Source organism: Amycolatopsis sp. WQ 127309, from assembly GCF_023023025.1.
Lineage (GTDB): Bacteria > Actinomycetota > Actinomycetes > Mycobacteriales > Pseudonocardiaceae > Amycolatopsis.
In genome coordinates this window covers 6,060,471-6,118,141 of the sequence record NZ_CP095481.1, presented here as the reverse complement: position 1 = coordinate 6,118,141, position 57,671 = coordinate 6,060,471, and the positions used below count along the sequence as shown (strand labels likewise).

Genomic DNA, 57,671 nt, shown 5'->3' with positions numbered 1-57,671 from the left:
CTGGCGGAACCGGTAGGCCTTGAACCGCGCCGGGGCCGGCCGGACGCGCGAGCTGGTCAAGGCCGGGTCCGGGAGAACTGCCGCGCGAGGGTGATCAGCGGCGGGAGCCCGGCGAGGATCCGCTCCGCGCTCAGGCCGAAGTCGACCAGGCACGCGATTTCGTCCACCCCCGCCGCCGCGAAGCGTTCGACCACGGTCCGGCAGCTCTCCGGCGAGCCGATCAGCGATCCGTCCCGCAAGTAGCGGTCGCAGGTCAGGTCGAGCAGGTCTTCGACGACGTCGTCCGGCAGGTCCTCGGCCGGCATCCGGTGGCCGCCGCTGATGGTCCCGCCGCCCTTCGCCGCCTTGGTCTCCAGGGAAACCGCCGAGCGGAGGTACTCGCGGAACGGCGTTCTCGTCGTCGCTTTCGCTTCGGCTTCGTCGTCGGCCAGGTGGGTGTGCAGCATCAGCGAGACGACGCCGGTGGCGGGATCGAGCCCGGTCCCGGCCCGGGCCTCGCGGTACAGCTTGATCTTCGCCGTGAGCTGGTCGACGTCCTGCCCGATCAGGTGCGTCAGCACGTTCGTGCCGCGGGCGCCGGCGTCCACGAACGTCTGCGGGTTGCCCGACGACGTCAGCCAGATCGGCAGCTCCCTCTGGACCGGCCGCGGGAACAGGCGCACCGGCACCGGGTGGCCCAGCCCGTTGGGCAGCTCGATCGCCTCGCCGCGCCACAGCCGCCGCAGGTCGTCGAGCTGCGCCAGCATGACGTCCCGCCGATCGGCGTAGGTCTGCGGGCTCAGCACGAAGTCGTTGACGTTCCAGCCCGCGCCGAAGGACACCGCGGCCCGGCCGCGGGAGAGGTTGTCCACCACGGACCACTCTTCGGCCATCCGGACCGTGTTGTGCAGCGGCGAGATCAGGCTGCCGGCGCGCAGCTGCAGCGAGTCCGTCGTCATGGCGAGCGCCGCGCTCGTCAGCGCGGGGTTCGGGAAGACGCCGCCGAACCGGTCGAAGTGCCGTTCCGGCGTCCAGACGGCGCTCAGCCCGCCCCGGTCGGCCAGTTTCGCGGCGGCGAACATGGTGTCGAAGGTTTCGGAGGCGGCCGCACCGTCGGGAGCGGCGAAGAACATGATGCCGAAGCGCATCGGGTTTCCCTTCGTGGTGGGCGGTCAGGCGACGACCGGATCGGACGGCTGCTTCTCGTCACCGGGCAGCACCGGCGGGTGGCGCAGCGCGGGCACGACGGTGCCCACCAGCGCGACCAGCACCAGCCAGCCCAGCATCACCAGCACGGTCGTCGTGCTGCCGTAGAACTGCAGGAGCACCCCGGCCAGCAGCGGGCTGAGCGGGGTGGCCGACTGGCTGATGAACCGGCAGGCGCTGTCGACCCGGCCCAGCAGCTCGTCGGGGACGAGCACGATGCGGTAGGTGGAGAGCACCGAGTTCCACAGGGGCGCGGCCGCGAGCATCAGCCCGAACACGACACCCATCACGACGATGTTGCCCGCCACCAGCAGGATCGGCAGCAGCGCGGCCCACACCCACGGGAACCCGATGACGATCCAGGACGCGGGGATCCGCTCGGCCGCCCACGTCGCGGCGAACGACCCGAGCAGCCCGCCCACCGCGGCCACGGTCAGCACGGTGCCGACCACCGCGGCCGGCGTGCCGGACTCGTGGCCGATGACGACGAGCAGCGTGGGCATCCCGTTCCCGACGAGGTTCGTGGCCGCGACCATGAGGGCGCTGCCACGCAGGAAGGGCTGGCGGAACAGCCAGCGAAGCCCGTCACGCACCCCCGAAACCAGCGACAGCGCCTTCGTGTCCGGCACCGGCGCCGACCGGAACCGGGTCTTGATCATCGACACCGTGACGTAGGAGACGAGGTAGGACAGCGCGTCGCCGAGGAACGGCAGCAGGGCGGCGATCGAGAAGAGCGTCCCGCCGATCGGCGGGCCGGCCAGCATCGCGCCGTATTCCCGGCTTTCGTTGCGCGCAGTCGCGGAACGCAGCTGGGACGCGGGCACGACGTGGCGCAACGCCCCCACCTCCGCCGGCGAGAACAGCACGGTGGCCGAGCCTTCGACGAGCGCCACGACGATGATGTGCGGGTACGTCAGCCAGCCCGTCGCGAGCCCGCCGACGATGCTGGCGAGCGCGACGAACCGGACGAGGTCGCACGTCAGCATGAGCCGGCGGCGGTCCCACCGGTCGGCGAAGAACCCGGCGGGCAGACCCAGCAGCCACTGCGGCGCCCCCCGGGCCGTCGCGACCAGCCCGGCGAGCACGGGCGACCCGGTCAGCGACAGCACCAGCAGCGGGTAGCCGACGTAGGACATCCGGCTGCCCAGCACGGACGCCAGCTGGCTCACCCAGAGCAGCCTGAAGTCGCGGTTGCGGCTCAGCAGCACCGGAATCTCGGCCGGACCGGCCGCCTCGGGCGCGGGCGCCGTGGGTTCTTCGCGGGCGGTCATCCGGCCGCCTCCAGCCCGGCCCGGAACACCGAAACGACCTGGGCGAGCTGGGGTTCTTCGAGCACCGACAGGTGCGTGCCCGGCACCTCCAGCAGCGCGGTGCGCGGCGCGTGCTCGCGCCACGCCTCGAACCAGGGCCACGACCAGTTGCCGTCGGTCGCCTTGAGCACGGTGAGCGGGACGTCGGCGTCCCGCGGCCGGTAGTTCCGCTTGGCCATCCGGAAGAACCGGTTGCGGCGCAGCACGCTCTCCAGCGCGCCCTTCCCGAGCCCGATCTGCTCCTCGCGGAAACCGGCCTGCCGCACCAGGTCCGTCAGCCGGTCCGGGGCCAGGCCGGTCCAGTCGGCGTCGGAGATGCCTTCGGCGACGGCGATCATCTCGTCGAGGAGCCCGTCGAGGTGCTGCCGTTGGCGCGTTTCCGGTGCCTGGACGACGGAGTCGACCAGGCCGACCCAGCTCACCTCGGCGCCCGCGCGCAGCAGCTGGGCCGCGGCCTCGTAGGCGACGATCCCGCCGAACGACCAGCCGCACAGCCGGTACGGGCCCGCGGGTTGCCACTGCCGGATCCGCTCGACGTAGACCTCGGCCATCGCCACCACCTGGTCGGGCGCGGCGGCCGTCACGAGGGACTCGTCGAAGTCGAGCCCGACGAGCGCGAAGTCCGGCTCCAGCGCCCGCGCCAGCGCGTAGTACCCGGTGACGCTGCCGGTCCCCTCGTGCACGCAGAACAGGGTGCGGTCCCGGGGACCGGTGTTCAGCGGCACCAGGCCCGGCGCGGGCGTCGGCTTCCCCGCCCCGGCCAGCTCGGCCAGCCCGGCGACGGTCCGCGCCTCGAAGACCGCCCGCAGCGGCACCTTCACGTCGTGCCGGGCGCGCAGGCGGGCGACGACGTGCGCGGCGAGCAGCGAATGCCCGCCGAGGTCGAAGAAGTCGTCGAACACCCCGACCCGGTCGAGGCCGAGCACCTCGTGCCAGATGGCGGCGATGGCCGTTTCCAGCTCGGTGCGCGGGGCCGCGAAGCCCGCCCCGAGCTCCGGACGCGCCGAGTCGGGATCCGGCAGCGCCAGCCGGTCGATCTTCCCGTTCGCCGTCTTCGGCAACGCGGGCAGAAGCACGAACCGGGCCGGGATCTGGTACTCCGGCAGGGATTCTTCGAGCGACGCGCGCAGCTGCGGGACCGTGGTGGCGGTGCCGGCGGGCACGACGTAGGCGACCAGCCGCTGGTCGCCCGGCTCGTCCTCCCGCGCCACGACGACGGCTTCGGCCACGGCTTCCAGCGCCCGCAGGTGCGTCCCGATCTCGTCGAGCTCGACCCGGAACCCGCGGATCTTGACCTGGTGGTCCGTGCGGCCGAGGTGTTCGAGCACCTGGTCCGGTCCCCAGCGGCAGAGGTCCCCGGTGCGGTAGAGCCGGCCGTCGCCGAAGGGGCTGGGCAGGAAGCGCTCGGCCGTCAGCCCGGGCCGGTCCCAGTAACCGCGGCTGACGCCGGCGCCGCCGATGTACAGCTCGCCGGGGACACCCGCCGGGCACGGCGCCATCGCCGCGTCCAGGACGTAGACCTCGGTGCCGGCCATGGGCTCGCCGACGGGGTAGGTCCACGCCGGCCCGGCGCCGGCCGGGACCCGGATCCGCGTCGCGGTCATCGTGGTTTCGGTCGGGCCGAACTGGTTGACCACCTTGCCCGCGAGCCAGGCGCAGCCCGCCAGCCGCTCGGCGTACAGGTGCTCACCGCTGCACAGGACGAGGCGGACCGCGGCCAGGCCGGCGTCGGGCACCGGCTGCGCGGCCAGCTCGTAGAGCAGGGTGGGCACGACGCTGAGGATCGTGCTCACGCGGTGCCCGGCGAGCAGGGCCACGACCGAGGCCGGGTCCTTGGCGGCGTCCGGGTCGGTCACCACGAGCTTCGCCCCCGCCGACAGGGCGACGAAGATCTCGCGCACGGAGGCGTCGAAACCCCAGCCGGACAACGTGATCCCGGTGTCGGCCGGGCTGATGCCGTATTCGTCCCGCAGGTAGCCGATCCGGGCCAGCGCGTTGCCGTGGGTGGCGACGACGCCCTTGGGGCGCCCGGTCGAGCCGGACGTGTAGACGACGTACGCGGCGTTGCCGGGGTGGATCGCGGCGGGCGGGACCGGCCGTGGCGACGCCGCGGCGTCGTCCCCGTCGATCAGGAGCACCTCGCCCCGGAACCCGGTGAGCGCCCCCGCCGCGGTGGCGGCGTCGGTGAGGACCAGCCCGGTGCCGGTGTCGTCGAGGATGAACGCCACCCGGTCCCGCGGCTGGCGCGCGTCGATCGGGACGAACGCCGCCCCGGTCTTCGCCACGGCGAGTGCGCAGATCACCGCTTCCGCGCTGCGCGGCAGGCAGATCCCGACGAAGACCTCGGGGCCGGCACCGCGCTCGCGCAGCCGCGCGGCCAGCGCGGCCGCCCGCCGGTCGACCTCCGCGTACGTCAGCTCCGCCGGACCCGCCAGCGCGACGGCGTCCGGGCGGGCGGCCGCCTGCTGTTCGAAGAGCCGGTGCAGCCCGGTCACCCCGGCGGGCACGTGGCTGGTGCGATCGGCGTTGCGGCCGTGCACCAGGCTTTCGTGTTCCGCCTCGGACAACAGGGACAGGTCCGAGAGCCGGGCCTTCGGATCGGCGACGACGGCCGAGAAGATCCGCTGCACGTGCTCGCTCAGCCGGCGCACGCGCTCGGCGTCGAACAGGGCCGTGCTGTACCGGATGCCGGCGAGCAGGCCGCCGGGGGTGTCGGCGAAGGCCAGCGTGAGGTCGAACTTCGCCTGGCCGGTCGTGAAACCGTGCTCTTCGGTGTGCACGCCCGGCAGCTCCCACTCGCCGGCGGGCACGGTGTTGACCGACAGCATCACCTGGAACAGCGGTGTCCTGGCGAAGTCCCGCTCGGGCTGGAGCTCTTCGACGAGCCGTTCGAAGGGCAGGTCCTGGTGCTCGTAGGCGCCCATCGTCACTTCGCGCACCCGGTCGAGCAGCTCGGCGAACCGCGGGTCACCGCCGAGGTCGGTGCGCAGCACCAGGGTGTTGACGAAGAAGCCGATCAGGCCCTCGACCTCACGCCGGTTGCGCCCGGCGATCGGGGTGCCGACGGCGACGTCGGTCTGGCCGGCGTAGCGGCCGAGGACCAGCTGGACGCCGGCGAGGATGACCATGAACAGGGTCGTGCGGTGGTCCCGGGCGAGTCCGCGCAGGCCCGCGGCGAGCTCGGCGGGCATGCTGAACTCCAGCGACGCGCCTTCGGTCGAGCGGACCGCGGCGCGGGGCCGGTCCGTCGGCAGCTGCAGCGGCGGGACGCCGGTGAGCTGGTCGCGCCAGTAGCCGAGCTGCTCGTCCAGCACGTCACCGCGCAGCCAGTTCCGTTGCCAGACGGCGAAGTCCGCGTACCGGACCGCGGGTGCGGGCGTCTCGGGTTCGACGCCGCGCAGCGCGGCCCGGTACCCCTCCCCCAGCTCGCGGACGAGGTTGCGCGCGGACCAGGCGTCCATCGCGATGTGGTGGGTGGCGAACAACAGGACGTGGTCGTCGGCCGCGACCCGGAACAAAGCAGTGCGCCACACTGGGCCCGCCACCAGGTCGAACGGCTTCGTGGCCGGCCCGCGGATGGCGTCGTCGAGTGCCTCGACGTCGACGTCGAAAACCGGGATCCCGACCGGGCGGGCGGGGTGGATCCGTTGCCCCGCTTCAGTTTCCCCGGCGGCGAACGTGGTCCGCAGCACCTCGTGCCGGGCGATCACCCCGCCGAGCGCGGTTTCCAGGGCCGCGACGTCGAGGGCGCCGGTGAGCCGCCAGGCCAGCGGGACGACGTACTCGGTGCTGCCCGGTTCGAGCTGGTCGAGCAGCCACAGCCGTTGCTGCGCAAAAGACAGCGGGAAGAGGTCGCCGTCGCCGGCCACCCGCTCGACGGGCGGGATCCGCCGCCCGGTCCGCCGTTCGTCGAGCAGCCGGGCCAGGTCCGCGACCGTCGGTTCGGCGAACAACGCCCGCAGCGGCACCTCGGCGCCGCCGAGCCGGCTCAGCCGGGACACGACCTGGGTCGCCAGCAGGGAATGCCCGCCCAGCGCGAAGAAGTCGTCGAAGACGCCGATCTCGTCGATCCCGAGCACGTCGGACCAGACGCCGGCGACGAGCTCCTCGGACGGCGTCCGGGGCCGGACCGGACCGGCCGCCAGCTCGGGCCGGGCCCCGCCGGGCGCGGGCAGGCCGCGCCGGTCGACCTTCCCGTTGCCGGACAACGGCAACGCCGGCAGGAACACGAACGCGGCGGGCAGCATGTAGCCGGGCAGCACCGCCGCGACCCACTCGCGGACAGCGGGCTCGGTGAGGTCGCCGTCCGCGACGAGGTAGGCGACCAGCCGGCGGTCACCCGGGGTGTCCTCCCGCGCGACGACCACCGCTTCGGACACCGCGTCGAGCAGCAGCAGGCGCGCCTCGATCTCGCCCAGCTCGACGCGGTACCCGCGGATCTTCACCTGGTGGTCGGTGCGGCCGAGGAACTCCAGGTCGCCGTCGGGCCGGAAGCGGGCCAGGTCGCCGGTGCGGTAGAGCCGCCCGGGCCCGAAGGGGTCGGGCACGAACCGCTCGGCCGTGATGTCCGGGCGCCCCAGGTAACCGCGGGCGACGCCGTCGCCGCCGATGCAGAGCTCCCCCACGACACCCACCGGCACCGGGTTGAGCGCCTCGTCGAGCACGTACATCCGGGTGTTCGCGATCGGACGCCCGATGGGCACGGGCACCGACGGGTCGAACCGTTCGTCCGCGACGTAGATCGAGCAACCGACGACGGTCTCGGTCGGGCCGTACTCGTTGATCACCCGGGACTTCGGGGCGATCCGCTGCCAGGCCGCGAGGGTCTCCGGCTTGACCTCGTCGGCGCCGACCACGTAGGTCCGGACGGAGCCGAGCTGCTCGTCCTCGCCGATCATGCCGCGCAGCAGGTCGAGGTGCCCGGGGGTGATCTTGAGCAGGCTGAAGTCACCGGGCGCGGCCAGCAGCTCCCGCAGGGAGTCGTGCCCGCGATCGGCCGCGAGCAGGGTGACGTCCTTGCCGCCGATGAGCGGCAGGAAGAAGTTCGGCATCGAGAGGTCGAAGGCGATCGAGCCGAGCATGGGGGCACCGGACGCACCGCCCAGCCCGTAGCCGTCGATGGCCCACCACAGGTAGTTGACCAGGCCCCGGTGCGCCACGAGGACGCCCTTGGGCCGGCCGGTGGAGCCGGAGGTGTACATCACGTAGGCGAGGTTGTCCGCGCGGACGGGCGCGCCGGGGTCGGTCTCCGGCAGCCCGGCCGCCACGGAGACGTCCGCGTCGAGCACGATGGCCCGGTCCGCGTACTCCGCCGGCAGGCCCGGGTGCGTCCGCGGTTCCACCAGGACCCACTCCGCGCCGGTGTCGTCCAGCATGAAGCGCATCCGTTCGGCCGGGTGCCCCGGGTCCAGCGGCACGTAGGCGGCGCCGGACTTGAGGATGCCGAAGATCCCGACGAGCGCGTTCACCGACGGGCTCACGCAGATCCCGATCCGCTGCTCCGGCCCCGCCCCGAGCCCGCGCAGGTGGTGGGCCAGCCGGTTGGCCCGGGCGTCCAGCTCGCCGTAGGTCAGCCGCGTGCCGTCGGTGTCCACCACCGCGACCGCGCCGGGCTCGCGGGCCGCGCACGCCGCGAACAGCTCGTGCACGCAGCGGTCGGCGGGGTAGGCGGCGTCGGTGGCGTTCCACTCGGTGACGATCAGCTGCCGCTCCGCCGCCGTGAGGATGCCGAGGTCGCCGACCGCGGCGGCGGGATCCGCGGCCAGCCCGAGCAGCAGGGTGCGCAGGTGCCCGGCGAGCAGGCCGGCCCGGTGGCGGTCGAACCGCGCCCGGTCGTAGGTGATCTCCACGCGCAGCAGGTCGCGCACCGCCGCGACGACGCTGAGCGGGTAGCCGTTGCGTTCGCGCGCACCGACCGGCACGAGTTCCACGCCGCCCGCCGACTGGTCCGCCGCGGTCGCGGCGGGGTAGTTCTCGAACACGAGCAGGCTTTCGAACAGCGGTGTCCCCTGCGGTACCCCGCTGCTGCTCTGCGCGAGCACGAGCGGCGTGTAGTCGTACTGGCGCAGGCGGAGCTGGGCGTCCTGGACCGACCGCAGCCACTCGCCGACCGGTTTCGCCGGCTCGACGCGCACCCGCAGCGGCAGCGTGTTGATCATCAGCCCGACCATGGACTCGACCCGGTCGGCTTCCGGCGGCCGGGTGCTCATGGTGGCGCCGAAGACGACGTCGCGTTCGCCGGTGTAGCGGGACAGCACCAGCGCCCACGCGCCCTGCAGCACGGTGTTGACGGTGATCCGCTGCGCCCGCGCGAACTCCCGCACCCGGGCGGACTCCGCGGCGTCGAGCTCCAGCTCGGCCACGGCGAAGCCGGACTCGGTGCCGGGCCGGTCGGCGGTGATCTTCGTCGGGGCGGTGAAGTCGGCCAGCTCCCCCTTCCAGTACCGCTCGGCGGCGGCGGTGTCCTGGGCGCCGAGCCAGCGCAGGAACGAGCGGTACTGCGGTGCGGGCTCCAGCATCACGCGCCGGCCTTCGCTTTCGGCGCGGTAGCACGTCATGAGGTCGCGCAGCACCAGCCGGACGCTCCAGCCGTCCAGCAGGACGTGGTGGAAGCTGAGCACCATCAGGTGTTCCCGGTCCGTCTCCCGGAAGAGCGTGACCCGCAGCAGCGGCGCCTTGGCCAGCGAGATGCCCGCACGCCGGTCCTGCGCCAGCCACGCTTCGAGCCCATCTGTGGGCACTCGGCCGAGCACGGTGACCGGCACCGTGACCGTCCGCTCGATCAGCTGCAGCGGCCGGTCGACGCCCTGCCAGCGCAGCCGGGCGCGCAGCGCGGTGTGCCGGGCCACCACCGCCTGCCACGCCCGCTCCAGCGCGGCCGTGTCGAGCGGCCCGGCGAACCGGTACAGCAATTGCTCGAAGTCCACGCCGCCGTCGGGGTCCAGCAAGCTGTGGAACAGCATCCCCTCCTGCATCGGTGACAGCGGGAGGATGTCCTCCAGTGGCGAGGCCTCCATCAGACGTCCCTTCGGTATTCGTCGATGATCAGGTCGAGGGTCTGCTGGTCGAGACCCGCGAGCGGGAAGTCCGCGGGGACCGCGCCGGTGGTGCCCGGGGCGGTGCAGTGGGCGATGACCGCGGCGAGCTCGGCGACGAAGGCGTCGGCGAGCCGGTCCGCGGTCTCCGCGCGGTGCAGGTTGCGGGAGTAGCCGACCGTGACCCGGAAATGGCCGCCGCTGATCTCGGAGTTGAGCTCCAGCACGTGCGAACGCCGTCCGCTCGGCGCCTGCGCGCTCCCCCGCGGCTCCTCGGCGCCGCCGAACGTCCGGCCGGCCGCGAGCACGTTGTCGAACTGCCCGAGGTAGTTGAACAGCACCTGCCCGCCGGAGTCCGTGAGGCCGGCGCCGCCGGGCGCGAGGTACCGCAGGATCCCGTGGCCGACGCCGCCCCGCGGGATCTCGCGCAGCGCCTGCTTGGTTTCCTTGAGCACCTCGGCGATGCCGGTGCCGCCGCCGGTGTCCAGGGCCACCGGGTAGATCGAGGTGAACCAGCCGACCGTCCGGGACAGGTCCACCCCCGCCACGATCTCCTCGCGGCCGTGACCCTCCAGGTCGATCACGACGTCCGAAGCGGTGGCGTAGGGCCGGATCGCCAGGGCGAGCGCGGTCAGCAGGACGTCGTTGATCCGCGTCCGGTACGCGGCGGGCACCTCGACGAGCAGCGCGCGGGTCAGCTCCGCGCTCAGTTCGCGCGTGACCCGCGCCGTGGACTCGACGGTGTTGGCCCCGCCGGGGTGGTCGACCGCGATCACGGCGCCGGGGCCCGTTCTCTTGCCCCAGAAGTCGATTTCCCCGTCGGCGGCGGGGGAAACCGCGTACTCCGGCAGCATCCGCGCCCACTGCAGGAACGACGTCGTCTTGGCGGGCCACGTGATCGGCAGGCCCGCCCGCACCTGCCGGTAGCCGGTCTCCAGGTCTTCGAGCAGCACCCGCCACGAGACGCCGTCGACGACGAGGTGGTGGGCCACGAGCAGCAGCCGCCGCCCGCGCGGGCCGAGGTCGGCCAGCAGCGCGCCGAACACCCGCCCGGCCCGGATGTCCAGGCTCGCCTGCAGCCGGTCCGCCTCGGCGGTGAGCGCGGTACCGGTCTCGCACCGCACTGTCCACAGTAGATCGCCGGGGATCTCGGCCGTGCCGGACTGCGTCCAGCCGTCCGGCCCGGGGGTGAACCGCGCGCGCAGCATGTCGTGCTGCTCGGCGAGCCTCGCCAGGACCAGCCGGAGGTCCCGCTCGGTCGCCGCCGGCGGCACGGTGACGATCATCGACTGGTTGTAGTGGTCGAGGTGCGGCAGGTCGCGGGCGAAGAACCAGTGCTGGATCGGCGTGAGCGGGGCGTCACCCGTCACCACGCCCTGCTCGGCCCGCACGACCGGCGCCGTCTCGGCGGCCGCGGCCAGCGCCGCGATGGTCTGGTGCTCGAACACCATCCGGGGCGTGATCCGGAGGCCGCCGGCCACGGCCCTGGCGACGATCTGGATGCTCAGGATCGAGTCCCCGCCGAGGTCGAAGAAGTTGTCGAACACCCCGGCCCGGTCGAGCCCGAGGACCTGCGCCCAGACGCCGGCCAGCAGTTCCTCCGCCGGGGTGCGCGGTTCGGCGAAGCCCGAGGCGAGTTCGGGCCGGGCCGCACCGGGAGCGGGCAGCGCACGGCGGTCGACCTTGCCCGTGGCCGTCAGCGGCAACGCCGGCAGGAAGACGAAGGTACCGGGCACCTGGTGGGCGGGCAGCGTCCGCTCCAGCCAGGCCCGCAGTTCCGAGACCGACGGCGCCGGACCGGCGGGCACGACGTAACCGGCCAGACGGCGTTCGCCCGGCTTGTCCTCCCGCGCGGTGACCACGGCCGCGGCGACGTCTGCGGATTCCAGCAGCCGCGCCTCGATCTCGCCCAGCTCGATCCGGAACCCGCGGATCTTGACCTGGCGGTCGGTCCGGCCGAGGTACTCCAGAACCCCCTCGGCCGACCACCGGCCGACGTCGCCGGTCCGGTAGAGCCGTCCGGTGCCGAAGGGGTCCGGGACGAACCGCTCCGCCGTCAGCCCGGGGCGGCCGAGGTAGCCGCGGGTCACGCCCGCACCGCCGACGTACAGCTCGCCGGGCACGCCGATCGGGCAGGGCGCGAGATCCGCGTCCAGCACGTAGGTGCGCAGGTCGCTCAGCGCCCGGCCGATCGGGCCGGCCGCGGCGTCACCGCGGGTCGAGGGCGACAGCACGAGCGACGTCGTGTGCACCGTCGTCTCGGTGATGCCGTACATGTTGACCAGCGCGACGGCCCGGGTCCGGTCATCGTCGAACCAGGGGCGCAGCGTGGTCAGGTCGAGTGCTTCGCCGCCGAAGACGACGAACCGCAGGTGCCCCGGTCCGGCGGCGATCAGCGGCGCCATCAACGTCCGGAACGCCGTCGGCGTCTGGCTCAGCATGGTGACGCGCTGCTCCGCGATGACGTCCGCCAGCCGCTCGGGGTCGCGGGCCACCGCGTTCGCGGCGATCACCGTCCGCCCGCCGGTGGTCAGCGCGCCCCAGATCTCCCAGACGGAGAAGTCGAACGCGTAGCTGTGCGTCGAGAGCCACACCTGCTCGTCGTCGAACCCGAAGGTCTCCCGGGTCGCCTCGAACAGCCGGGTGGCGTTGGCGTGGGTGACCTGAACGCCCTTGGGTTTGCCGGTGGAGCCGGAGGTGTAGATGACGTAGGCCAGGTTCTGCGGGCTCATGACGGGCCGTGGATCCGTATCGGGCAGGCCGTCGAGGACCGCGGTGAGCGCCGCGTCGTCGAGGTTGACGACTTCGGCCGCCCAGTCCCGGGTGGCGGTGGCCGCGTCGGTGACGACGAGTCCGGTCCGGGCGTCCTCGATGATGAACGCGAGGCGCTCGGCCGGGTAGGCCGGATCCAGTGGTAGGTACCCGGCACCGGACTTGAGCACGGCGAGCAGGCTCACCACGGTCCGGACCGACCGCCCCAGGCACAGCCCGACGAGCTGCTCCGGGCCCGCGCCGCGCCGGCGCAGGTGGTGGGCCAGCCGGTTCGCCCGGCGGTTCAGCTCGGCGTAGGTCAGGACCGCGCCGTCGGTGTCGGTGACCGCGACGGCGTCCGGGCGCTCGGCCGCGTGCCGCTCGACCAGCTCGTGGAGCAGCGCGGTTCCGGTGGCCGGGCCGCCGTCGGGGTTCCACTCGTCGACGACCTGGGCGTGCTCCCGCTCGGTGAGCAGGGGCAGGTCCGACAGGCGCCGGTCCGCGTCCCGCGCGACCGCCTCCAGCACGCGCCCGACGTGCTCGCCCAGCCGCGTCACCCGGCCGGCGTCGAACAACGCCGTGCTGTAGCGGATGACGCCCGCGAGCCCGTCCGGGGTGTCGGTGAAGGCGAAGGTGAGGTCGAACTTGGCGTGCCGCGCGCCGAGCGGGAACTCGGTGACCTCGATCCCGGGCAGCGCCCACGCCCCGGGCGGGGTGTTGTCGAGGGTGAGCATGACCTGGAAGAGCGGGGTGCGGGCCAGGTCGCGCTCGGGCCGCAGTTCGTCGACGAGCCGTTCGAAGGGCAGGTCCTGGTGCTCGTAGGCGTCCAGGGTGACCGTGCGGACGCGCTCCAGCAGCTCGGTGAACGCCGGGTCGCCGGACAGGTCCGCGCGCAGGACGAGCGTGTTGACGAAGAAGCCGACCAGGTCCTCGACCTCGGTCCGGGTGCGCCCGGCGATCGGGGTGCCGACCGCCACGTCGTGCTGCCCGGAGTGCCGCGCGAGCACGGCCTGCACCCCGGCGAGGACCACCATGAACAGCGTCGCCCGGTGGTCCCGCGCCAGGCGCCGCAGCCCGGCGGCGACCTCGGCGGGCACGGTGAACTCGATCGCGGCGCCGTCGGCCGAGCGGACGGTCGCGCGGGGGCGGTCGGCCGGCAGCTCGAGCGGCGTGAGCCCGGCCAGCCGGTCGCGCCAGTGGCCGAGCTGGGCCTCCAGCACCGGCCCGGTGAGCCAGTTCCGTTGCCACGCCGAGAAGTCCGCGTACTGCGTCGCGAGCGGCGGGAGCCCGGGGGCGCCCCGCCGGTAGTGGTGGCTCAGCTCCCGCACGAGCACGCCGGACGACCAGGCGTCGGCGACGACGTGGTGCATGGCCAGCACGAGCACGTGCTCCCGCGGGCCGAGCCGGACGACGGCGGCGCGCCACAGCGGTCCGGTGCCCAGGTCGAACGGGCGGTAGACGAAGCCGGTGACGACCTGCTCGGGCGAGCGGTCGCCGGCCTCCAGGACCGGCAGGGTTACCGCGACGGCGGCCGCGATGTGCTGGGACGGCTTGCCTTCGACGGTCGGGAACGCCGTCCGCAGGACCTCGTGCCGCGCCACGACCGCGGCCAGCGCCGCTTCCAGCGCGGCCGGGTCGAGCTCGCCGGTCAGCCGCCAGGCCATCGGCGCGATGTACTCGGTGCTGCCGGGCTCGAACTGGTCGAGGAACCACAACCGTTGCTGCGCGAAGGAAAGCGGGAGCCCGGCCGCGCGGTCGGCGTGCGGGATCGGACTGAGTGCGGTCCCGTCCGCGCCGGAGAGCCGCTGGGCCATCCCGGCCACCGTGGGGGCTTCGAACAGCAGCCGCAGCGGCACCTCGCGGCCGCTGGTGCGGGCGAGGCGGGCCACGACCTGGGTCGCCAGCAGGGAATGCCCGCCCAGCGCGAAGAAGTCGTCGAAGACGCCCACCACGTCGACGCCGAGGACGTCGCTCCAGATGTCGGCGACCAGCTCCTCCAGCAGGCCGCGCGGCGGGACCGGGCCGCGGCCGAGGTCGGGTCGCGCGGTGTCCGGCGCGGGCAGCGCCCGGCGGTCCACCTTGCCGCTGCCGGACAGCGGGAGGGCGGGCAGCACCACGAAGGCCGACGGGACCAGGTAACCGGGCAGCGACGACGTCAGGCGGGCGCGCAGGGCCGGCAGGTCGAGCGGGTCCGCGCCGGGCACCAGGTAGGCCACGAGCCGGCGGTCGTCCGGGGTGTCCTCCCGGGCCACCACGACCGCCTCGGCGACGCCGGGCTGCGCCAGCAGCGTCGCCTCGATCTCGCCGGGTTCGACGCGGTGGCCGCGGATCTTCACCTGGAAGTCGGTGCGCCCCAGGTATTCGAGGTGCCCGTCGGGCGACCAGCGGCAGGAGTCGCCGGTCCGGTAGAGCCGGCCGGACCCGAAGGGGTCGGGGACGAAGCGCTCCGCGGTCGGCCCGGGCCGGTCCCGGTACCCGCGGGCCACGCCGGCGCCGCCGATGTACAGCTCGCCCGCCACGCCGATCGGGCACGGCGACATGGCCGCGTCGAGCACGTGGACGCGGGTGCCGGCGATCGGCCGGCCGATCGGGACGCTGCCCGGGCCGGCGACGGCGCCCGCGGGCAGGGTGTGCACGCAGCACCCGACGACGGTCTCGGTGGGGCCGTACTCGTTGACCAGGTAGCCGCCGGGTGGCAGCCCGGCGAGCACCTGCGTGGCCGCAGCGGCCGGGAGGTCCTCGCCGCCGACGATGACGGCGGGCGGGAACACGACCCCGGCCGGCGAGGTGCCCGCCAGCACCTTCAGGTGGGTGGGCGTCAGCTTCACCAGGGCGGCGCCGGGTGCGGGCAGCAGCCCGGCCGGGTCGGCGCCCTCCTCGGCCAGCTGCACGGGCCGGCCGGCCAGCAGCGGCAGGAAGATCGACGTGACGGTCATGTCGAAGGCGGGCGACGAGTGCAGCACCGCGCCGCCGGCCCGCGGGAACGGGTACGCGCCGGCGGCCCAGGCGAGGTAGTTCGCCAGCCCCCGGTGGGTGACCTGCACGCCCTTGGGCGTACCGGTGGAGCCGGAGGTGTAAATGACGTAGGCGAGGCTCTCCGGGTGGCCGCCGGGGTCCCCGGCGGGGGCGTGCCCGGCGATGGCCCGCGCGGTGGCCGGGTCGTCGACGTCGACGACGTCCGCGCGGACCCGGGCGCCGAGGTCGGTGGCGTGCGCGGTGTCGGTGAGCAGGATGGCTGCGCGCGCGTCCGCCAGCGTGGCGGCGAGGCGCTCGGCCGGGTGCCCCGGATCCAGCGGGAGGTAGGCGGCGCCGGCGCGGCGCACGGCGAGCAGGGCCACGATCGTCTCCGGGCGGCGGGTCAGGCAGATCCCGACGACGTCCTCCGGTCCGGCCCCGCGGTCCCGCAGGTGGCCGGCGAGGCGCTCGGCGCGGTCCACCAGCTCGCGGAAGCTCAGGGTGGCGCCGTCGGCGGCCCGGACCGCGACCGCGTCCGGCCGCTCCTGCGCGTGCTTCGAGAGCACGCGGTGGATCCACCCCGGCCGCTCGGCCGCTTCGGGGCGTTCGGCGGGGCCGGTGCCCCACTCCTCGACGACCGTCCGGCGTTCGGCTTCGGTCAGCAGCGGAATCGCCGAGAGCCGCGCACCGGGATCCGCGACGACACCGGCGAAGAACGTCCGCAGGTGCTCGCCCAGCCGCTCGATCCGGCGCGCGTCGAACAACGCGGTGCGGTAGGAGATGACGCCCGAGAACTCCTCGGCGTTGTCGGTGAACGCGAGGGCGAGGTCGTACTTGGCGCGGTCGGTGGTCAACGGGTGGTCGGCCAGGGTCAGGCCGGGCAGGCGCAGCCGCAGCGCCGGGGTGTTGTCCACCGACAGCGAGACCTGGAACAGCGGCGTCCGGGTGAGGTCGCGGTCCGGGCGAAGTTCCTCGACGAGCCGTTCGAACGGCACGTCCTGGTGTTCGTAGGCACCCAGCGTGGTGTCCCGCACCCGGCCGAGCAGGGCCGTGAACGCCGGGTCCCCGCCGACGTCGGTCCGCAGCACGAGGGTGTTGACGAACATGCCGATCAGCGGCTCGGTCTCCGGGCGGGCCCGCCGGGCCACCGGGGTGCCGACGGTGATGTCGACCTGACCGGTGTACCGGGCGAGGACGGCCTGCAGCCCGGCGAGCACGACCATGAACAGGGTCGCGCCTTCGGCCCGGGCGAGCGCCCGCAGCCCGACGGCGGTCTCGGCGGGCAAGGTGAACTCGAGCGAGGCACCGGCGGTCTCGGTGGCGGCCGGGCGGGGCCGGTCGGCGGGCAGGTCGAGCACCTCGGTCCCGGTGAGCCGGTCGCGCCAGTACGCCAGCGGCTCGTCGAGCGCGGGACCGCTCAGCCGGTCCCGCTCCCACCGGGCGAAGTCGGTGTACTGGATCGGCAGGTCCGCCGGCGCCGGCGCGTGCCCTTCGACGGCGGCCCGGTAGGCCCGGCCGATCTCGTCGGCGAAGACGGCGGCCGACCAGGCGTCCGCGACGATGTGGTGGATCGTCAGCGCGAACACCGAGCGGCGGGGGCCGGTCCGGACCAGCAGCGCGCGCCAGACCGGCCCGGTGCCCAGGTCGAACGGCTCGGCGACAAAACCGGCCAGCACGCCGTCCAGGTCCCCGTCCTCCGCTTCGAGCACGGTGAACGGCACCGGGCCCGGCGGGGCGACGACCTGGACGGGCTCGCCGCCGTCGGTCGGGAACGTGGTCCGGAGCGTGTGGTGCCGGTGGGCCACCTCGGTCAGCGCGGCGCGCAACGCGCCGGCGTCGACCACCCCGGACAGCTCCCAGCCCAGCGGGATGACGTAGTCGGTGCCGCCCGGTTCGAGCTGGTCGAGGAACCACAGCCGGTGCTGGGCGAAGGACAGCGGCGCCGGGCCGCGCCGGCCGGACCGCGTGATGGGCACCTCCGCGGAGTCCCCGGTCGCCACCGGGTCGACGGCGGCGACGAGGGCGGCGAGCTTCGCGACGGTCCGCGTCTCGAAGAGCGCGCGCAGGGACACGGCGAACCCGTACCGGCTGCGCAACCGGGCCACGACGTGCGTGGCGAGCAGGGAATGCCCGCCCAGCGCGAAGAAGTCGTCGAGGACCCCGACCTCGTCCAGCCCGAGCACCTCCCGCCAGACGCCGGCGACGGCGGCCTCGGCCGGGGTCCGCGGCCGCACCGGTGCCGCCCCCAGCTCCGGTCGTTCGCTCCCGGGCGCGGGCAGGGCGCCGCGGTCGGTCTTCCCGTTCACCGTCCGCGGCAGGGCCGGCAGGGCCACGAAGACCGACGGCACCAGCGACGCGGGCAGGACCCGCTCGAGCTCGGCGTGCAGCCACGACGCGGCGGGCGGCGCGCCGGACGTCGTGAAGTAGGCGGTCAGCCGCTGGTCTCCCGGGACGTCCTCGCGCAGGACGACCACCGCGTCGGTGACCGGTTCGAGCGCGCGCAGCGCGGCCTCGATCTCCGCCGGCTCGACGCGCAGTCCGCGCACCTTCAGCTGGTTGTCGAGCCGGCCGAGGTGCTCGAGGGTGTGCGCGGGCGACCAGCGGCAGCGGTCGCCGGTGCGGTAGAGCCGGCCGCCGCCGAACGGGTCGGGCACGAACCGCTCGGCGGTCAGGCCGGGCCGGGCCAGGTACCCGCGGGCGAGGCCGGGGCCGCCGATGTACAGCTCGCCGGGCACGCCGACGGGGCACGGGTTCAGCGCGTCGTCGAGGACGTACAGCGTCGTGTCGCCGACCGCGGAACCCACGTCGTAGCGCCACGACGGCCCGGCGCCCGCCGGCACCCGCGTCCAGGTGACCGTGATCGTGGTTTCGGTCGGGCCGAACTGGTTCAGCACCTTCCCGGCGAGCCAGGCGCAGCCGGCCAGCCGTTCGGCGTGCAGCCGTTCACCGCTGCACAGCACCAGCCGGACGTCCGCGGGCACACCGGCGGCGGCCGGCTGGGCCGCGAGCTCGTACAGGACCGACGGCACCGTGCTCGCGAGGACCGTCACCCGCGCCGCGGCGACCAGGCCGACCACCCCGGCCGGGTCCTTGGCCGCGTCCGGCCCGGCCAGCACCAGCCGCGCCCCCGACGTGAGCGTCCCGAGGATTTCGCGCGCCGACGCGTCGAAGCCGAACCCGGCGATCGCGAGGACGACGTCGGCCGGGCCGAGTTCGTAGTCCGCCCGGATGTGCCGGATCCGCAGCGACACGGCCTCGTGGGTCGCGACGACGCCCTTCGGCTGTCCGGTCGAGCCGGACGTGTACGCGATGTAGGCCACGGAAAGCGGGTGCACCGGCAGCGCGAGATCGTGCCCCGGCCGCCCGGCGATCGCCGGGTCCCGCGGATCCACCGTCCGGCCCGCGAACCCCGGCGGGAGCGCGGCCGCGGTGTCCCGGTCGGCGAGCACCAGGTCGATCCCGCTGTCGGTCAGGAGGTACTCGAGCCGGGCCGGCGGATAGCCGGGATCCAGCGCGACGTAACCGATGCCCGTCTTGAGCGCGGCGAGGATGCCCACGATCGCGTCGGCCGACCGGGGCAGGCAGATCCCGATCGGGGCCCTCGCCGACGCCCCCGCCGCGAGCAGGTGCCGGGCGAGCCGGTTGGCCCGGACGTCGAGTTCGCCGTAGGTGAGGCGGCCGCCGTCCGGTTCGACGAGCGCGACGACGTCCGGGGACGTCTTCGCGTGCGCCTCGAACAGCGCGTGCGCCGGCTCGGCCGGCCCGGACACGGGCGCACCGGCGGGGACGAGCTCGCCGCGTTCGGCGTCGGTGAGCAGCGGCAGGTCGGACAGCCGGACTTCGGGGTCGACGGCGACGGCGGTGAGCACCTGCAGCAGGTGCCCGCACATGCGGGTCATCCGGGCGGTGTCGAACAGCTCGGTCCGGTAGCGCACCCAGCCGGTCAGGCTGTCCGGGCTGTCGGCGAACCCGACCGTCAGGTCGAACTTCGAGTGCAGGAACTCCACCGGGAACGCCTCGGCGCGCAGGCCGTCCAGCTCGAGGTGGTCGAAGGTCGTGTTCAGCACCAGCAACGCCTGGATCAGCGGGGTGCTGGTCCGGTCCCGGTCCGGGTGCAGCTCCTCCACCAGCCGCTCGAAGGGCAGTTCCTCGTGGTCGTAGGCGTCGAGCGCGACCTCGCGGACCCTGGCCAGCAGCTCCGCGAACGTCGGATCGCCGGACAGGTCGGTGCGCAGCACGAGGGTGTTGACGAAGAACCCGATGAGCGCTTCGGCTTCTTCCCGGCCGCGGCTGGCGATGGGGGTGCCGACGGCGACGTCGTCCTGCCCGCAGTAGCGCCCGAGCACCACCTGGACCGCGGCGAGCACGATCATGAACCGGGTCACCCGGTGCTCGCCGGCCAGTTTCACCAGCCCGTCGGCCACGTCCGGCGGCACGGTGAACTCGACGGCGGTGCCTTCGGCCGAGGCGAGTGCCCCGCGCGGGCGGTCCGTCGGCAGGTCGAGCGGCCGGATCCCGTCGAGCTGCCGGCGCCAGTGCCCGAGCAGCCGGGACGCGACCGCGCCGTCGAGCCGCTCCCGTTGCCAGCGCGCGAAATCCGCGTACTGCATGGTCAGCTCCGGCAGCACCGGCGGCCGCCCGGCCGGCGCCGCCCGGTAGCACTCCCCCAGTTCGTCCACGAGGTTCCGCGCCGACCAGGCGTCCATCACGATGTGGTGCGCGGCGAAGACGAACACGTGGTCGCGCTCGCCCGCCCGGACCAGCCCGGCGCGCCACAGCGGGCCGCGGGCCAGGTCGAACGGCTCGGCCGCGAACCCGGCGACCACCTTGGCGAGGTCGTCGTCCCGGGCGTCGAGCAGCGGCAGCCGGGCCGGTTCCGCCGCCGTCACGACCTGCGCGGGCTCGCCGTCTTCGGCGACGAAGCGGGCGCGAAGCACCTCGTGGCGGGACACGACCCTGGTGATGGCGTCCTCGAGCGCGGGGATGACCAGCTCGCCGGTGAGCCGCCAGGCGAACGGCACGACGTATTCGGCGCTCCCCGGTTCGAGCTGATCCAGGAACCACAACCGTTGCTGCGAAAAGGACAGCGGTGCGCCGGACATCGGCTTCCTCCGAAACACGTGACGATCAGGGACGGGCGGGGTACCGGCTGGCTCCGGTGAGCCGGCGGAACTCGGCCGGCTCGACGTTCCCGCCGCTCACGACGGCGACCGTGCCCGCCGCGGCCGGCAGGGTGCGGGCCGCGGCGAAGGCGAGGGCGCCGGTCGGTTCGACGGTCAGGCCGAGCACGGCGAGTTCCTGCATCGCCGCGAGGACTTCGTCCTCACCGACCTCGACGACTTCGTCGACCAGCCGGCGGATGAGCGGGAAGGTGAACGCGCCGGGCGTCTGGGCGAGAACGCCGTCGCAGAGGGAAACCGGGGGGTCGATCACGATCCGCCGGCCCGCCGCGAGCGACAGCGCGGTGTCGTTGGCCGCGCGCGGCTCGGCGGCGACCACGCGGACCCGCCGGCCGGCGACCTCCACCGCGGCGGCCACCCCGGCGAGCAGCCCGCCGCCGCCGACCGGCACCACGATCGTCGTGGCCCCGGCCAGCTGCTCGAGGATCTCGAAGCCCACCGAGGCCTGCCCGGCCACCACCAGCGGGTGGTCGTAGGACGACACCGGGACCGCGCCGGTCGCGGCAGCGATCTCGGCCACCCGGTCACCTCGGGCGTTGTTCCCGCCGGCGCACGTGATCACCCGCGCGCCGAGACGCCGGATCCGGTTCCGCTTGTACGCGCTCGTCGCCTCGGTCATCACCACCGTGGCGTCGGCCCCCATCCGGGACGCGGCCCACGCGGTGGCGATGCCGTGGTTCCCGGACGAGCCGACGACGACGGCGGCCGGCCCGAGCGCGGTGAGGGCGTTGAGCGCGCCGCGTGCCTTGAACGAGCCGGTGACCTGCTCGTTCTCGCACTTCAGGTGGATCCCGGTGTCCGGGTCGGTCAGGATCGGCGTGCGCCGGATCAGCGGTCCGATGCGGTCGCGCGCCGCCAGGCACTGCCGGGCGAACGGCGTTCTCGGTGCGGGCATGCCGACCTCGCGCCGGGGCGGCCGGATCAGTTCCCGGCCGCCTGCCGGTCCATGAACGAGCGCAGGCTCAGCGGCCGCATGTCGACCCAGACCCGCTCGATGTGCTCCAGGCAGGCTTTCCGGGCCCCGCGGGTCCCGTCGGGCCGCCAGCCCCGCGGGATCTCCTTGCCCACCCGCCAGATGGAGTACTGCTCTTCCTCGTTCACGACGACCTGGTACTCGAACTCGTCTTCGGTGGTGTCGTTCGGCATGGCTGTTCCCCGTTTCGGTCGGTTGCGCCGGTTTCGTCAGGCGCGAAGGGCGGCGTGGAGGAGCACGTTGGCGCCGGCGACGAGCTGTCCCGGCGCGGTGTGCTCTTCGGGTGCGTGGCTGATCCCGTCGCGGCTGGGCACGAAGATCATCCCGACCGGCGCGACGGCGGCGATCATCTGCGCGTCGTGCCCGGCACCGCTGGGCATGGCCACGGCGGGCAGCGCGAGGTCCGCCGCCGCCTCCTCGATCGCCGTCTGCAGCGCCGTCGCGGTCCGGACCGGCGCCGAGCGCATGGTCGTCACGCACGTGACGTCGACCCCGGCATCGCGCGCGGACCGCGTGGTTTCTTCGCGGAGCAACGCTTCCACGACTTCGAGGCGGGTCGCGTCGAGGTCCCTGATCTCGGCCGTCAGCCGCGCCCGGCCCGGTACCACGTTCGCTTGTCCCGGCTCGACGGCGAGGTCGCCGACGGTGCTGACCGCGCACAGCTTCCGTTCGGCCGAAAGGGCTTCGACCCGCAGCACCAGCTTCGCCGCCGCCACGAGGGCGTCGCGCCGCTGGTCCATCGGCGTGGTTCCCGCGTGGTTCTGCTTGCCCCGCACCTCGAACTCCATGATGGTGCGCCCGACGATGCCGGTCACCACACCGATCGGGATACCGCGGGACTCGAGGACGGGCCCCTGCTCGATGTGCAGTTCGAGGTAGGCCGCCATCATCCCGGGCGGCCAGACGGCCTTGCCGATCGCGTCCAGGTCGCCGCCGGCGCGGGCCAGCGGCTCACGGATCGAGCGGCCCGTCCGGTCGACGGCGGCCTCGGGCGCGTCCAGCTGCCCGCTGACCGCCAGCGAACCCCAGAAAGGATAGGGGAAAAGGGCGCCCTCTTCGTTGGAGAACGCCACGGCCACCGGGGCGTTGCGCATCGGCAGGTCGTGTTCGGCGAGGGTCCGCAGCACTTCCAGCCCGGCGACCACGCCGTAGGTGCCGTCGAAGCGGCCGCCTCGCCGCACCGTGTCGACGTGCGACCCCATCAGCACCACCGGATCGTCGGGAAGCGTTTCCCCGTGGTGCAGGAAGAGATTACCCGCTTGATCCACCGTACTGCCCAGGCCCGCTCGCGCGGCCGCGTCGCGCAAAAACGCGCGCGCGGAATCTTCCGCGGCAGTGAACCCAAGCCTGGACAAACCGCCCTCGGAATCGACACCGTACGTAGCCAATTTGTCGAGATCGGCCAGCATTCGCGTGCCGTTCACCCGTACGGCGGATCGATTCGAATCGAAGATCGCTACCGGACGAGCCGATTCCACGGCCGACAGAAATGACATAAAAGTACCTCTCACCTGCCCGCATCGTTGCGTGCAACCCGGCACCGAGCACATCCCCGGACCGGTTTCCGCCCTATTTCAGCGAGAACCGATGCTCGCCGGGCTCGACGTTCGTCCCGACTATAGCTCGCGTTTTCCCGACGAAGGAAGGGAATTCCCCACCGCACCCGAGTGGGTAAAATTACCGACAGCTGACAAATTGATCACTGCTAGCGTGAATCGCTACGAAGATCTCCAAGATCAGCACATACCGGAGACACGTGAATGAAAAACTCTCCCAAGATCGATATGCCGCCGGAAACGAAACCGGACCCGGTCGGCAACACCGTCATCCAGGCCTGGACCGAGGTGCTCGGCAGTCCGCCCGACGGACCGGAAACGAACTTCTTCGACTTCGGCGGCCATTCGACCGCCGCCATGCGGATGATCACCCGGCTGCGCGCCCGCTGGGACACCGAGGTGCCGATCAGGCTCATCTTCGAGCACCCGGTGCTGGCCGACTTCATCGCGGCGGCGCGACGGCTGGTGGCGGCCGCGCCACCGGAAGAACCGGCGTGACCACCTTCGCCGTCGCCTACGACCGGGGTGCGGTCAACGCGGCCGAGGTCGCGCTCAGCCTCGGCGCGCTCGGCGACCTGGTCTTCGTGGGCCACGAAGCGGGACCCGCGGGACCACTCGTGCCGTTGCTGCGCGAGCTGGGCGAGGTCCTGTTCCTGGACGACGGTCTCGAGCCCGTGCTCACCCGGCTGGCCGCGATCGGGATCGACGCCGTGGTGACCTTCAGCGACACCATGATGCCGGTCGCCGCGCGCATCGCCGACCGGCTGGGCCTGCGGTTCCACTCGGCGCCGGCCGTGGCGCTGCTGACGGACAAGCTGCGGCAGCGCGACGAGCTGCGCGCCCACGGCGTCGACGAGGTGCGGGCGCACCCGGTCCGCCACGCCGGCGACTGGCCGCGCGCGGTGGCCGCGGTGGGCGTCCCGGCGGTACTCAAACCGTTGCGGGGACAGGGAAGCCGGCACACCCACCTCGTCACCGACGCCGAAGCGGGCGCCCGGCTGAGCGCGGACCTGCTGGCGGGCCCCGACCCGGTAGCGGGTCTCGTGCTCGAAGAGTTCCTGGCCGGGCGGCCCAGCGAGCCGTTCGGCGACTACGTCTCGGTCGAGAGCGTGACGACCCCGCGCGGGGTCCGGCACCTCGCCGTGACCGGGAAGTTCCCGACCCTGCCGCCCTTCCGCGAAGTGGGCCAGTTCTGGCCTTCCCCGCTGTCCCCGGCCGAAGAGCGGGAGGTCGAGGAGCTGACCGGGCGCGCGCTGAGCGCGCTCGGGGTGCGCTTCGGCGTGAGCCACACCGAAGTCAAGCTGACCGCGGCCGGCCCGCGGATCATCGAGGTCAACGGCCGGATGGGCGGGCACATCAACGACCTCGCCCGCAGGGCCCACGGCCTGGACATGGTCCAGCTGACCGCGCGGCTGGCCCTGGGGGCCGAGCCGCCCGAGCGGCCGCCCCGGCCGGGGCAGGTCTACTTCCAGTACAACACCCCCGCCCCGGTCGGCGCCTTCACGCTGCTCGAGACCCTGGGCGTCGACGACGTCCGGCGCGTCCCCGGCGTCACCGGGTACCGGCCGTACTTCGAACCCGGCACATCGCTGCCGGCGTCGGTCATGACGCGGCCGCTCGACCTGATCAGCGGGGTCGCCGCGGACCACGACGAGATGCTGGCCCGGCTGGCGCGGGTGCTCGACCGCCTGACGTTCGCGATCGACAGCGGTGGCGGCCGGGAGCTGGTCACCGCGGCGGAGCTCGGCCGAGCGCGGACACCGGCACGGTGAGGCCGTCCCGGACGGCCGCGGAGAAGGGAAGCAAGTGCGCGAAACCACGGTGATCTGCCTGCCGTTCGCCGGCGCGGGCGCGTCGTTCTTCCGGGCCTGGCAGCCCCTGGCGCCGGCGTCGCTCGACGTCGTCGCGGTCCAGCTCGCCGGGCGCGAAGAGCGGTTCGTCGACGAACCGCACGCGGACGTCGGCCGCGCGCTCGACGACGTCCTGCCCGCCGTCGTCGAGCGGATCGAGGGCGCCGGGCGGATCGCGCTGTTCGGGCACAGCCTGGGCGCGGTGCTCGCGTTCGAGCTGGCCCGGCGCCTCGACCGGCTCGGGGCGCCGCTCACCCGGCTCTTCGTGAGCGGCTCCCCCGGGCCGTGGAGCGGCCGGGAAAGCCGGGCGACCGGCCTGCCCGACGACGCGTTCCTGGCCCAGGTCGAGCGGTTCTCCGGCTACGCCCACCCCACGCTGCGGCACCCGGAGATGCGCTCGATGCTGCTCCCGATGCTGCGGGCCGACGTCGAGATGCACGAGAACTACCGCCCGGACGCCGGGGTGGCGCTGCCGATCCCGGTGACCGCACTGCGCGGACGCGACGACGCACTGGTGAGTGCCGCCCGGATCGCCGAGTGGGCGCGGGCGAGCACCGCCGGTTTCCGTTCGGTCGAGCTGGCCGGCGGCCACATGTACCTGGTGGACCGGGCCGAAGAGGTGCTCGGCCTGCTCGCCGGCGAACTGGCCGTAGCCGGGGAAAGCGCGCCATGAGACTGCGGGACAAGGTCATCGTGGTCACCGGGGCCGCCCGGGGCGTCGGGCGCGCCTGCGCGACCGCGTTCGCGCGCGAAGGCGCCGATCTGGTGCTGCTGGACATCGCGGGCGACCTCGACGGCGTCCCGTACCCGCTGGGCTCGGCGAGCCAGCTGGCCCTCACCGCCGACCTGTGCCGCGAACAAGGCGTCGCCGTGCGGACGCACCACGTCGACGTGCGGCACCTGCCCGGGATCGTGACCGCGGTGGCCGACACCGTCGAGCGGTTCGGCCGGATCGACGTGCTGGTCAACAACGCCGGGATCGCCGCGCCCTCGGGCAAGGCCGCGCACGAGATCGCCGAGGAGGAGTGGCAGCTGATGATCGACGTCGACCTGTCCGGTGCGTGGCGCGCCATTCGCGCCGTCGCCGGCGGGATGGTCGACAGGCGGTCGGGCAGCATCGTCAACATCGCCTCGACGGCGGGGCTGGTCGGGTACCGGTACTTCGCCGGCTACGTCGCGGCCAAGCACGGGCTGATCGGGCTCACCAAGGCCGCCGCGCTCGACTACGCCCCCGCGAAGGTGCGGGTCAACGCGCTGTGCCCGGGGTCCGTCCGCGACGACGACGCCGTCGAGGGCCGCATGCTCTCGGAGATCGCCCGGTCGCTGGCGGTCCCCGTCTCCGAGCACGAGGCGACCTTCCTCCAGGCGCAGCCGATGAACGCGCTGATCGAACCGGACGACGTCGCGGCCGCCGCGGTGTGGCTCGCCTCCGACGAGTCCCGGCAGGTGACGGGCAGCGTCCTGACCGTGGACGGCGGCTTCACCGCTCGATGACCCCGGCCTCCGACGCCGTGCACTCCCAGGAGGGTTTCCTTGTCCAGTAAGGCATCCCGGTCGCCCCGGGCATCGTGTCACGCCCTGCGGGTCCGCCTCCCCCACCCGCCGGCCGACGCGGAACCCGCGTTCCGGGCCGCCGCGACGACGTGGTGGCCGGCCCACCCGCCCCGGCTGTGGCTGGACCCGGTCCCGGCGCCCGCCGGTTCTCCCGCGGCGGACCGCCGGCTCCACGCCGAACTGCACCGGCCGATCGAGCCGGGCGGCCCGGTACTGCGCGCCGTGTGCCTGGTCTACGCGGACGGATCGGCCGACCTGGTGCTCGTCGCCCGCCGGCAGGCGCTGGACCTGACGTCGCTACGGCTCATCGCCGACGTCGTCACGGGCACCCGCGCGGCCGCGGGCATCTCACTGTCGGCACCCTCCGTCGACACCGACTGGGATGACGGCGAAACCGCCTGGGCCACCTCGGATCCGCGGGCGGGTGACCGCAGTGGCCAGGTGGACGTCACGCTCGGCGAGGAGGACTCCGCCGCGGTACCGGCACTGGTCGTCGCGGCGGGCCTGGTGCTCAGCCGGTACACCGGGCGCACGACGCAGGAAATCCTGCTGTGCGCCCCGGAACCGGACCGCCCGACCGCGGCTCTCGGCGCGTTCGACCGCTTTTCGGTGCCATCACTGGACTTCTCTGGCGAGTCGACCCTCGGCGAGCTGGCGAACCCAGCAGCGCGGCCTGCCGGTCAGGCCGTCGCGATCCTCGCGAATGGACAGATCGCCGACGGGTACGTCGCCTGCCAGGCCCCGCTGTGCCCTCTGACGCTAGTCCCCCACACAACCGCCGGTCAGCTGACCGTGACCGTCCACCACCGGCTGGCGGACGTCGACGACGCCTCGGCCGAACGGTTCGCCACCCACCTCGCCCGGGTCTACGCCCAGGTGCTCGCGAGTGCTCCGGAACGCGACCCACGGGACCTCGACCTCGTCGACGACGTGGAGGCCGCCGCCCTGGCCGCACTCGGCCGTCCGTCCCGGGAGCCCGACTGGCACCCGGAGCGCATCGAGCGTGTCTTCGCCCGCCGGGTGGCCGAGCGACCGGCCGCGACCGCCGTGTCCTGCGAAGCCGAATCCCTGACCTACGAACAACTCGACGACCGGTCCACCCGCCTCGCCGCGGGCCTCGTCGCGCACGGGGTGCGCCCCGGCGACCGGGTGGGCGTCTGCCTCGACCGGGGGCTGGACCTGGTGGCCACGCTGCTCGCCGTGCTCAAGGCGGACGCGGTCTACGTGCCGATGGATCCGGCCCACCCCCGGGACCGCCTCGCCTACACCGTCGCGGACGCCGACCTGCGGCTCGTGGTGGCCGCGACCGCTGAACTCCCGGCGAGCGACGTCGAGTGGGTGTCACCGGCAGCGCTTTCCCTTGGTACCGGGGAACTTCCGGCTCCGGCGCGCAGTGCGGACGACGCCGCGTACGTGATCTACACGTCCGGCTCCACCGGCCGCCCGAAAGGCGTGGTGGTGCCGCACCGCAACGTGCCGGCGCTGCTGGCCGCCACCACCGGCGACTTCGGGCTCGGCCCGGACGACGTCTGGACGCTGTTCCACTCGAGCGCGTTCGACTTCTCCGTCTGGGAGATCTGGGGCGCGCTGCTCACCGGCGGGCACCTCGTCGTGGTGCCGTACTGGGTCTCGCGGTCCCCGGCCGAGTTCCGCGCGCTGCTCGTGTCACGGCGGGTCACCGTCCTCAGCCAGACGCCGTCGGCGTTCGCCCAGCTGATGGCCGCCGACCGGGCGCCGCTCGCGCCGTTGCCGCTGCGGCTGGTCGTGTTCGGCGGCGAAGCGCTGGATCCCGCCCCGCTGCGCGGGTGGTTCGACCGCTACCCCGAGAACCGGTGCCGGCTGGTGAACATGTTCGGCATCACCGAAACGACGGTGCACGTCACAGCGCAGACGATCACCCGCCGCGAAGCACTTTCCGGCTCCCGGTCGGTAGGTCCCGCACTGCCGGGCTGGCACCTCTACGTACTGGACGAACGCGGCCGTCCCCTACCGATCGGCGTCCCCGGCGAGATCCACGTGGGCGGCGCCGGGGTAGCCATGGGCTACCTCGGCCGACCGGCCCTGACGGCAGCGCGGTTCCTGCCCGACCCGTTCACGGGCGGCCGCATGTACCGCAGCGGCGACCGAGGCCGCCTGCTGCCCGACGGCCGCCTGGAACACCTAGGCCGGCTGGACGACCAGGTCAAGATCCGCGGCTTCCGCATAGAACCCGGCGAAGTCCGCGGCGTACTCCGCCAGTGCCCAGGCGTGCACGACGCCGCGGTGGTAGTCGGCGGCCGCGACGCGGGTGACACCGCGGCACTGCGCCTGGACGCCTACGTGGTAACCGACGGCACCACAACAACCGCAATCCGCCGATGGGCGGCAAAACTCCTCCCGGAGCACATGCTCCCGGCCACGATCACGGTGCTACCCCAGCTACCCCTCACCACAAACGGCAAGTTCGACACGGCAGCCGTCCCTGCCCCGGAGTTCGCCCACAACTCCACCTCCGACCGCCCAGACAACGCCGACGACGACGTCGACCCGGTCATGCTGAAGATCTGGGCAGAGGTGCTGGGCAAACCGGTAGAACCGGACGACGACTTCTTCAGCCTGGGCGGCAACTCGCTGTACGCAGTCCGCTTGGACGCCGCGATGCAACAGCAAGGCTTGCCCGCCTTGCCGTTGCGCGAGCTGTACCTGAACCCGACCATCCGCAAGCTGACGCACGCCCTGAAACCCAACGGCGGCCACTGACCGCCCGCCAAGCCGGCGTTTCGATACCGGCCTGTATAAGCCGCCGGCGGTCATGCTCGTGGCACAGCCCGCTCTAAGGACCCAAGGCGGTGGCCTGAGCGCCTGAGCGTAGCGGTCGGCGGACTTCGTCGTCGTCCATACCTGACGACGTCGGCCGCGGCTTGACCGTGGTCCGCACCGAAGCCCCGCTGAGCCGCCCGCCGAGTCCCCGCGCACGAGACTCGCCGCGACGTGATGGCGGCGCCGGAGCGGATAGCAGCGGGTCTGCTCCCAGAGGTGCCCCGAGCAAATCCGCCAATCCGAGACCGGCGTCTTTCAACGCTTGGATGTCGACAGCGAAACCGTTCGGCGAGATCCTCACGGGTGGCGGCACCGACCCTGCGAGCCCGCCCACGCAGGCAGGGCTCCCATTGCCACCTCTGCTGCAGCGCCCGGCTCGCGCGAACGGCACCAGCCGGCGGTCACGCGGACGGCCTGAACATCCCCGCTGCAGGCCTTGATCCGGTGAAACCGGCCGCTTCGCTCACCGGATGGTGTCGATCAGCAGGCTCGCGGCCACTTTCGCGCCGTCGGCGCGCATCCGGGTGCTCAGTGCCGTGGCCCGCGCCCGGGTCTCGGGGGCGAGGGCGGTCTCCAGCGCGGCGTCCAGGGACGTTCTGGTCGCGGTCCGGCCGTCGAGTGCCGCGCCGACCTCCAGCGCCGCCACCCGGCCGGCCCAGTACGGGTTGTCCGCCAGCTGGACGGGCACCACGACCTGCGGCACGCCCGCCCGGGCCGCGGTCGCCGTCGTGCCCGCGCCGCCGTGGTGGACCACCGCGGCCACGAGGCCGAACAGGCGCTGCTGGTTGACCTCGCCGACGGCGAAGCAGTCGTCCCGGCCGTCGGCCAGGTCCAGATCCGCCCAGCCGCGGGCGACGAGCACGCGGCGTCCGCGGGCGCGGGCCGCCGCCACGGCCCACGCGGCGATGTCCGGCGACGGCCGGATGCTGCCGAAGCCCACGTAGACCGGCGGCGCGCCCGCGTCGAGGAACGTCTCCAAACCGGCCGGGAGCGGGCGTTCGTCGGACTGGCTCCAGGCGCCCGTCTGGACGACGTCGATCCCCGGGGTCTCCGGCCACGGACCCAAGGCCGGATCCGCGGCCAGCCACGGCCGGCCGGTGTAGACGTGGGCGCGCACGTCGTCCACCGGGGGCAGGCCGAGGGCCGCGCGATGGCCGTTGAGCGGCTCGCGGAACTGCTCGTTCACCCTGCGGGCGTCCTCGTCCCACCGCGCCGGGTTGTCGTCGCCGGCGGGCTCCGGCCAGCCCGGCCGCGGCGGCGGCGCGTGGTGCGGCGAGGGAAGGTTGACCGCGGCGTAGGTCACGTACACGTAAGGGATCCCCGCGGCCTCGGCCACGGACCGCGCGCCGACCTGCGCCAGGCCGGCCACCACCAGCGCGTCGCACCCCTCCGCCGCCGCCGGGAGGATGCCGAACTGCGCGTCGACCAGCTCGGTCCGGTACCGCGCCAGCTCCGCCGCCGACGGCGGTGTCGCGCGCATCAGCTCGCGCACGGGCGGTCCGATCGGCACCAGGTGCACGCCCAGGCCGGCCAGCCGCTCGGCGAACTCTTCGTCGGGTGGAGCGCACAGCCGCACCTCGACGCCGTGCGCCCGAAGCTGCACCGCGAGCGCGACCAGCGGTTCGACGTCACCACGCGTCCCGTAGGTGGACAACAGCACCCGCATTCGCGCCCTCTTCCGTTCCGCTGGCCGCCGGCCACGGCCGGATGTGCGGCAGCAGCTTACGGCGCGAGTCGATCACCGCGCCCTCTCGCCGGGGGCCGTCCCCGGCTGGCTACGGTCGGGTGCGCAACGTTTCCGATCGTCCCCACGACCCGAGGGCCACGCGATGCACGGTTCGGACCGACCCCGCCCCGACGTTTCGATCATCCTGCCCTGCGCCGGGGTCGGGTCGCGCTTCGGCGCGCCCTACCCGAAGGAGCTGCACTGCCTGGCTCCCGGCGTCACGGTGCTCGACCGCAGCCTGGAGACCGCCGTCGAGCTGGCCGGAAGCGGGCTCACGGTGCGCGTGGTGGTCGTGTTCCGGCCCCACAAGCTGGACACGGTGCGGTACCTCGCGCGGTACGCCGGGATCTTCCAGCTCGTTTTCGTCTACCAGGACGAATCGTTCGCACCGGCGCTCGACGGAGCGATCCGGTCCGCCCTGCCGATGACGGCGGGACCGGTGGTCCTCATGCTGCCTGACATCGTTGTCTCCGGCGCCGGCAGCGCCGGCGTGCTCCTCACCGCACTGCAGCGGACAGCGGCGGCGGGGTGGGCCGCGGTGGCCGTCGAAGAGCGGGATCCCGAGACGCTGCGGCAAATGGGCGCCCTGACCGTCGCCGAACGGGACGGCGCCGTGACCATCGAGGCGGCCGCGGAGAAGCCCGCGGATCCCACCGGCTACAACGCGTGCTGGGGCATCGTGACGGTCACCGAAGAGCAAGCACACCGATTGCCGGACGTGGTGCGCAAGGAGACGGCCAGCCCACTGACCGGCGCGGCGGCCCTCATGGTGGAGCGAATCGTCAACTACAACACCGCCGCCGGCTGACCGCAGGCCGACGAGCGGCCGTTCACGGTGTCACGGGCGGGTTTCGACCTTCAGCTCGCTGACGGTCACCTGCACGGCCGACTCGTTCTGAGCAAGTCGGACTCGACGCTGCCATCCACGCTCCGAATCCACTGACGGGCCTCCTCCGACAGCCGCTCGCACGTCGACCGTGACGCCCTCGGAAGGCAACTGCAGCCACACCGGCAACGCCGTTGGTCACCATCCCTCAAGCTCCAACGAGCCAGGTGAACAGCGCCATCACACGGTCCACTGTGTCATCCGCCGACGACGACGCGACGATCTGCTCTCCCGGTACGCACGGGCCATCGGAGAACCTGCGTGCCCGTCCAGCCAGGTCCTTCCCCAGCACCTGCACCTCGGCCGGATCCTCGCCCCGCGCCAATCCCGCAACACCTGCCGGTCAGGACATCACCACCCAAGCCGGCCCGCGGAGCCTGACGCTCTCCAACTTGGACAACTCTGTACCCCGACGGGTTACCGAAGGTCAGAACGATCGCCCACTGACTGTCGACGCAACCAGGGGGCTTGGCGGTGCAGTTCGCCAAGTCCACGTGATCTTGCGGATCGTGCCGGTCACGGTGACGATTACCCGCTTCGCCCCGCCCTGCGTCGACACCACCACCTGGCGGTGGAAGACCTGGACCGTCGTCGTACTCCACCCCACGGTCCGAGCAGGGGGAAACACCACGCCAGGCGGCGCGGCCGAGGCGACACCGGTCGTCGTGGCGGCAATGGCCGCCATCGTCGCAAGGGGCACTCCCAGCCGAGTAGCGGGTCGCAACACACCGTTCCTTTCAACGGAGCGGGCAGCGCCGCGGCGATTCGCGACGCACGTTTACCGGTGTAGTGCGGACGGGTTGTCCGGCGCCGGAGCCTGGACGCCGGACATCAACACCCGGACAATCGGCAACTGACTCGGGGAGGGGTTGGACAAGCCATGCCACGTGCAGAGCGACCGTTGGATCCGGATGGCTCGGTTCTCACGCAGTTCGCCGCTGACCTGCGAAAACTTCGAGAAGCAGCGGGTGGACCGCCATATCGGGATCTGGCTCGGCTAGCGCACTTCTCGTCGACGACGTTGTCCGACGCCGCAGGCGGTCGCCGGCTGCCCAGCCTGGCGGTCACGCTGGCGTACGTCACAGCCTGCGACGGCGACCGGGCCGAGTGGCAACGTCGGTGGCACGCGGTCTCCGCCGAGCTGAACGACCTCGAACTCGAACACGCCGACCAGGCTGCCGCCACAGCGCCCTACGTCGGCCTGGCCGCGTACCGCTCTTCGGACGCCGGACGGTTCTTCGGGCGCGAGCGATTGGTCGACGACCTCGTCGCCCGGCTTCGGCGGCAGCGTTTCCTCGCCGTGTTCGGGCCCTCCGGAGCAGGCAAATCGTCCGCGTTGCGCGCAGGACTCGTCCCGGCTCTGGAGGAGATGGACAGTGCCGGGCCGATCGTTCTGTTCACCCCCGGCGCGCACCCGATGGGAGAACTCGCGCTCCGGCTCGCTCCGCTCGTGGGCACCACTGCGTCGGAGATCGAGACCGAGTTGTCCGGTGGGCCTCATGCTCTGCGAGCGTTCGGCAACCAACTGCTGCTCGACTTGCCTCCCACGGCGGAGAACGTGATCATCGTCGACCAGTTCGAGGAGGTCTTCACGCTGTGCGACAGTCATGAGCACCGAGCCGCGTTCCTGGACCTACTGCTCTCTGCGGCATCTCCCGGATCGCGGTGCCGGATCGTGCTCGGTGTGCGTGCCGACTTCTATGCCCACGTCGCCCAGCACGAAGGCCTGGTCACGGCTCTGCGGGACGCTCAGGTCACCGTCGGGCCGATGACCGCTGAAGAACTTCGCCGGGCGATCACCCGCCCCGCGACCGATACCGGCTGCGCGGTCGAGAGCGACCTGCTGAGCGTGCTGATCGCCCATACCCACGGCCAAGCCGGCGCCTTGCCGCTGCTGTCACACGCGTTGCGCGAGACGTGGCGCCGCCGCAAGGGCAACACGCTGACCCTCGCGGGGTTCCAAGCCACCGGCGGCCTGGACGGTGCGCTCGTGCGCACCGCCGAAACCGTGTTCAGCGGGCTGACGATTCCCCAGCAGCACCTCACCCAGCAGCTGCTCAAGCGCCTGGTCGTCCTGGGCGAGGCCACCGAGGACACCAAGCGCCGGATTCCCCGCGCCGAACTCGAGGACGATGACGACACCGCCGCCGTTCTGCAGGTTCTCGGTGACGCACGACTGCTGACATTGGACCGGGACACCGTCGAGATCACCCACGAAGCGCTCATCGGCTCGTGGCCACGACTGCAACGGTGGCTCAACGCCGATCGCGAAGGGCATCGCATCCACCGCGAACTCGCCGACGGCGCCATCGACTGGGAAGCCCACGGCCGAGACCCTGCCTCCCTGCTCAGGGGCAATCGCCTGACCCTCGTCGCCGACCGGATGCAGCCGAGCGAGGAGCTGACATCCCGGGAGCGCGCCTTTCTCGCCGCTTCGCTCTCCGCTCGTGACCGAGAGCAATCGGCGAGCCGGCGACGGATCCGACGCCAGCGAGCGCTGATCGCCGCACTGGCCGTCATCGCTCTCGCGGCTTCGGCCATGCTGGTCTTCGCCCTCAACGCACAGCGCGACGCCACCCGGCAGCGCAACACCGCACTGGCACTGCGCGCGGCCACCGCCGCGACCGATCTCCTCACCCGCGACCCGAAGCTGGCCGCCCAGATAGCTCTCGCCGCCTATCGCCTGCTGCCATCCCGAGAGACCGAGGAAGCGGTCATCAGCACTGCGGCGATCGCACACGGCAGTCAGCTCACACAATCCAGGGCAGAAATCTCGAACGACTCCCGGGTGATCATCTCCGCAGACAGTGCCGCACACACGACGACAATATACACGTTAGACGACAAGGGGATCACCAAAACGACCACTGTTCAAAACTCTGGAGCACCTAAAGATGTAACAATAAGCCCCGATGGCCGGCTTTTCGCCGTGCCAGTCGCGGGAAATATTATGGAACTGTGGAAATTCGGCACCCCGGGCGACCATCCGGTACTGACGTCCACCCTCAAGCGTGCGTCCGAAGTACGGTCTTGGACCCCGGACGGCCGGTTCGCCCTCATCGGCAACACTCCTGAGTACCCGCCCGGCCCGCCCGGCTCGCCAGTGGTCTACCCGGACAGTCCCGCGATCTGGGACCTCACGGATCCGACCGTTCCGGTTCGCGACAGGACCGTCGACGGCGACGGAAAATTCGTCGGCAATTCGCATACGCTGGCGATGGCGCCTCCACTGGAGGTCGTCGACGGCGTGCAAGCCATCGAACTCGAGACCTTCGATCGGTCTCAACCGACTCGGAGGCCATGGCTGATCGGTGATCAGAACTGGTCTTTCATGGAAATGCAGTTCCTGCACAGTGGCACTACCGCACTTCTGTCCCAAACCACGGGCGTCGGAAAGTTTGCGGTCGCCAAGTGGGACATCTCAAACAAGGAAAAGCCGGTTCGACTCGGGAAGTTCATCTTTCCCGACGGGGGCTTTATGGTAGACGCGAGGAGCGATCTGACCCCGGATCGAATTGTCATCACCAAAAACGGCACTCTCGCCATCTGGGACGTCGCGGACATCATCCACCCGAAATTGGTCTCGACGATAATGACGGATGGCGCTCAAGCCGAGTCGTTTCGACTCACTCCCGACGGAACAGCCCTGTTGGGCGTCGTGATTTTGGGCGGTAACAGACACTCCGTGGTGCGCTGGGAATTCGATCCGGGCAAAGCATCCGCGAACGTCTGCGCAAGCGGGGACACATTCCCGCAAGTCATGTGGGACCAGTACTTTCCAGCGTTACCCTACAACCCACCCTGCTGACACGAACAAACCAGTTGATCCGTTACGCACAGCCAAGATCCGGGACGCGCTCGCCCTGCACGCTGAAGTCGGACCCGTTGCGGAGTATCGCACCGGCCGACGGCCAGGCCTCGGCGCTCGCATCAAGCACTTCCGCGCGAAGGTCCGGCTCTCGCAACGCGAACTGGGCGAGCGCGCCGGCCTGAGCATCGACGTCGTCCGGAAACTCGAGCCGGGCATCGACCTCAACCTGGCGCGTGACGGTGAACCGCACCACGTTGTTCCTGGTAGCGCTGACGCTGGTTGATCTTCACCGACGGGACCCGTCGGATCGTGTCCAGCCGGGGAGGGCTGGCGGGCCCCGTGGCTCTGGAGCGGGCAGGATGTGGGTGCGGGGAGTTCGAGACGTTCGTGCGTGGTGAAGGCGTTCACCTGCCCGTGTACCCGGGGTGGCGGTGGACTCTGCTGCGCGGGTTGCGTGGCGAGCGGACCGGGGTGAGCAGACCGAGGCGGCCCGGTTGTTCTGGGCGGGGCACCCGGAGGCGGAGGCGGTGCTGGCGCGGTGGCGGCGGCTGGGCACGTTCGGTGAGCTGCCGACGTTGTTCACCGACTACCGGCTGCTGGCCGACAATCCGCGGAGCACGGTCACGCCCGGCCCCCGCTACCGTGACCGCCCGGAGGAGGAGCCCGTGGCCCGGGTCGTGGGGATCCACAACCTGGCGTTGCGTGCCGGGGTGACCGAGGAGGTGTTCGACCGTTTCATCGCCGAGAACCACCACCGGATCGACGATTACCCGGACTGGCGGTTCCACGTGCTCAAGGGAAGCGGCTGGCCTCGTTCTCGGGCTCGCCGCAGATCTACACGGACTACCTCGCCGTCGCGGAGAACCCGGCGTAGACCCGCACGACCGGACGGGCCCAGGATCACCAGCCCACAGCTTCAGCACTTCGGCGGCCCCCATTCACCACGCACGCGTCGCCGCCGTCGTGACCACCTCGACGCGCAGGCGAGCCGTACCGGGCCGGCGCCTTGGGAGGCCACCAGGTGGGTGTGACGCAAGCCACCGACCGGGTTCGACCAGGCGAGAGGGCGAAAACCTGCGTACGTTGAGTGCGAAATAGCGGGCGCTGTCCGTAGCCTCGGTGACCGACTGCTTAGTAGGCTCGCGAGCGGCAACCAACCCGCTTCTCAACGACGAGGAGGTCCTCCGTGACCGATTCCCCTTCCCGTGTCGCCGTGGTCACCGGGGCCGGCCGTGGCATCGGGGCCGCTGTCGCCGCCCGGCTGGCCGCTGACGGCTTCGCCGTCGGGCTGCTCGACCTGGACGAGGCCGGCGTCAAGCAGGGTGCCGACGCGATCGTCGCCGATGGTGGCAAGGCCGTCGGCGTGACGCTCGACGTCAGTGACGCCGAACAGGTCGACGCCGCCGTCGCGCGGGTGGCCGAGGAGCTCGGCGCGCCGACCGTGCTGATCAACAACGCCGGCATCACCCGCGACAACCTCATCTTCAAGATGACCGAGCAGGACTGGGACTCCGTGCTCGGCGTCCACCTCAAGGGCTCGTTCCTGATGACCCGCGCGGTCCAGAAGCACATGACGGCGGAGAAGTGGGGCCGGATCGTCAACCTGTCCAGCACCTCGGCGCTCGGCAACCGCGGCCAGGTCAACTACTCCGCGGCCAAGGCCGGCATGCAGGGCTTCACCAAGACCCTCGCGATCGAGCTGGGCAAGTTCAACGTCACGGCGAACGCGATCGCCCCGGGCTTCATCGCCACCGACATGACGGCGGCGACGGCCGAGCGGATCGGCATGTCGTTCGACGACTTCAAGGCGGCCGCCGCGTCGCAGATCCCGGTGCAGCGCGTCGGCACGCCGGACGACATCGCCAACCTGGCGTCGTTCCTGGTGAGCGACGGCGCCGGGTTCATCTCGGGCCAGGTCATCTACGTCGCCGGCGGACCGAAGGACTGAGGCGGATGCGCGAATTCGACAACCTCGACGCCTTCGCCGCCGCGGTCGGCGAGCACCTCGGCTACAGCGAGTGGCACACGATCACCCAGGACCGGGTGAACAAGTTCGCCGACGCCACCGACGACCACCAGTGGATCCACGTCGACGAGGCGATGGCGGCCGCGGGTCCGTTCGGCGGCACCATCGCCCACGGCTTCCTGACGCTCTCGCTGCTCTCGGCGTTCGGCCCGAAGATCTACAAGGTCAACGGCATCAAGATGGGCATCAACTACGGCCTCAACAAGGTCCGCTTCCCGCAGCCGGTGAAGGTCGGCTCGAAGGTGCGGGCCGGGGCCGAGCTGGTCGAGATCACCGACATCGAGGGCGGCAAGCAGGCGGTGTCGCGGTGGACCGTGGAGATCGAGGGTGCGGCGAAGCCCGCGTGCGTCGCCGAATGGGTGACGCGCTTCCTCGCGTGACGCCCACCCAAGCGCAGCTTTCCCTGTGAAAGTGACGTCCGAAGGGCCCCTGGACGTATCTTTCCTAGGGAAAGTGCCGCTTCACCGGGTCTACCTTGCACCATACCGACTGGTCGGTATCATCGCCGGAAAGAAGCTTGAGGAGGCTGGATGAGCACCGATCCGCCGGGTCTCGACCTGGGCCGGCTGCGCGCCCACCTGGACGCGCAGCGGCCCGGGCTGGTCGCCGGGGAGCTGACCGCGGACGTCGTCGAAGGCGGCCGGTCGAACCTCACCTACGTGGTGGGCGACGGCCGGTCGCGCTGGGTGGTGCGCCGCCCGCCGCTCGGGCACGTGCTGCCCACGGCGCACGACATGACCCGCGAGTTCCGGGTGATCTCCGGGCTGCGCGACACGCGCGTCCCGGTGCCCGAGGCGCTCCTGCTGTGCGAGGACCCCGACGTCATCGGGGCGAGCTTCTACGTCATGAGCTTCGTCGAGGGCACGCCCTACCGGACGGCCGACGAGCTGGCCGCGCTCGGCGCCGGACGCACCCGGGCCATCGCCGACGCGCTCGTCGACACGCTCGTCGACCTGCACGCGGTGGACCCGGTCGCGGCCGGGCTGGGCGACTTCGGCCGGCCGGAGGGCTTCCTGGAGCGGCAGCTGCGGCGGTGGAAGAAGCAGCTCGACGCCTCGCGCAGCCGCGACCTGCCGGGCATCGAGGAGCTGCACGAGCGGCTCGCCGAAGCCGTGCCGGTGTCCGGGAAGCCGTCGATCATCCACGGCGACTACCGGCTCGACAACGTCCTCGTCGACGGCGCCGACGAGATCTCCGCCGTCCTCGACTGGGAGATGTCGACGCTGGGCGACCCGCTGACCGACCTCGCGCTGCTGGTGGCCTACGCCGAGCGGGACAAGGTGTCGCTGCAGTTCGTGTCGAACGCCAGCTCGGCGCCCGGCTACCCGAGCACCGACGAGGTCGTCGCCCGCTACGCCGAACGCTCGGGGCGCGACGTCTCGCAGCTCAATTGGTACGTCAGCTTCGCCTTCTTCAAGCTGGCCGTGATCCTGGAAGGCATCTACTACCGCTACCAAAAGGGCCAGACGGTCGGGGCGGGCTTCGAAGGCGTCGGCGCCGGCGTCCCGCTGCTCATCTCGCACGGCAACGAGATTCTCACCGAGGAGAAGTAATGGACTTCGCGTTCGACGCCAAGACCGAGGAGCTGCGCGCGAAGCTCCTCGAGTTCATGGATTCCCACGTCTACCCGGCCGAGGCCGTGTTCGAGCGGCAGCTGGCCGAGCGCGACGACCCGTGGGCCATGCCGCCGGTCGTCGAGGAGCTCAAGGCCGAGGCGCGCAAGCGCGGGCTGTGGAACTTCTTCCTGCCCGGCGACCACGGCGCGGGCCTGACGAACCTGCAGTACGCGCCGCTCGCCGAGATCACCGGCCGCAGCATCCGGCTGGCCCCGACCGCGGTCAACTGCGCCGCGCCCGACACCGGGAACATGGAAGTCCTGGCCATGTTCGGCAACGACGACCAGAAGAAGCAGTGGCTGGAGCCGTTGCTGAACGGCGAGATCCGCTCCGCGTTCGCGATGACCGAGCCGGACGTCGCCTCCTCCGACGCCCGCAACATCGAGACGAGCATCCGCCGCGACGGCGACGAGTACGTGATCAACGGCCGCAAGTGGTACATCTCCGGCGCGATGAACCCGGCCTGCAAGATCTTCATCGTGATGGGCAAGACCGACACCGAAGCCGCGCCGCACAAGCAGCAGAGCATGATCCTGGTCCCCCGCGACGCCCCGGGCCTGACGGTCAAGCGCGGCATGCACGTCTTCGGCTACGACGACAGCGACCACGGCGGCCACGCCGAGGTGCTGTTCGAGGACGTCCGCGTGCCGGTCGAGAACCTCATCGCCGGCGAGGGTGACGGCTTCGCCATCGCCCAGGCGCGGCTCGGACCGGGCCGGATCCACCACTGCATGCGCGCCATCGGGATGGCCGAGCGCGCGCTGGAGCTGATGTGCCGCCGCGCGATCTCGCGCGAGGCGTTCGGCAAGCCGATCGCGCAGCAGGGTGTCGTGCAGGACTGGATCGCCGAGTCGCGCGTGAAGATCGAGCAGCAGCGGCTGCTGGTGCTCAAGACCGCGTGGCTGATGGACACCGTCGGCAACCAGGGCGCGCACACCGAGATCCAGGCGATCAAGATCTCGACGCCGTCCGCCGTGGAGTGGATCCTGGACAAGGCCGTGCAGGTGCACGGCGCCGGGGGCGTCAGCCAGGACTTCCCGCTGGCCGCGATGTGGGCGGGCAACCGCACGCTGCGCCTGGCCGACGGGCCGGACGAGGTCCACAAGCGGTCCCTGGCCCGCCGTGAGCTGAAGAAGTACCTGTCGGAGGGCGCGAAGTGACTGTCACCGCCGAAGAACTGACCGGCCAGGTCCGCGAGTTCCTGGCCGCGCACGACCCGAAGACCACGGACCGGATGGACTTCCTGCGGGCCCGCTACGACGCGGGCCTCGCCTGGATCCACTTCCCCGCCGGGCTCGGCGGGCAGGACGCGCCGCGCGCGCTGCAGTCCGTTGTGGACGGTCTCTTCGTCGACGCCGGCGCACCGGACAACAACCCGCGCCGGATCGGCATCGGCCTCGGCATGGCCGCGCCGACCATCCTCGCCTTCGGCACGCCGGAGCAGCGCGAGCGCTTCCTGCGTCCACTGTGGACCGGCGACGAGGTGTGGTGCCAGCTGTTCAGCGAGCCGGGCGCCGGCTCCGACCTGGCCGCGCTGGGCACCCGCGCGGTGCGCGACGGCGACGACTGGATCGTCACCGGCCAGAAGGTGTGGACGTCGGGCGCGCACGAGTCGCAGTGGGCGATCCTGGTCACCCGCACCGACCCGGACGTGCCGAAGCACCAGGGCATGACGTACTTCATGTGCGACATGAAGGCGCCGGGCGTCGAGGTCCGGCCGCTGCGCCAGATCACCGGCGAGGCCGAGTTCAACGAGGTCTTCCTGACCGAGGTCCGCATCCCGGACACGCAGCGCCTCGGCGCCGTCGGCGAGGGCTGGAAGGTCGCGCAGACCACGCTGATGAACGAGCGCGTCGCGATCGGCGGGCACGTGCAGCCGCGCGAGGGCGGGCTGGTCGGGATCGTCGCCAAGACCTGGCGCGAACGTCCCGAGCTGCGCACGCCGGAGCTGCGTGACCGGCTCGTGCAGCGCTGGGTCGAGGCGGAGTCGCTGCGGCTGGCCGGCACCCGGCTGCGTCAGCAGCTCACCGCGGGCGCGCCCGGCCCCGAGGGCTCGGCCATGAAGGTCGCGTTCTCGGAGCTGAACCAGGCGCTCACCGGCCTGGAGGTCGAGCTGCTCGGCGAAGAGGGCCTGGCCTACGACGACTGGTCGTTCCGGCGCCCGGCGATCGTCGACTTCACCGGCCGCGAGGCGGGCTACCGCTACCTGCGCGCCAAGGGGAACTCCATCGAGGGCGGCACCTCGGAGGTCCTGCGCAACATCATCGCCGAGCGCGTGCTGGGTCTCCCGTCGGAGCCGCGCGTCGACAAGGACGTCGCCTGGAAGGACCTCCCCCGATGACCGACCTGCTCTATTCAGACGTCGAGGAAGACCTGCGGGCCAGCGTCCGGGACCTGCTCAAGGACAAGGCCGACGCCGCGGCGGTGCTCGCGCGGATCGAGACGGCCGAGGGCTACGACCTGAAGCTGTGGCGCACCCTGGCCGCCGACCTCGGCGTCGCCGGGCTGGCGGTGCCGGAGGAGCGCGGCGGGCACGGCGCGTCGGCCCGCGAGGTCGCGGTCGTGGCCGAGGAGCTGGGCCGCAGTGTCGCGCCGGTGCCGTTCCTCGGCAGCGTCGTGCTGGCGACGACGGCGTTGCTGCACACCGACGACGGCGAGTTCGTCGGCCGGCTGGCCGCGGGCGAGGCGATCGGCGCGCTGGCCGTGCCGCTGTCGACGACGCCGGGGGCGGGTTTCCCGTCGTCGGTGACCGCGGCCGACGGGTCGTTGACCGGGCGGGTCGGCTCGGTCGCCGACGCGTCGGTGGCGGACCTGCTGGTCGTCCCGGCCGCCGGCCCGGACGGGCCCGCGCTGTACGTCGTCGAGGCGTCGGCGGCGACGATCACGGAGCTGGTCTCCTTCGACCTGACGCGGCGGGTGGCCGACGTCGTGCTGGAGAACGCGCCGGCGGTCCTGGTGGCCTCGGGCGAGCAGGCGGCGGGCGCGCTGGAGCAGGCGTTGCTCGCCGGCGCGGGCATCCTGGCGTCGGAGCAGACCGGGATCGCCGAGTGGGCGCTCACCGAGACGGTGCGCTACCTCAAGGGCCGGTACCAGTTCGGCCGGCCGGTCGGCGGGTTCCAGTCGCTCAAGCACCGGCTGGCGAACCTGTACACGGACCTGGTGCTGGCCCGCGCGACCGCGCGCAACGCGGCGGACGCGCTGGCCTCGGGCGTCGACGTGCCGATCGCGGTGTCGGTCGCCCAGGCCCGCAACGCGCCGATCGCGGTCAAGGCCACCGAAGAGGCGATCCAGCTGCACGGCGGGATCGGGATGACCTGGGAACACCCGGCGCACCTCTACCTCAAGCGCGCCAAGGCCGACGAGCTCGCGCTCGGCACCCCGGGTCGCCACCGCGCCCGCCTGGCCGACCTGGTCGACCTGCCCGCGTAAGGCACCCCCGAAGTCCGTGAATGCCACATCGAGGGACCTGGTGTCCCTCGATGTGGCATTCACGGACTTCCACCCCGGCCGGCACCCGCGGCGGCCGAATTGTGAATAGTATTCATATGCTTTCGGCTTTTCGCTCAGATGAGCGGGAATTGTGTGAGCCAGGCCACTGCGCGCGCAAAAGGGTGACAAAAGTGCCCTTCTTCCCATGGTTCGACCCGGTGGATGCGATCTAGCCTGGGCGCCATGGAATTCGCCGTCGCGCCGACGGAAGCCGGGCCGCCCGGCACGCTCGAAGAACTGGACATCGCCGTCGGCGACCACCACCACAGCGCGCTCGCGGCCGGGCCCGCGTCGGGCGAATTCGTCCTGTTGCTGCACGGCTGGCCCGAATTCGCCGACGCCTGGACCGAGCAGCTGCACGCCCTCGGCGAGGCCGGCTACCGCGCGGTGGCCGTCGACCAGCGGGGCTACGCCGCGGGCGCGCGCCCGGACGACGTCGCGGCCTACACCATCGAGCAGCTGGTCAGCGACGCCCTCGCGTTCGCCGACAGCCAGGGCGCCGACCGGTTCCACCTCATCGCCCGCGACTGGGGCGCCATGGTCGCCTGGACGCTCGCGACGACCCACCCGCACCGGCTGCGGTCCCTGGCCGTGCTCTCCACGCCGCACCCGTCGGCGCTGCAGCACGCGGCCGCGACCGACGACGGGCAGTTCCACGACCTCGGTTACATCCGGTTCTTCCGCCGCGGTGTCGGCAAAGCCGAGAAATACCTCCTACGCGACGGGGCCATGCGGTTGCGCGCGGTTTACGACAACCGCATTCCCGTCGAATTCGTCGAACGCAACATCGCGCGCCTTTCCGAACCGGGCGCCCTGACCGCGACGCTGAACTGGTACCGCGGCGCGACGACCGACGCGTTCGACATCCCGGCGGGCCGGATCACCGTGCCGACGCTCTACATCTGGGGCAGCGAGGACCCGTGGCTCGGCCGCGGCGCCGCCGAGCTGACGGTGCACCACATCGACGCCGAGTACCGCTTCCAGATCATCGAGGGCGCCGGCCAGCTCCTGGCCTCGGAGACGGCGGACGAAGTGATCGCCCTGCTGCTGGACCACGTGGAGCGGCACTAGCCCGTCTCGGCGGCGAGCTGACGTCGGCGAGCGCGCCGAACCGGATCCCGCCGGTCAACCAGGTGGGCGCAGGGCGTCCAGCAGCAGGTCCGCGTAGTGGTCGCCGATCTGGCGGGCCGTCAGGGAGCCGCTGCGGTGGTACCAGGAGCCGAGGTGGTGCACCGAGCCGAAGAAGAAGTCGACGACGACGTCGGCCGGCTTGTCCGTGCGGAACTCCCCCGACGCCTGGCCCTCTTCGACCAGGCCGCGGAAGCGCTCGTGGTACTTGCGGCGCTCGGCGCGCACCGCCTTCTGCTTGTCCGGGGACAGCTGGTGCATCGACTGCAGGAAGATCGTGTTGTCGTCCAGGTTGTCGATGCTGGACACGACGACGTCGGACGCGGCCGCGGCCAAGCGCTCGCGCAGAGGTGCGCCCGACGAGGCGACGCTCTCCAGCTGCCGCGTCTGCTCGCGCAGCACCCGGGCGTAGATCTCGTAGAGCAGGTCGTCCTTCGAGCCGAAGTAGTGGTACATCGCGCCCTTGGTGACGCCCGCGGCCTCGACGATCTCCTGGACGGACGTGCGGTCGAAGCCCTTCTTCGCGAAGAGCTTCGTGGCCTGCTCCAGCAGGCGCCGCGGCACGGCGGCCTGCTCGTCGCCGGCCGCCTCGCCCGGCTTGCGGGTGCTTGCGCGGGTCACGGCAAGTCCCCCTTCGGTCGAGTTCGGACGCACAGGATATCGCTCACCCGAGGAATCGCCTCGGTACGTCCACGAGCATCGTGGTGATGTCCGCGTCACTCACCCCGCGCTCGCGCAGCGCGGGCAGCACGTCCCGCGTGATGTGGAGGTAGTGCCAGTTCGGCGTCAGCACCGGCAGCTGGTCCTCGGGCAGCCAGTCGATGTAGCAGGACGCGTCGTGCGAGAGCACCATGCTGCCCGCGTACCCGCGCTCGCACATCGCCGCGACGGTGTTCACCCGCTCCTCGAACGGCAGCAGCAGGTCGAGGCCGAAACGGTCCATGCCGAGGATCGAGCCGCGGTCGGCCAGCTCGGTCAGGTACCCGAGGTCGGTGGAGTCGCCCGAGTGCCCGACCAGCACGCGGCTCAGGTCGACGCCCTCGTCGGCGAAGATCGCCTGCTGCTCCAGCCCGCGCCGGCTGACGGCGTGGGTGTGCGTCATGATCGGCGCCCCGGTCTCGAGGTGCGCCTTCGCCACCGCGCGCAGCACGCGTTCGACACCCGGGGTCACGCCGGGCTCGTCGGTGGCGCACTTGAGCAGCCCGGCCTTGACGCCGGTGCCAGCGATGCCGTCGCGGATGTCCCCGACGAACATCCCGACCAGCGGATCTTCGCCCTGCAGCATCGTGCCGGGCCCGCGGAAGTGCAGGTAGTGCGGCACGTCGTTGTAGGTGTAGAGCCCGGTGGCGACGACGATGTTGACGTCCACCTCGGCGGCGACCCGCTGCACGCGCGGGATGTAGCGGCCGAGGCCGATCACCGTCGGGTCGACGATCGTGTCGATCCCGGCGTCCTTCAGCTCCTTGAGCCGCCGGATCGCCTCGGGGACGTGCTTGCCCTCCTGGAACCCCTCGTGCTCGGGGTAGTTGTCGACGAACTCGGGGCTGAGCACGAAGAGGTGTTCGTGCATCAGCACCCGGCCCAGTGCCTCCGGCGCGATCCCGCCGCGGACGGTCTCGACCACCGCTACCCCCTCGCCCGCAGTTCGCGGCGCAGGATCTTGCCGCTGGTGGTCTTCGGCAGCTCGTCGAGTACCACGACGGTGCGCGGGTACTTGTAGGCCGCCAGCCGTTCCTTGCACCAGGCCACCAGCTCCGCCGGGTCGGCGGTCACGCCGGGTGCCGGGCTGACGTACGCCTTGACCGTCTCGCCGCGGTAGTCGTCGGCGATGCCGACGACAGCGGCCTCGCGGACCGCCGGGTGCGTGTAGAGGACGTCTTCGACCTCGCGCGGCCAGACCTTGAAGCCGGACGCGTTGATCATGTCCTTCTTGCGGTCCACGACGTAGACCCAGCCGCGTTCGTCCATGAACCCGATGTCGCCGGTGAGCAGCCGCCCGCCGGGGATCGACTCGGCCGTGGCGTCCGGGCGGTTCCAGTAGCCGGACACGACCATCGGGCCTTCGACGGCGATCTCGCCGGCCTGTCCGGACGGCAGCTCTTCGCCGTGCTCACCGAGGATGCGGACGATCGTGTCGGGCACCGGCAGGCCGATCGAGATGGTGCCGGACGCCGGGTCGATCGGCGCTTCGAGGTCGCCAGGGACGACGACGCAGCCGGCGGTCGTCTCGGTGAGGCCGTAGCCGTTGTGGATGTAGTGCCCGGTCTTCGCGCGGAACGCCTCGACGACGGCGGGCGGCAGCGCGGCGCCGCCGGAGTAGAGCAGCGCGAACGACGCGAAGTGCTCGCGGCTGAAGGACGGGTGGGCCATGAGCGCCATGTAGGCCGTCGACGGCCCGACGGTGTACGACGGCTCGTGCTCGAGGAAGGCGTCGAGCACGACGCCGGCTTCGAAGCGGTAGGCGAGTGAGAGCGTGCCCTCGATGTCGATCGCGGAGCCGACTTCGCAGACCATGCCGGTGATGTGGAACAGCGGCGCGAGCCCGAACAGCGTCGTGCCGGCGGGCAGGCCGCTGAAGGAGCCGAGCGCGGCGGCGTTCGTGCCGAGGTTGCCGTGGGTGTTGGTGGCACCCTTCGGCGTCCCGCTGGTGCCGGAGGTGTAGCTGATCAGGGCGACGTCTTCGAGCGCGAACGCTGGCTCCGGCGGCTTCGGCCCGGGCGTCCCGGCGGCTTCGAGGAGTTCGACGGCACCCGGGGTCTCTTCCCTCGTGACTTTCCCGAGGACGCGCTCGTCGTCGCGGGTCTGGAACTCGAGTTCGCTGGTGGTGAGGGCGATGGGGACTTTTGCCGCGGTCTCGCCGATGTAGGCGTTCCAGCCGCGCTGCGAGCAGACGATCGCCTTGACGCCGGCGTCGGTGAGCACGTGGGTCAGCTCGCGCTCGCGGTACATCGGGTTGACCGGCACGACGATCCCGCCGGCCTTCCACGCGCCGAGCAGCGCGATGACGAACTGCGGGATGTTCTGCAGCACCAGGGCGAGCCGGTCGCCGCGCTCGAAGCCGTTCTGCGTGAGGTAGCGGGCGACGCCGTCGGAGAGCTCGTCGAGCTGCCGGTAGGTGAGCCGCCCGTCGAAGTAGACGACGGCGTCCCGGTCGGGCGCATGGTCCGCGGCCCGGCGGAAGGTCTCGGGCAGCGTGGTCGCCACGACCGGTTCCAGGGGCCGTTCGCCGTAGCTCGCCAGCCACGGTTTCTCGTCGTACCAGCTCATCCAGTGACCTCCCTTGGACACCGACCGGTCGGTATGGCGACGCTAGGAGGCGGTGCCGGTCCTCGTCAAGACCCGGCCGGCTTTCGACGTTTTCCGGAATACGCAGACCGGGTGCTTCACCGGAGAATACGGACGCCGGTTCAACCTGGTTCAGATTATCTTTTTCCGGCCGATCAGGCTGGACAATCCCCTGGTCGAAACGCCAAGATGGCGCCTGGCCGCGCATATGTTCACGCTAACGAGTACGGAACATGGGAGCCATTCATGCCTGATACCGGTGGAAGACACCGCATTTCCCGGCGGACGAAACTCGCCACGGCGGCCCTGGGCCTCGCGCTCGCCGCCGGCGCCCTGGTGATCGCGACGACGGCCGGCCAGACCGGCCAGGCCAGTGCGGCGAGCGCCGAGCAGATCACCTGCCCCGACGTCGCCGGGCAGCTGCCCGCGATCCCCGCGCAAGCCCAGGCCGAGGTCCAGCGCAACCTCGCCCTGCTCGACACGCAGCTCGCCGAGGCGAACAACCGCCTCGTCACGAGCGCGGGCGAGGGCGGCGCGAACTTCGTCCAGAACGCCATCCTCGGCCCGCTGAAGGACAAACGCGCCAGCACCATCGACCGCATCGCGATCGCGATCGGCCGCGTCGCGGCGAAACCCCAGGGCCTCGACGCGCTCGCGGCCTGCACCCTCGGCGGGCAACCGGCCGCCACCACGTCCGCGGCCGCACCGGCGTCCACCGAACCGAGCGTCGCGGAACCCGCCCAGGGCGGTCTGATCACCTGCCCGGACGTCGAGAGTCAGCTCCCGGCGATCCCCGCGCAAGCCCAGGCCGAGGTCCAGCGCAACCTCGCCCTGCTCGACACCCAGCTCGCCGAAGCGAACAACCGCCTGGTCACCAGCGCGGGCGAGGGCGGCGCGAACTTCGTCCAGAACGCGATCCTCGGCCCGCTGGAGGACAAGCGCGTCGCCACGATCAACCGGATCGCCACCGCGATCGGCCGCAACGCGGACAAGCCCCAAGGCCTCGACGCGCTGGCACCCTGCAGCTTGTGAGGTCCCGCGGCCGGCGCACCCCGTGCGCCGGCCGCTGGGACATGTCCGACCATGCCTTTGGTCCAGGTGATCACGGCGTTCGGACGACCGCTGCTCGGTGGACGATGGCCGGCTTGTCGCAGCGAGTGGGCGGCCCGTCACTGCTTGGGCGGGCGCCCGCCGCGGGAGCCGTGGCGTTTGCGGTGCCCGGCCTGATCAGCCTGCTCGGGAGCGGCGCGGCCATCCCCCTAGCCGCGCGAGGCGGCGGTGAGCCGGGCGGCGATCAGGCGGTTGACGGCCGCGTGGTGCTCGTTCAGGTAGAAGTGGGCACCCGGGTAGGTGCGCAGCTCGAACGCGCCGGACGTGTGCGTGGCCCACTGCCGGGCCTCGTCGGCGGTCACCTTGGGGTCGTGGTCGCCGATCAGGGCCAGGACCGGGCAGCTGACGTCGGGGCCGGGGCGGTAGCGGTAGGTCTCGGCGGCCTTGTAGTCGTTGCGCAGCGCCGGCAGGACCATGCGGATGATCTCGTCGTCCTCCAGGACCTTCGCGTCCGTACCGCTCAGGCGCTTGACCTCGGCGAGCAGGCCGTCGTCGCTTTCCTGGTGGAAGCGCTCGTCGCGGAACGCCGAGGGCGCCCGGCGGCCGGAGACGAACAGGCCCAGCAGCTCGGTGCCGCGGGGTTCCAGCCGGCGCGCGACCTCGAAGGCGAGGCTGGCGCCCATGCTGTGGCCGAAGAACGCCAGCGGGCCCGGCTCGGCCGCGAGGATTTCGGCCAGCTGGTCGGCGAGCACGAACAGGTCGTCCACCAGCGGATCGGTGCGGCGGTCCTGGCGGCCCGGGTACTGGACGGCGAGGACCTCCACCGCCGGCGAAAGCGCCGCCGACACGGGGTGGAAGTAGCTCGCGGAACCACCGGCGTGCGGGAAGCAGACCAGCCGGGCCGTGGCGGCCGGGGCCGGGTGGAACCGCCGGATCCAGAGCTGGCTGTCCAGGGAGAGGGTCATGGCCGGGCCTTCCGCTGTCGGCTGTGCTGTCGCGCGCTTACCCCGCCGAATCTGTCAAACACCCGCGCGCGGGTCGACCCCTACGTTCCGGATGAGGGGGTGCTGGGGGCCGGGGGTGGCAGACAGGGGGGCCGACGTGCTGGTCCGGACGGTGCCGGCCGGTTTCAATGGCTTACCGGCATCCGGCCGCGAGGGGAACCGCCGAAAGAAACACGTTGGGGTGAGTCATGACCGCCACCGAAGATCTCGTCGTCGGCGACCTGCCGTCTCTCGACATCGAGGCCAAGGTCGCCGAACTGGCCGAGCTGCGGGCGCACGCCGTGTCACCGTCCCGGCGCGCGACCGAGCGGCAGCACGCCAAGGGCAAGCTCACCGTCCGGGAGCGGATCGACCTGCTCTTCGACGAGGGCACGTTCCACGAGATCGACCAGCTGCGGCGCCACCGCGCCACCGGGTTCGGCCTCGAGGACCGGCGGCCGTACTCCGACGGCGTGGTCACCGGCTGGGGCCAGGTCTTCGGACGGCGCGTTTTCGTCTACGCGCACGACTTCCGGATCTTCGGCGGCTCGCTCGGCGAGGCGCACGCGGCGAAGATCCACAAGCTGATGGACCTCGCCGAGTCCGCCGGCGCGCCGCTGGTGTCCCTTTCGGACGGTGCGGGCGCGCGGCTCCAGGAGGGCGTCACCGCGCTCGCCGGGTACGGCGGGATCTTCCGGCGCACCGTCCAGGCGTCCGGGGTGATCCCGCAGATCAGCGTGCTGCTCGGCCCGTGCGCCGGCGGCGCGGCCCACTCCCCCGCGCTGACCGACTTCGTGTTCATGGTCCGCGACATCGCGCAGCTGTACCTCACCGGGCCGGACGTCGTCCGCTCGGTCACCGGCGAGGACGTCACCCACGAGCAGCTCGGCGGCGCGAACGTGCACGCCGGGCTGTCCGGCGCGGCCGGGTTCGTCTACGACACCGAGGAAGAGTGCCTCGAAGAGGTCCGGCACCTGATCTCGATGCTGCCGGCGAACAACCGCGAGCTGCCGCCGTCGCTGCCGCCCGGCGAGCCGGTGGACCGGCCGAACCCGGCGCTGCTGGAGCTGGTGCCGGTCGACGCGGACCGCGGCTACGACATGCGCGAGGTCATCGCGGAGATCGTCGACTACGGCCACTTCTTCGAGGTGCACGCGAGCTGGGCGCCGAACGTCCTGTGCGGGCTCGCGCGACTCGGCGGCGAAGTCGTCGGGATCGTGGCCAACCAGCCGTCGTCCGGCGGCGGGGCGCTGGACATCCCCGCGTCGGAGAAGGCGGCGCGGTTCGTCCAGACCTGCGACGCCTTCAGCATCCCGCTCGTCACGCTCGTCGACGTCCCGGGGTTCCGGCCCGGCAGCGACCAAGAGCACGGCGGCATCGTCCGGCACAGCGCGAAGCTGCTCTACGCCTACTGCAACGCGTCCGTGCCGCGCGTGCAGGTCGTCCTGCGCAAGGCCTACGGCAGCGCGTACCTCGTGATGGACTCCCGCTCGATCGGCTGCGACCTGTCCTTCGCCTGGCCCACCAACGAAATCGCGGTGATGGGCGCCGAGGACGCCGTCGACGTCGTGTTCCGGCGTGAGATCGCCGCGGCCGACGACCCGGAAGAGGAGCGTCGCCGGCGGATCCAGGAGTACCGGACCGAGCTGGTGCACCCCTACCACGCCGCCGAGCGCGGCCTGGTGGACGACGTGATCGACCCGGCCCGGACCCGGCCGGTCGTCATCGAGGCGCTCGCCGTGCTGCGGACGAAGTACGCCGCGCCGCCCGCGCGCAAGCACGGGAACCCGCCGGTATGAGCGGCCCGGACGACGACCTGGCCGTGATACTCGCCGTCCTCGGCGCGCTGGGCAGCGCGAGAGTCCCGAAGCGGGACCGGCCGCCCACCGCCGCGCCGTGGCTGCGCGCCGCGGGTTACACCCCGCCCGGCTCCTGGATGAGCCGTCGCCGGGAAGTAGGGGTGCCGCCGGGCTTTCCCGCTGGTTAGCGTGGAAACATGAGCGACCAAGACACCCTCCGTGTGTCCAATCTGGACAGAGAACGCGCCGCGCGGCTGCTGCAGGACGCGCTCGGCCAAGGCATGCTGGAACTCGAGGAGTTCGCCCAGCGCTCGGCCGCGGCGGCGGCCGCGCGCACCCGCGGCGACCTGGCTCCGCTGCTCGCCGACCTGCCCTCCGGCACGCTCGCCGCGCTCGAGACACCGCCGCTGGTGCTCAAGGCGGGCATGGGCGACGTCAAGCGCACCGGCCCGTGGGACGTGCCGAGCCGCATCGACGCCAAGTGCTCCTCCGGCGACGTCCGGATCGACTTCAGCGAAGCGAGCTGCCCCCATCGGGAGGTCACGCTCAACCTGGACTGCGGCTGGGGCACGATCCTCGTCATCGTCCCGCGCGGCTGGACCCTGCTGTTCGAGGCCATGGCGACCGGCGCCGGCGACATCACCAACAAGGTCACCGCGCCGCCCGAACCCGGCCTGCCGGTGCTGCGCGCGCACTGCAAGGTGACCGCGGGCAACATCCGCTTCCGCCACCCCCGCTGAGCCACCCTCCCCGCGAAAGGCCCGGCTCACCGAGTGAGCCGGGCCTTTCGCACTCCGGGTCAGCGGGCCGCCGCGTGCTCGCGGCCGTTCTCCTTTTCCTCTTCCGGCACTTCGGTTTCCTCCGCTGCCACCAAGGCTTCGGCCTTGCGCTTGGCGACGCAGTGCATCAGCACCACCATGCCGAAGGAGCACGCGCCGAGCACGATCGAGCCGATGGCCACCAGCACCCGCAGCCCGGGCGCGACGTGGGCGACGAGGAACCAGCCCGGCAGCGTCGCGCCGAACAGGCTCAGGCCCAGCGACACGAACCCCTGCGGGATCACCAGCAGCACACCGAGCAGGACGAACAGCGCGACCGCGGCGTTCTGCGGACCGCTGAGGTCGTCCTTCTTCGCCGGTTCCTCTTCCTCGCCCTCCGCCAGCTCGTCGGCGGAGGCCTTGACCTCGGTCCGGACGCCCTTGCGCATCAGGTCGAGGATCTCCGGGCCCGCCTTCTCCAGGCGGCGGTAGGCGAGCCGGCCGAACAGCCAGTAGTAGAACGCGCCGGTGAGCAGCCCGGCCGCGACACCCGCCCAGCCCAGCAGCGTGCTGCCGGTGCGGAACCCGATCAGCACGACGACCGCGGCCGGCACGGCCAGCAGGATCTGGCCGAACAGCATGCCGAAGATCTTCAACCGGACCTGGTCGCCGCTTTCGTCGGTGAAGCCGTCCATCGGGTTGCCGCCGGGGCGGTCCTGGAACGGCGCGACGCCGACCAGCGAGACCAGCGGCACCAGGCCCGCCGCCCCGCCGAGCATCGCCGGCAGCACGGCCAGCACCCACGGCCACGCCCAGCCCTGGCCGCTGACCAGCGTCAGCAGCGCGGTCAGCACGAGCACCGGGACCGCGACCAGCAGCAGCCACGCGACCTGCCGGGCGCGGACGTCGACGCGTTCGGCCGCCGGGGCGACCAGGGTCAGCCACAACGCGCCCGCGTCGAGGCCGTAGACGTTCGCCGACAGCGCGCCGGCGAACAGCGCGGTGATCACGCCCGCGAAGGGCAGCAGCACGGTGTTGCCGTCGAGCAGCGGGAACAGCCCGCTGAACAGGCCCGCCCACAGCGCGATGCTCAGGAACCGGGCGCGGCGCAGGTCGCGGACCCACAGCCGCAGCTCCTTGCCCAGCACCCCGCCGAACGGCCCGCCGGGCAGGATCCGCTTGGTGGCCGGGCTGTCGCCGCCGGTCTGCGTCGTGCCGCCGTCGGACAGGCCCCGGACCAGCTGGCGCGAAAGCAGCGCCGAGAACACGAAGAACAGCACCGCGCCCAGGACGGCGAGGCCGCCCAGCGAGAGCGCGACGACGCCCCAGTTGCCCTTGCCCGCCGCGTCCACCGCGACGACCGCCCAGCTCGACGGGAGGATCCGCAGGACGATGCCGCCGCCGTCGGCCCAGCCGCCGCTGAACGTGCGGATCGCCAGGCCGATGTCCATCCAGCCGGTGTTCTGCAGGCCCAGCACGAAGCCGACGACCAGCGACGACAGCTCCCAGCCGAACCGCGACCGGACGAGCCGGCCCAGCGCCTGCATGCCGACCTTCGACAGCACGACGACGAACCACAGCTGCAGCAGCACGGCCGGGATCGCGACCAGCGCCGCGGCCAGGCCGAGGTGGGCGCCGTAGACGAGCAGCACGGCGAACGCGACCAGCGCGACCACCGGCGTGATGCCGACGAACCCGGCGCCGACCATGCCGATGGCGAGGGTGCGCGGGCGGATCGGCAGCAGGGTGAAGTACTCCAGCCGCAGCACCGCGTCACCGCCGGTGAGCATCGGGCCGAACAGCCAGCCCAGCGTCCACACCATCAGCAGCAGCGACAGCACCGCGACGGCGGTTTCGGGCGAGCCGAAGTGCGAGAACCCGACCACGAGCGTGCCGATCGCGAGGACCAGGCCGATCGACCCGCCCGCGAGCATGCTCGCCGCGCGCTGCCCGCTCATCGAGCGGCGCAGCACCGCCAGCTTCATCCGGATCAGGACGCCAACCACGCCAGCCCCTCCATCCCCCCGGTGCGGGCGCCGACGAGCTCGACGAAGACGTCTTCGAGGCCGCGGCCGGCGCGGACCTCGTCGACCGGGCCGGCCGCGGCGACCTGGCCGCGGGCGATCACCGCGACGTGGTCGCAGAGCTGCTCGACCAGGGCCATCACGTGGCTGGAGAACACGACCGAGCCGCCGGAGGCGACGAAGCGCTGCAGGATCGTGCGGATGGTGGCCGCGGAGACCGGGTCGACCGCTTCGAACGGCTCGTCCAGCACCAGCAGCTTGGGCGCGTGCAGCAACGCCGTCGCGAGGCCGATCTTCTTCCGCATGCCGGTGGAGTAGTCGATCACCAGGGTGCGGTTGGCCTCGGTGAGCTCGAGGACCTCCAGCAGCTCGCCCGCGCGTTCGTCGATCTGCGCCTCGGGCAGGCCGCGCAGCAGCCCCTGGTACGTCAGCAGTTCGCGGCCGGTCAGGCGCTCGGGCAGGGACATGCCGTCGGGGAGCACGCCGACGAGGGCCTTGGCGTGCACCGGGTCGGCCCAGACGTCGACGCCGAAGATGTGCGACGCGCCGGCGTCGGGGCGGAGCAGGCCCACGGCCATCGAGAGCGACGTCGTCTTGCCCGCCCCGTTGGGCCCGACCAGGCCGTAGAACGAACCCTTCGGCACGGCGAGGTCGACGCCGTCCACCGCGACCTTCCGGCCGAATCTCTTGCGCAACCCGGAGAGCCGGAGCGCGGGTGCACTTTCGTCGATCGTAGGCACGTGGATCATCCCCATGGTTCGGGCGGCCCGCCGGCCGCGCTCTACCGGGCACAGCGTAGCGGCCTGCCGTGCAAAAGAGAACGCGGCACAACTGAACAGTTCGCGTCCCGCGATAAGGGTGGGCATAGGGGTTACGAATCGGCGTGTCGCGCAATTACGGTGGCAGCCGACTGCCGAGTCGACCAAACCGGCCGAATCAGACTAACCACCCCGGGCAGCGAAAAGCAATTCCGAGCCGAGGGAAGAGCCGATGACGACATCGACCGACAGCGAACTGGAGGCCCAGCTGCGCACCGCGCGGGCCGGGCTCACCTCGCTGGGCGCCCTGGGCGACCGGATCGCCGCGCTGATGCTGGGCCCGGAGGACCCGTACCCGGTGTACGCGCAGATGCGGGCCCGCGGGCCGGTGCAGAAGAGCCGGATCGGGATCTACGCGGTGCTCGGCCGCGACATCGCCGACAGCGTGCTGCGCGACCGCCGGTTCGGCCGCCGGACGCTCGGCGGTTACTGGCCGCAGGGCACGTCGACGTTCGACAATTCCTTCCTCGCGATGGACCCGCCGGAACACACCCGGCTGCGCAAACTCGCGATGCCGGCATTCAGCCCGAAGACCATCGGGGCGCTGCGCCCGGATATCGAACAGGCGTGCCGGGAACTGCTCGACGCCGTCGATTCGAGCAAGCCGTTCGACTTGATGGAGAAATACGCGAAACGCGTTCCGTGCGCGGTGATCGCGACGCTGTTCGGAATTCCGGAATCGCGGCAGGCGGAGTTCGACGAGCTCGCCGCCGGGCTGAGCCTGGTGCTCGACGGCGTCGTCTCCCTGGCCGAGGCCAAGCGCCTGCAGGACGCCGTCGACGGCATGACCGCGTTGTTCACCGAGCTGCTCGCGCTGCGCGTCGCCGAGCCGGGTACCGACCTGGTCAGCCGGCTGCTGCAGTCGGTGGACGGCGACAAGCTGACCGCGGCCGAGCTGGTCGCGATGTGCGGGATGCTGTCGCTGGCGGGCACCGAGACCACGGTCAACCTGATCGGCAACGGCACGCTCGCCCTGCTGGAGCACCCCGGGCAGTGGGACCTCCTGCGCGCCGACCCGGACCTCGCGCCGAAGGCCGTCGAGGAGGCGCTGCGCTACGACACCTCGGTGCTGATGCAGGCGCGGTTCGCGCACGAGGAGGTCGAGCTGGGCGGCAAGCGGATCCCGGTGGACAGCCAGGTGACCATCCTGACGGGCGCGTGCAACCGCGACCCGGACGCCTTCGACCGCCCGGACGTCTTCGACCTGCAACGCCCGTCGGGCCCGGACCACATCTCGTTCTCCAGCGGCATCCACTACTGCCTCGGCGCCCCCCTGGCCCGGCTCGAGGGTGACGTCGCGTTCCGCGTGCTGCTGGAGCGGTTCCCGAACCTGCAACGGGCGGGCGAGGTGACGCGCCGCGCGTCACCGTTCATCCGCGGCCTGCACGCGTTCCCGGTGACCGGCTGAGCTTTCCCTCTCACGCGAAAAGCCGCTGAAGGCCTGGCCTTCAGCGGCTTTGTCGTACCCGGAAAGGGGAGGGACCCCGGCGCGGAGGGGCGCGCCGGGGTCCGAGGGGGGAGGGTGGTCAGGGCGTCCGGAGCAGGTCGCGGACGTGGTCCGCGAGCTGACCGGGCGTCGGCATCGAAAACACGTCCGTGAGCTTCAAGCCCACGCCGGTCAGGTCCTCGACGTGCTGCACCAGCTGCACGCCGAGCAGGGAATGCCCGCCGACGACGAAGAAGTTCGTGTCGGCCGCGACGTCCTGGCGGCCCAGCAGCCCGGCCCACAGGCCGATCAGCGTGTCCAGCAGGTCGCCGTCGGCGGCCGGGGAGCCCGGCTCCTCCCCCGCCGCGGCGCGCCGGTCGGCGGCCAGGCGGGTCAGCGCCGGGTAGTCGATCTTCTCCGTCACCGTGGTGGGCAGCCGGTCGATGGTGACGAACTCGTGCGGGACGGCGGCCCGGGGCAGCTGCGCCCGGGCGTGCTGCCAGAGCCGGTCGGCCAGCCCCGGCGACTCGGCCCCCTCGACGAATGGCCCCTCGACGAACGCCACCAGGATGCCGCCCGCGCTCGGCTCGCCGACCAGGACGACCGCGACGCCGGCCACCTCCGGGTGCTCGGCCAGCACGGCCTCGACCTCGCCGAGCTCGATCCGGTTGCCGCGCAGCTTGATCTGCCGGTCCACCCGGCCGACCAGCTCGCACGTGCCGTCGTGGCGCCAGCGGCCCTGGTCGCCCGTGCGGTAGTAGCGCCCGTGCACCGGGTGCTCGCGGAACTTGTCCGCGGTCAGCTCGGGCCGGTTGTGGTAGCCGATCGCGACGCCGCCGCCGGCGATGCACAGCTCGCCGTGCACGCCCGGCGGGAGCTCGCGCCCGGCGTCGTCGGCGATGAACACCGTGGTGTTGCGGATCGGCCGCCCGACGACGATCGGGTCGTCCGGCGAGGTCAGCCGGGCCGCGGTGGACCAGACGCACGTCTCCGTCGGGCCGTACAGGTTGCGCAGCTCGCAGCCGGTGGCGACGAGCCGCCGCAGCAGCGCGGGCGGCATCGGCTCGCCGCCGCAGACCACCTTGACCCCGGCCAGGAGGTCGGCGACGTCGTCCAGCACGAGCCGCCACGTCGTCGGCGTCGCCTGCAGGAAGTCGACGCGGTGCTCGGCCAGCACCGCGCGCAGCGCCCGGCCGTCGGTGCGGGCCTCGTCCGGCGCGACGACCAGCGTGGCGCCGGCGTACAGCGGGAGGAACAGGTCCATCACCGACATGTCGAACGCGAACGTCGTCATCCACAGCCCGCCGTCGCCCGGGCCCAGCCCGGTCTCGCCGCGGAAGTGCGTGACCAGGTTCGCGAGGTTGCGGTGCGCGAGCACCGTGCCCTTGGGCTTGCCGGTGGACCCCGAGGTGTAGATCAGGTACGCGCACGCGTCGTCCGCCTCGTCGCCTTCCACGACGAGGGTGTCCGGGACGGCCGGCCCGTCGGCCGTGATGGCCGGCAGCGGCAGCACGGTCCGGCCGTCGGCATCCAGCGAGACGCCGTCGCCGACCAGCAGCACCCGGGCGCCGGAGTCGGCGAGCTGGTGCTCGACGCGGTGCGCCGGGTGGTCGGGGTCGATCGGCAGGTAGGCCGCGCCGATCAGCCAGCAGCCGAACACCGCCGCGACGAGTTCGGGGCCGCGCCGCCCGGCCAGCCC

At 72.2% G+C, this 57,671-nt stretch carries 38 protein-coding genes (2 of these 38 cut by a window edge); 21 read left to right on the top strand and 17 right to left on the bottom strand.

Translation table 11 applies throughout. The annotated features are described in order from the left end of the window. The 8 genes in view from MUY22_RS28125 to MUY22_RS28090 are tightly spaced (at most 36 nt apart) and all read right to left on the bottom strand, a layout consistent with a single transcriptional unit that may run on beyond the window. A protein-coding gene (locus MUY22_RS28125; protein WP_247049423.1) for a KamA family radical SAM protein crosses the window boundary here: on the bottom strand, window positions 1-60 show its 5' portion. The gene continues 1,281 nt to the left of window position 1, outside the view; only the first 60 of its 1,341 coding nucleotides appear in the window; its start codon is at window positions 58-60; its stop codon lies off the left edge, out of view. Continuing rightward, window positions 57-1,127: a MupA/Atu3671 family FMN-dependent luciferase-like monooxygenase gene (locus MUY22_RS28120; RefSeq protein ID WP_247049422.1), complete on the bottom strand. Its 1,071-nt coding sequence runs from the start codon at window positions 1,125-1,127 to the stop codon at window positions 57-59. The genes MUY22_RS28125 and MUY22_RS28120 overlap by 4 nt, the downstream gene beginning before the upstream one ends. Window positions 1,128-1,151: 24 nt before the next feature. Next, window positions 1,152-2,456 (bottom strand): MFS transporter, encoded by a 1,305-nt coding sequence (locus tag MUY22_RS28115; protein ID WP_247049420.1) that lies wholly within the window; start codon window positions 2,454-2,456, stop codon window positions 1,152-1,154. Then, window positions 2,453-9,511: a non-ribosomal peptide synthetase gene (locus MUY22_RS28110; protein WP_247049418.1), complete on the bottom strand. Its 7,059-nt coding sequence runs from the start codon at window positions 9,509-9,511 to the stop codon at window positions 2,453-2,455. Before MUY22_RS28110 ends, MUY22_RS28115 begins: the two co-directional genes overlap by 4 nt. Then, the gene (locus MUY22_RS28105; RefSeq protein WP_247049416.1) at window positions 9,511-20,337 is read right to left on the bottom strand and encodes a non-ribosomal peptide synthetase; all 10,827 of its coding nucleotides are present in this window, start codon (window positions 20,335-20,337) and stop codon (window positions 9,511-9,513) included. Before MUY22_RS28105 ends, MUY22_RS28110 begins: the two co-directional genes overlap by 1 nt. Before the next feature lie 25 nt (window positions 20,338-20,362). Beyond that, entirely contained in the window at window positions 20,363-21,310 is a 948-nt protein-coding gene (locus MUY22_RS28100; RefSeq protein WP_247049414.1) for a threonine/serine dehydratase, read from the bottom strand. Window positions 21,311-21,336: 26 nt separating this feature from the next. After that, the gene (locus MUY22_RS28095; protein WP_247049411.1) at window positions 21,337-21,561 is read right to left on the bottom strand and encodes an MbtH family NRPS accessory protein; all 225 of its coding nucleotides are present in this window, start codon (window positions 21,559-21,561) and stop codon (window positions 21,337-21,339) included. 36 nt (window positions 21,562-21,597) lie between these two features. Next, complete coding sequence (locus MUY22_RS28090; RefSeq protein WP_247064171.1) at window positions 21,598-22,797, bottom strand: M20 family metallo-hydrolase; 1,200 nt, start codon at window positions 22,795-22,797, stop codon at window positions 21,598-21,600. A 351-nt stretch (window positions 22,798-23,148) separates the two neighbouring features. Here MUY22_RS28090 and MUY22_RS28085 point away from each other — a divergent pair, with 351 nt between their 5' ends. The 5 genes from MUY22_RS28085 to MUY22_RS28065 are packed head-to-tail and all read left to right on the top strand — an operon-like array spanning window position 23,149 to window position 29,087. Further along, complete coding sequence (locus tag MUY22_RS28085; RefSeq protein WP_247049409.1) at window positions 23,149-23,442, top strand: phosphopantetheine-binding protein; 294 nt, start codon at window positions 23,149-23,151, stop codon at window positions 23,440-23,442. Then, complete coding sequence (locus MUY22_RS28080) at window positions 23,439-24,716, top strand: hypothetical protein (RefSeq protein WP_247049407.1); 1,278 nt, start codon at window positions 23,439-23,441, stop codon at window positions 24,714-24,716. Before MUY22_RS28085 ends, MUY22_RS28080 begins: the two co-directional genes overlap by 4 nt. Window positions 24,717-24,750: 34 nt before the next feature. Continuing rightward, the gene (locus MUY22_RS28075; RefSeq protein ID WP_247049405.1) at window positions 24,751-25,467 is read left to right on the top strand and encodes a thioesterase II family protein; all 717 of its coding nucleotides are present in this window, start codon (window positions 24,751-24,753) and stop codon (window positions 25,465-25,467) included. Continuing rightward, a complete protein-coding gene (locus tag MUY22_RS28070; RefSeq protein ID WP_247049404.1) occupies window positions 25,464-26,288 on the top strand; it encodes an SDR family oxidoreductase in 825 nt (274 codons plus the stop codon). Before MUY22_RS28075 ends, MUY22_RS28070 begins: the two co-directional genes overlap by 4 nt. Before the next feature lie 39 nt (window positions 26,289-26,327). Continuing rightward, the gene (locus MUY22_RS28065) at window positions 26,328-29,087 is read left to right on the top strand and encodes an amino acid adenylation domain-containing protein (RefSeq protein WP_247049402.1); all 2,760 of its coding nucleotides are present in this window, start codon (window positions 26,328-26,330) and stop codon (window positions 29,085-29,087) included. A 523-nt stretch (window positions 29,088-29,610) separates the two neighbouring features. On the opposite strand, the gene MUY22_RS28060 is transcribed toward MUY22_RS28065, so the two are convergent. Continuing rightward, entirely contained in the window at window positions 29,611-30,813 is a 1,203-nt protein-coding gene (locus MUY22_RS28060; RefSeq protein WP_247049400.1) for a glycosyltransferase, read from the bottom strand. Window positions 30,814-30,976: 163 nt separating this feature from the next. On the opposite strand from MUY22_RS28060, the gene MUY22_RS28055 reads away from it, so the two are divergent. The 3 genes from MUY22_RS28055 (at window position 30,977) to MUY22_RS28045 (ending at window position 35,567) form a co-directional block, all read left to right on the top strand. Further along, complete coding sequence (locus MUY22_RS28055; protein ID WP_247049398.1) at window positions 30,977-31,681, top strand: hypothetical protein; 705 nt, start codon at window positions 30,977-30,979, stop codon at window positions 31,679-31,681. 587 nt (window positions 31,682-32,268) lie between these two features. Beyond that, window positions 32,269-32,616 carry a hypothetical protein gene (locus MUY22_RS28050; protein ID WP_247049396.1) on the top strand — a complete coding sequence of 116 codons (348 nt, stop codon included), beginning with the start codon at window positions 32,269-32,271 and terminating at the stop codon, window positions 32,614-32,616. A gap of 23 nt (window positions 32,617-32,639) precedes the next feature. Further along, a complete protein-coding gene (locus MUY22_RS28045) occupies window positions 32,640-35,567 on the top strand; it encodes a helix-turn-helix domain-containing protein (protein WP_371827492.1) in 2,928 nt (975 codons plus the stop codon). A gap of 22 nt (window positions 35,568-35,589) precedes the next feature. Here MUY22_RS28045 and MUY22_RS28040 read toward each other — a convergent pair whose 3' ends face one another. Continuing rightward, a complete protein-coding gene (locus MUY22_RS28040) occupies window positions 35,590-35,820 on the bottom strand; it encodes a hypothetical protein (RefSeq protein WP_247049392.1) in 231 nt (76 codons plus the stop codon). Window positions 35,821-36,001: 181 nt separating this feature from the next. Here MUY22_RS28040 and MUY22_RS28035 point away from each other — a divergent pair, with 181 nt between their 5' ends. From MUY22_RS28035 to MUY22_RS28000, 8 genes are all read left to right on the top strand, one after another. Continuing rightward, a complete protein-coding gene (locus tag MUY22_RS28035) occupies window positions 36,002-36,601 on the top strand; it encodes a hypothetical protein (RefSeq protein ID WP_247049390.1) in 600 nt (199 codons plus the stop codon). A 155-nt stretch (window positions 36,602-36,756) separates the two neighbouring features. Continuing rightward, window positions 36,757-37,518 carry a 3-oxoacyl-ACP reductase FabG gene (gene fabG, locus MUY22_RS28030; RefSeq protein WP_247049388.1) on the top strand — a complete coding sequence of 254 codons (762 nt, stop codon included), beginning with the start codon at window positions 36,757-36,759 and terminating at the stop codon, window positions 37,516-37,518. Between the two features lie 5 nt (window positions 37,519-37,523). Beyond that, window positions 37,524-37,976 (top strand): MaoC family dehydratase, encoded by a 453-nt coding sequence (locus MUY22_RS28025; RefSeq protein ID WP_247049386.1) that lies wholly within the window; start codon window positions 37,524-37,526, stop codon window positions 37,974-37,976. Window positions 37,977-38,126: 150 nt separating this feature from the next. Beyond that, entirely contained in the window at window positions 38,127-39,149 is a 1,023-nt protein-coding gene (locus tag MUY22_RS28020) for a phosphotransferase family protein (RefSeq protein ID WP_247049384.1), read from the top strand. Then, on the top strand, window positions 39,149-40,372 hold the full coding sequence (locus MUY22_RS28015) for an acyl-CoA dehydrogenase family protein (RefSeq protein WP_247049382.1): 1,224 nt from the start codon (window positions 39,149-39,151) through the stop codon (window positions 40,370-40,372). The genes MUY22_RS28020 and MUY22_RS28015 overlap by 1 nt, the downstream gene beginning before the upstream one ends. Further along, complete coding sequence (locus MUY22_RS28010) at window positions 40,369-41,553, top strand: acyl-CoA dehydrogenase family protein (RefSeq protein WP_247049380.1); 1,185 nt, start codon at window positions 40,369-40,371, stop codon at window positions 41,551-41,553. Before MUY22_RS28015 ends, MUY22_RS28010 begins: the two co-directional genes overlap by 4 nt. Next, the gene (locus MUY22_RS28005) at window positions 41,550-42,641 is read left to right on the top strand and encodes an acyl-CoA dehydrogenase family protein (protein ID WP_247049379.1); all 1,092 of its coding nucleotides are present in this window, start codon (window positions 41,550-41,552) and stop codon (window positions 42,639-42,641) included. The genes MUY22_RS28010 and MUY22_RS28005 overlap by 4 nt, the downstream gene beginning before the upstream one ends. Before the next feature lie 243 nt (window positions 42,642-42,884). After that, window positions 42,885-43,772, top strand: coding sequence for an alpha/beta fold hydrolase (locus tag MUY22_RS28000; protein WP_247049377.1), 888 nt, complete (start codon window positions 42,885-42,887; stop codon window positions 43,770-43,772). Between the two features lie 54 nt (window positions 43,773-43,826). On the opposite strand, the gene MUY22_RS27995 is transcribed toward MUY22_RS28000, so the two are convergent. From MUY22_RS27995 to MUY22_RS27985, 3 genes are read right to left on the bottom strand one after another with little or no spacing between them, the layout of a single operon-like run. Further along, a complete protein-coding gene (locus tag MUY22_RS27995; RefSeq protein WP_247049375.1) occupies window positions 43,827-44,450 on the bottom strand; it encodes a TetR/AcrR family transcriptional regulator in 624 nt (207 codons plus the stop codon). Window positions 44,451-44,493: 43 nt separating this feature from the next. Further along, the gene (locus MUY22_RS27990) at window positions 44,494-45,453 is read right to left on the bottom strand and encodes a phosphotriesterase (RefSeq protein ID WP_247049373.1); all 960 of its coding nucleotides are present in this window, start codon (window positions 45,451-45,453) and stop codon (window positions 44,494-44,496) included. A gap of 2 nt (window positions 45,454-45,455) precedes the next feature. Further along, the gene (locus MUY22_RS27985) at window positions 45,456-47,096 is read right to left on the bottom strand and encodes an AMP-binding protein (RefSeq protein ID WP_247049371.1); all 1,641 of its coding nucleotides are present in this window, start codon (window positions 47,094-47,096) and stop codon (window positions 45,456-45,458) included. A gap of 354 nt (window positions 47,097-47,450) precedes the next feature. Here MUY22_RS27985 and MUY22_RS27980 point away from each other — a divergent pair, with 354 nt between their 5' ends. Continuing rightward, window positions 47,451-48,146 (top strand): hypothetical protein, encoded by a 696-nt coding sequence (locus tag MUY22_RS27980; RefSeq protein WP_247049369.1) that lies wholly within the window; start codon window positions 47,451-47,453, stop codon window positions 48,144-48,146. Between the two features lie 227 nt (window positions 48,147-48,373). Here MUY22_RS27980 and MUY22_RS27975 read toward each other — a convergent pair whose 3' ends face one another. Then, window positions 48,374-49,129, bottom strand: coding sequence for a thioesterase II family protein (locus MUY22_RS27975; protein WP_247049367.1), 756 nt, complete (start codon window positions 49,127-49,129; stop codon window positions 48,374-48,376). Window positions 49,130-49,356: 227 nt separating this feature from the next. Between MUY22_RS27975 and MUY22_RS27970 the strand changes: the two genes are divergently transcribed. The 3 genes from MUY22_RS27970 to MUY22_RS27960 are packed head-to-tail and all read left to right on the top strand — an operon-like array spanning window position 49,357 to window position 51,686. Further along, window positions 49,357-50,946 (top strand): acyl-CoA carboxylase subunit beta, encoded by a 1,590-nt coding sequence (locus MUY22_RS27970; RefSeq protein WP_247049366.1) that lies wholly within the window; start codon window positions 49,357-49,359, stop codon window positions 50,944-50,946. Next, window positions 50,943-51,134 (top strand): hypothetical protein, encoded by a 192-nt coding sequence (locus MUY22_RS27965; protein WP_247049364.1) that lies wholly within the window; start codon window positions 50,943-50,945, stop codon window positions 51,132-51,134. Before MUY22_RS27970 ends, MUY22_RS27965 begins: the two co-directional genes overlap by 4 nt. Before the next feature lie 9 nt (window positions 51,135-51,143). Continuing rightward, a complete protein-coding gene (locus MUY22_RS27960) occupies window positions 51,144-51,686 on the top strand; it encodes a DUF1707 domain-containing protein (protein ID WP_247049362.1) in 543 nt (180 codons plus the stop codon). 59 nt (window positions 51,687-51,745) lie between these two features. Here the strand turns inward: MUY22_RS27960 and MUY22_RS27955 are convergent, their stop codons facing one another. Then, window positions 51,746-53,710, bottom strand: coding sequence for a hypothetical protein (locus MUY22_RS27955; RefSeq protein ID WP_247049360.1), 1,965 nt, complete (start codon window positions 53,708-53,710; stop codon window positions 51,746-51,748). Beyond that, on the bottom strand, window positions 53,695-54,468 hold the full coding sequence (locus MUY22_RS27950) for an ABC transporter ATP-binding protein (protein ID WP_247049358.1): 774 nt from the start codon (window positions 54,466-54,468) through the stop codon (window positions 53,695-53,697). Before MUY22_RS27950 ends, MUY22_RS27955 begins: the two co-directional genes overlap by 16 nt. Window positions 54,469-54,718: 250 nt before the next feature. On the opposite strand from MUY22_RS27950, the gene MUY22_RS27945 reads away from it, so the two are divergent. Beyond that, window positions 54,719-55,954 (top strand): cytochrome P450, encoded by a 1,236-nt coding sequence (locus MUY22_RS27945; RefSeq protein WP_247049356.1) that lies wholly within the window; start codon window positions 54,719-54,721, stop codon window positions 55,952-55,954. Window positions 55,955-56,072: 118 nt separating this feature from the next. Here MUY22_RS27945 and MUY22_RS27940 read toward each other — a convergent pair whose 3' ends face one another. After that, window positions 56,073-57,671, bottom strand: the 3' portion of a protein-coding gene (locus MUY22_RS27940; RefSeq protein WP_247049355.1) for an amino acid adenylation domain-containing protein. Its footprint extends 1,545 nt past the window's final position; 1,599 of the gene's 3,144 nt are visible here — the last part of the coding sequence; its start codon lies off the right edge, out of view; the stop codon is at window positions 56,073-56,075.

What these genes read in the sequence shown, in the direction of transcription:
- MUY22_RS28055 (WP_247049398.1), top strand. Translation starts at nt 30,977, where the DNA reads ATGCACGGTTCGGACCGACCCCGCCCCGACGTTTCGATCATCCTGCCC.
- MUY22_RS28070 (WP_247049404.1), top strand. Translation starts at nt 25,464, where the DNA reads ATGAGACTGCGGGACAAGGTCATCGTGGTCACCGGGGCCGCCCGGGGC.
- MUY22_RS27970 (WP_247049366.1), top strand. Translation starts at nt 49,357, where the DNA reads ATGACCGCCACCGAAGATCTCGTCGTCGGCGACCTGCCGTCTCTCGAC.
- MUY22_RS28100 (WP_247049414.1), bottom strand. Translation starts at nt 21,310, where the DNA reads ATGCCCGCACCGAGAACGCCGTTCGCCCGGCAGTGCCTGGCGGCGCGC.
- MUY22_RS27945 (WP_247049356.1), top strand. Translation starts at nt 54,719, where the DNA reads ATGACGACATCGACCGACAGCGAACTGGAGGCCCAGCTGCGCACCGCG.
- MUY22_RS28060 (WP_247049400.1), bottom strand. Translation starts at nt 30,813, where the DNA reads ATGCGGGTGCTGTTGTCCACCTACGGGACGCGTGGTGACGTCGAACCG.
- MUY22_RS28095 (WP_247049411.1), bottom strand. Translation starts at nt 21,561, where the DNA reads ATGCCGAACGACACCACCGAAGACGAGTTCGAGTACCAGGTCGTCGTG.
- MUY22_RS28015 (WP_247049382.1), top strand. Translation starts at nt 39,149, where the DNA reads ATGGACTTCGCGTTCGACGCCAAGACCGAGGAGCTGCGCGCGAAGCTC.
- MUY22_RS28090 (WP_247064171.1), bottom strand. Translation starts at nt 22,797, where the DNA reads ATGCTGGCCGATCTCGACAAATTGGCTACGTACGGTGTCGATTCCGAG.
- MUY22_RS28005 (WP_247049379.1), top strand. Translation starts at nt 41,550, where the DNA reads ATGACCGACCTGCTCTATTCAGACGTCGAGGAAGACCTGCGGGCCAGC.
- MUY22_RS28105 (WP_247049416.1), bottom strand. Translation starts at nt 20,337, where the DNA reads ATGTCCGGCGCACCGCTGTCCTTTTCGCAGCAACGGTTGTGGTTCCTG.
- MUY22_RS27965 (WP_247049364.1), top strand. Translation starts at nt 50,943, where the DNA reads ATGAGCGGCCCGGACGACGACCTGGCCGTGATACTCGCCGTCCTCGGC.
- MUY22_RS28025 (WP_247049386.1), top strand. Translation starts at nt 37,524, where the DNA reads ATGCGCGAATTCGACAACCTCGACGCCTTCGCCGCCGCGGTCGGCGAG.
- MUY22_RS28000 (WP_247049377.1), top strand. Translation starts at nt 42,885, where the DNA reads ATGGAATTCGCCGTCGCGCCGACGGAAGCCGGGCCGCCCGGCACGCTC.
- MUY22_RS28085 (WP_247049409.1), top strand. Translation starts at nt 23,149, where the DNA reads ATGAAAAACTCTCCCAAGATCGATATGCCGCCGGAAACGAAACCGGAC.
- MUY22_RS28115 (WP_247049420.1), bottom strand. Translation starts at nt 2,456, where the DNA reads ATGACCGCCCGCGAAGAACCCACGGCGCCCGCGCCCGAGGCGGCCGGT.
- MUY22_RS28045 (WP_371827492.1), top strand. Translation starts at nt 32,640, where the DNA reads ATGCCACGTGCAGAGCGACCGTTGGATCCGGATGGCTCGGTTCTCACG.
- MUY22_RS28120 (WP_247049422.1), bottom strand. Translation starts at nt 1,127, where the DNA reads ATGCGCTTCGGCATCATGTTCTTCGCCGCTCCCGACGGTGCGGCCGCC.
- MUY22_RS27975 (WP_247049367.1), bottom strand. Translation starts at nt 49,129, where the DNA reads ATGACCCTCTCCCTGGACAGCCAGCTCTGGATCCGGCGGTTCCACCCG.
- MUY22_RS28110 (WP_247049418.1), bottom strand. Translation starts at nt 9,511, where the DNA reads ATGGAGGCCTCGCCACTGGAGGACATCCTCCCGCTGTCACCGATGCAG.
- MUY22_RS28020 (WP_247049384.1), top strand. Translation starts at nt 38,127, where the DNA reads ATGAGCACCGATCCGCCGGGTCTCGACCTGGGCCGGCTGCGCGCCCAC.
- MUY22_RS27960 (WP_247049362.1), top strand. Translation starts at nt 51,144, where the DNA reads ATGAGCGACCAAGACACCCTCCGTGTGTCCAATCTGGACAGAGAACGC.
- MUY22_RS27985 (WP_247049371.1), bottom strand. Translation starts at nt 47,096, where the DNA reads ATGAGCTGGTACGACGAGAAACCGTGGCTGGCGAGCTACGGCGAACGG.